The organism is Rhodococcus sp. NKCM2511 (genome assembly GCF_014905595.1).
GTDB classification, from domain to species: Bacteria; Actinomycetota; Actinomycetes; order Mycobacteriales; family Mycobacteriaceae; genus Rhodococcoides; species Rhodococcoides fascians.
The window spans coordinates 3376710-3432902 of record NZ_BNHJ02000001.1 but is presented as its reverse complement, the minus strand read 5'-3'; the positions used below and the strand labels follow the sequence as shown (position 1 = coordinate 3432902).

The 56193-nt window shown below is 64.2% G+C and carries 59 protein-coding genes and 1 tRNA gene (2 of these 60 running past the window's edge); 31 read left to right on the top strand and 29 right to left on the bottom strand.

The window, feature by feature from the left end; translation table 11 throughout:
- The 3 genes from gluQRS to JLZ96_RS16045 all read left to right on the top strand — a co-directional run.
- Window positions 1-736: the 3' portion of a tRNA glutamyl-Q(34) synthetase GluQRS gene (gene gluQRS / locus JLZ96_RS16055; RefSeq protein WP_201010566.1), read on the top strand. The gene continues 125 nt to the left of window position 1, outside the view; 736 of the gene's 861 nt are visible here — the last part of the coding sequence; its start codon lies beyond the left edge, outside the window; the stop codon is at window positions 734-736.
- Between the two features lie 106 nt (window positions 737-842).
- A complete protein-coding gene (locus tag JLZ96_RS16050) occupies window positions 843-1703 on the top strand; it encodes a hypothetical protein (RefSeq protein WP_201010565.1) in 861 nt (286 codons plus the stop codon).
- A 79-nt stretch (window positions 1704-1782) separates the two neighbouring features.
- The gene (locus JLZ96_RS16045) at window positions 1783-2526 is read left to right on the top strand and encodes a queuosine precursor transporter (RefSeq protein WP_032368634.1); all 744 of its coding nucleotides are present in this window, start codon (window positions 1783-1785) and stop codon (window positions 2524-2526) included.
- On the opposite strand, the gene JLZ96_RS16040 is transcribed toward JLZ96_RS16045, so the two are convergent.
- From JLZ96_RS16040 to JLZ96_RS16020, 5 genes are all read right to left on the bottom strand, one after another.
- Window positions 2523-3359, bottom strand: a complete 837-nt coding sequence (locus JLZ96_RS16040) for a PaaX family transcriptional regulator C-terminal domain-containing protein (RefSeq protein WP_201010564.1) — start codon at window positions 3357-3359, stop codon at window positions 2523-2525. The genes JLZ96_RS16045 and JLZ96_RS16040 overlap by 4 nt on opposite strands.
- Complete coding sequence (locus JLZ96_RS16035; protein ID WP_201010773.1) at window positions 3340-4548, bottom strand: kynureninase; 1209 nt, start codon at window positions 4546-4548, stop codon at window positions 3340-3342. The genes JLZ96_RS16040 and JLZ96_RS16035 overlap by 20 nt, the downstream gene beginning before the upstream one ends.
- On the bottom strand, window positions 4548-5402 hold the full coding sequence (locus JLZ96_RS16030; RefSeq protein ID WP_201010563.1) for a tryptophan 2,3-dioxygenase: 855 nt from the start codon (window positions 5400-5402) through the stop codon (window positions 4548-4550). Before JLZ96_RS16030 ends, JLZ96_RS16035 begins: the two co-directional genes overlap by 1 nt.
- Before the next feature lie 74 nt (window positions 5403-5476).
- Window positions 5477-6784, bottom strand: a complete 1308-nt coding sequence (locus tag JLZ96_RS16025) for an MFS transporter (protein ID WP_080735775.1) — start codon at window positions 6782-6784, stop codon at window positions 5477-5479.
- A gap of 20 nt (window positions 6785-6804) precedes the next feature.
- Window positions 6805-8223: a M20 family metallopeptidase gene (locus tag JLZ96_RS16020; RefSeq protein ID WP_201010562.1), complete on the bottom strand. Its 1419-nt coding sequence runs from the start codon at window positions 8221-8223 to the stop codon at window positions 6805-6807.
- Window positions 8224-8394: 171 nt separating this feature from the next.
- On the opposite strand from JLZ96_RS16020, the gene JLZ96_RS16015 reads away from it, so the two are divergent.
- Genes JLZ96_RS16015 through JLZ96_RS25015 form a run of 3 tightly spaced genes read left to right on the top strand, consistent with a single transcriptional unit; the run spans window position 8395 to window position 10080 of the window.
- Complete coding sequence (locus JLZ96_RS16015; protein WP_201010561.1) at window positions 8395-9294, top strand: LysR family transcriptional regulator; 900 nt, start codon at window positions 8395-8397, stop codon at window positions 9292-9294.
- A 25-nt stretch (window positions 9295-9319) separates the two neighbouring features.
- Window positions 9320-9721 carry a hypothetical protein gene (locus JLZ96_RS25020; RefSeq protein WP_236254124.1) on the top strand — a complete coding sequence of 134 codons (402 nt, stop codon included), beginning with the start codon at window positions 9320-9322 and terminating at the stop codon, window positions 9719-9721.
- Complete coding sequence (locus JLZ96_RS25015) at window positions 9619-10080, top strand: M56 family metallopeptidase (protein WP_230591154.1); 462 nt, start codon at window positions 9619-9621, stop codon at window positions 10078-10080. The genes JLZ96_RS25020 and JLZ96_RS25015 overlap by 103 nt, the downstream gene beginning before the upstream one ends.
- Window positions 10081-10082: 2 nt before the next feature.
- On the opposite strand, the gene JLZ96_RS16005 is transcribed toward JLZ96_RS25015, so the two are convergent.
- Window positions 10083-10802 carry a VIT family protein gene (locus JLZ96_RS16005; RefSeq protein ID WP_201010560.1) on the bottom strand — a complete coding sequence of 240 codons (720 nt, stop codon included), beginning with the start codon at window positions 10800-10802 and terminating at the stop codon, window positions 10083-10085.
- A 203-nt stretch (window positions 10803-11005) separates the two neighbouring features.
- Between JLZ96_RS16005 and JLZ96_RS16000 the strand changes: the two genes are divergently transcribed.
- The 3 genes from JLZ96_RS16000 (at window position 11006) to JLZ96_RS15990 (ending at window position 13710) form a co-directional block, all read left to right on the top strand.
- Complete coding sequence (locus tag JLZ96_RS16000; protein ID WP_236254020.1) at window positions 11006-11857, top strand: siderophore-interacting protein; 852 nt, start codon at window positions 11006-11008, stop codon at window positions 11855-11857.
- Window positions 11858-11897: 40 nt separating this feature from the next.
- On the top strand, window positions 11898-12920 hold the full coding sequence (locus tag JLZ96_RS15995; protein WP_201010559.1) for an ABC transporter substrate-binding protein: 1023 nt from the start codon (window positions 11898-11900) through the stop codon (window positions 12918-12920).
- A gap of 103 nt (window positions 12921-13023) precedes the next feature.
- Window positions 13024-13710, top strand: coding sequence for a pyridoxamine 5'-phosphate oxidase family protein (locus JLZ96_RS15990; protein WP_032385947.1), 687 nt, complete (start codon window positions 13024-13026; stop codon window positions 13708-13710).
- On the opposite strand, the gene tgt is transcribed toward JLZ96_RS15990, so the two are convergent.
- The 6 genes from tgt to JLZ96_RS15960 form a co-directional block, all read right to left on the bottom strand.
- Window positions 13664-14902 (bottom strand): tRNA guanosine(34) transglycosylase Tgt, encoded by a 1239-nt coding sequence (gene tgt, locus JLZ96_RS15985; protein ID WP_201010558.1) that lies wholly within the window; start codon window positions 14900-14902, stop codon window positions 13664-13666. The genes JLZ96_RS15990 and tgt overlap by 47 nt on opposite strands.
- A gap of 83 nt (window positions 14903-14985) precedes the next feature.
- On the bottom strand, window positions 14986-16881 hold the full coding sequence (locus tag JLZ96_RS15980) for an ABC transporter ATP-binding protein (protein WP_032368030.1): 1896 nt from the start codon (window positions 16879-16881) through the stop codon (window positions 14986-14988).
- A 41-nt stretch (window positions 16882-16922) separates the two neighbouring features.
- Window positions 16923-18656, bottom strand: coding sequence for an ABC transporter ATP-binding protein (locus JLZ96_RS15975; RefSeq protein WP_201010557.1), 1734 nt, complete (start codon window positions 18654-18656; stop codon window positions 16923-16925).
- A 91-nt stretch (window positions 18657-18747) separates the two neighbouring features.
- Window positions 18748-21036 (bottom strand): MMPL family transporter, encoded by a 2289-nt coding sequence (locus JLZ96_RS15970; RefSeq protein ID WP_027494601.1) that lies wholly within the window; start codon window positions 21034-21036, stop codon window positions 18748-18750.
- A 2-nt stretch (window positions 21037-21038) separates the two neighbouring features.
- Window positions 21039-21725 (bottom strand): TetR/AcrR family transcriptional regulator, encoded by a 687-nt coding sequence (locus tag JLZ96_RS15965; protein WP_201010556.1) that lies wholly within the window; start codon window positions 21723-21725, stop codon window positions 21039-21041.
- Window positions 21726-21808: 83 nt separating this feature from the next.
- Entirely contained in the window at window positions 21809-22267 is a 459-nt protein-coding gene (locus JLZ96_RS15960) for an Rrf2 family transcriptional regulator (protein WP_027494603.1), read from the bottom strand.
- Window positions 22268-22413: 146 nt separating this feature from the next.
- Between JLZ96_RS15960 and JLZ96_RS15955 the strand changes: the two genes are divergently transcribed.
- Window positions 22414-23319 (top strand): sterol desaturase family protein, encoded by a 906-nt coding sequence (locus JLZ96_RS15955; RefSeq protein ID WP_201010555.1) that lies wholly within the window; start codon window positions 22414-22416, stop codon window positions 23317-23319.
- On the opposite strand, the gene JLZ96_RS15950 is transcribed toward JLZ96_RS15955, so the two are convergent.
- Window positions 23300-23989: a YceI family protein gene (locus tag JLZ96_RS15950; RefSeq protein ID WP_032368648.1), complete on the bottom strand. Its 690-nt coding sequence runs from the start codon at window positions 23987-23989 to the stop codon at window positions 23300-23302. The two genes, JLZ96_RS15955 and JLZ96_RS15950, sit on opposite strands and share 20 nt — an antisense overlap.
- A gap of 120 nt (window positions 23990-24109) precedes the next feature.
- Between JLZ96_RS15950 and JLZ96_RS15945 the strand changes: the two genes are divergently transcribed.
- The 3 genes from JLZ96_RS15945 to JLZ96_RS15935 are packed head-to-tail and all read left to right on the top strand — an operon-like array spanning window position 24110 to window position 26528.
- The gene (locus JLZ96_RS15945) at window positions 24110-25120 is read left to right on the top strand and encodes a PHP domain-containing protein (protein WP_032367806.1); all 1011 of its coding nucleotides are present in this window, start codon (window positions 24110-24112) and stop codon (window positions 25118-25120) included.
- Window positions 25117-26031 (top strand): S9 family peptidase, encoded by a 915-nt coding sequence (locus JLZ96_RS15940; protein WP_201010554.1) that lies wholly within the window; start codon window positions 25117-25119, stop codon window positions 26029-26031. The genes JLZ96_RS15945 and JLZ96_RS15940 overlap by 4 nt, the downstream gene beginning before the upstream one ends.
- 23 nt (window positions 26032-26054) lie before the next feature.
- Window positions 26055-26528 (top strand): hypothetical protein, encoded by a 474-nt coding sequence (locus JLZ96_RS15935; protein WP_201010553.1) that lies wholly within the window; start codon window positions 26055-26057, stop codon window positions 26526-26528.
- A 400-nt stretch (window positions 26529-26928) separates the two neighbouring features.
- Here the strand turns inward: JLZ96_RS15935 and JLZ96_RS15930 are convergent.
- From JLZ96_RS15930 to JLZ96_RS15915, 4 genes are all read right to left on the bottom strand, one after another.
- Window positions 26929-27018 (bottom strand) — tRNA-Ser (locus tag JLZ96_RS15930).
- A gap of 58 nt (window positions 27019-27076) precedes the next feature.
- Window positions 27077-27274, bottom strand: a complete 198-nt coding sequence (locus JLZ96_RS15925) for a CsbD family protein (protein ID WP_027494609.1) — start codon at window positions 27272-27274, stop codon at window positions 27077-27079.
- A 93-nt stretch (window positions 27275-27367) separates the two neighbouring features.
- The gene (locus tag JLZ96_RS15920; protein ID WP_027494610.1) at window positions 27368-27823 is read right to left on the bottom strand and encodes a nucleoside deaminase; all 456 of its coding nucleotides are present in this window, start codon (window positions 27821-27823) and stop codon (window positions 27368-27370) included.
- 3 nt (window positions 27824-27826) lie between these two features.
- Window positions 27827-28366, bottom strand: coding sequence for a tRNA adenosine deaminase-associated protein (locus JLZ96_RS15915; RefSeq protein ID WP_027494611.1), 540 nt, complete (start codon window positions 28364-28366; stop codon window positions 27827-27829).
- 63 nt (window positions 28367-28429) lie between these two features.
- Between JLZ96_RS15915 and JLZ96_RS15910 the strand changes: the two genes are divergently transcribed.
- Window positions 28430-29401, top strand: coding sequence for a prephenate dehydrogenase (locus tag JLZ96_RS15910; RefSeq protein WP_374758051.1), 972 nt, complete (start codon window positions 28430-28432; stop codon window positions 29399-29401).
- On the opposite strand, the gene JLZ96_RS15905 is transcribed toward JLZ96_RS15910, so the two are convergent.
- On the bottom strand, window positions 29374-29889 hold the full coding sequence (locus tag JLZ96_RS15905; protein ID WP_027494613.1) for a putative glycolipid-binding domain-containing protein: 516 nt from the start codon (window positions 29887-29889) through the stop codon (window positions 29374-29376). The two genes, JLZ96_RS15910 and JLZ96_RS15905, sit on opposite strands and share 28 nt — an antisense overlap.
- Before the next feature lie 304 nt (window positions 29890-30193).
- Here JLZ96_RS15905 and JLZ96_RS15900 point away from each other — a divergent pair, with 304 nt between their 5' ends.
- Window positions 30194-30535, top strand: a complete 342-nt coding sequence (locus tag JLZ96_RS15900; RefSeq protein WP_236254018.1) for a hypothetical protein — start codon at window positions 30194-30196, stop codon at window positions 30533-30535.
- On the opposite strand, the gene JLZ96_RS15895 is transcribed toward JLZ96_RS15900, so the two are convergent.
- Together JLZ96_RS15895 and JLZ96_RS15890 are read right to left on the bottom strand one after the other, a co-directional pair.
- Window positions 30532-32355, bottom strand: coding sequence for an ABC transporter ATP-binding protein (locus tag JLZ96_RS15895; RefSeq protein ID WP_201010550.1), 1824 nt, complete (start codon window positions 32353-32355; stop codon window positions 30532-30534). The two genes, JLZ96_RS15900 and JLZ96_RS15895, sit on opposite strands and share 4 nt — an antisense overlap.
- Entirely contained in the window at window positions 32348-34141 is a 1794-nt protein-coding gene (locus JLZ96_RS15890; RefSeq protein WP_027494616.1) for an ABC transporter ATP-binding protein, read from the bottom strand. The genes JLZ96_RS15895 and JLZ96_RS15890 overlap by 8 nt, the downstream gene beginning before the upstream one ends.
- Before the next feature lie 195 nt (window positions 34142-34336).
- Here JLZ96_RS15890 and JLZ96_RS15885 point away from each other — a divergent pair, with 195 nt between their 5' ends.
- Genes JLZ96_RS15885 through JLZ96_RS15865 form a run of 5 tightly spaced genes read left to right on the top strand, consistent with a single transcriptional unit; the run spans window position 34337 to window position 38188 of the window.
- The gene (locus JLZ96_RS15885; protein ID WP_179274536.1) at window positions 34337-35485 is read left to right on the top strand and encodes a DNA cytosine methyltransferase; all 1149 of its coding nucleotides are present in this window, start codon (window positions 34337-34339) and stop codon (window positions 35483-35485) included.
- On the top strand, window positions 35482-35913 hold the full coding sequence (locus JLZ96_RS15880; RefSeq protein ID WP_032373321.1) for a very short patch repair endonuclease: 432 nt from the start codon (window positions 35482-35484) through the stop codon (window positions 35911-35913). The genes JLZ96_RS15885 and JLZ96_RS15880 overlap by 4 nt, the downstream gene beginning before the upstream one ends.
- Window positions 35914-35969: 56 nt before the next feature.
- Complete coding sequence (locus tag JLZ96_RS15875; protein WP_201010549.1) at window positions 35970-37028, top strand: hypothetical protein; 1059 nt, start codon at window positions 35970-35972, stop codon at window positions 37026-37028.
- Window positions 37029-37037: 9 nt separating this feature from the next.
- A complete protein-coding gene (locus tag JLZ96_RS15870; protein WP_236254016.1) occupies window positions 37038-37727 on the top strand; it encodes a DUF998 domain-containing protein in 690 nt (229 codons plus the stop codon).
- On the top strand, window positions 37703-38188 hold the full coding sequence (locus JLZ96_RS15865; RefSeq protein WP_201010548.1) for a GAF domain-containing protein: 486 nt from the start codon (window positions 37703-37705) through the stop codon (window positions 38186-38188). Before JLZ96_RS15870 ends, JLZ96_RS15865 begins: the two co-directional genes overlap by 25 nt.
- Here the strand turns inward: JLZ96_RS15865 and dhaL are convergent.
- Window positions 38172-39830: a dihydroxyacetone kinase subunit DhaL gene (dhaL, locus tag JLZ96_RS15860; protein WP_201010547.1), complete on the bottom strand. Its 1659-nt coding sequence runs from the start codon at window positions 39828-39830 to the stop codon at window positions 38172-38174. The genes JLZ96_RS15865 and dhaL overlap by 17 nt on opposite strands.
- A 70-nt stretch (window positions 39831-39900) precedes the next feature.
- Here dhaL and JLZ96_RS15855 point away from each other — a divergent pair, with 70 nt between their 5' ends.
- On the top strand, window positions 39901-40452 hold the full coding sequence (locus JLZ96_RS15855; protein ID WP_201010546.1) for a YceI family protein: 552 nt from the start codon (window positions 39901-39903) through the stop codon (window positions 40450-40452).
- Window positions 40453-40490: 38 nt separating this feature from the next.
- Window positions 40491-41219, top strand: a complete 729-nt coding sequence (locus tag JLZ96_RS15850) for an SIMPL domain-containing protein (protein ID WP_230592852.1) — start codon at window positions 40491-40493, stop codon at window positions 41217-41219.
- A gap of 114 nt (window positions 41220-41333) precedes the next feature.
- Here the strand turns inward: JLZ96_RS15850 and JLZ96_RS15845 are convergent, their stop codons facing one another.
- The 5 genes from JLZ96_RS15845 to JLZ96_RS15825 all read right to left on the bottom strand — a co-directional run bounded on the left by JLZ96_RS15845 (window position 41334) and on the right by JLZ96_RS15825 (window position 46280).
- Window positions 41334-42443 carry a CaiB/BaiF CoA-transferase family protein gene (locus JLZ96_RS15845; protein WP_201010545.1) on the bottom strand — a complete coding sequence of 370 codons (1110 nt, stop codon included), beginning with the start codon at window positions 42441-42443 and terminating at the stop codon, window positions 41334-41336.
- Between the two features lie 31 nt (window positions 42444-42474).
- Window positions 42475-43116 carry a TetR/AcrR family transcriptional regulator gene (locus JLZ96_RS15840; protein WP_032368661.1) on the bottom strand — a complete coding sequence of 214 codons (642 nt, stop codon included), beginning with the start codon at window positions 43114-43116 and terminating at the stop codon, window positions 42475-42477.
- A gap of 51 nt (window positions 43117-43167) precedes the next feature.
- A complete protein-coding gene (locus tag JLZ96_RS15835) occupies window positions 43168-44589 on the bottom strand; it encodes a lipase family protein (RefSeq protein ID WP_230072851.1) in 1422 nt (473 codons plus the stop codon).
- A gap of 202 nt (window positions 44590-44791) precedes the next feature.
- Window positions 44792-45673, bottom strand: a complete 882-nt coding sequence (locus JLZ96_RS15830; protein WP_201010544.1) for a dioxygenase — start codon at window positions 45671-45673, stop codon at window positions 44792-44794.
- Between the two features lie 196 nt (window positions 45674-45869).
- Complete coding sequence (locus tag JLZ96_RS15825) at window positions 45870-46280, bottom strand: hypothetical protein (protein WP_201010543.1); 411 nt, start codon at window positions 46278-46280, stop codon at window positions 45870-45872.
- Between the two features lie 127 nt (window positions 46281-46407).
- Here JLZ96_RS15825 and JLZ96_RS15820 point away from each other — a divergent pair, with 127 nt between their 5' ends.
- Window positions 46408-46806, top strand: coding sequence for a GAF domain-containing protein (locus tag JLZ96_RS15820; RefSeq protein WP_201010542.1), 399 nt, complete (start codon window positions 46408-46410; stop codon window positions 46804-46806).
- Here the strand turns inward: JLZ96_RS15820 and JLZ96_RS15815 are convergent.
- Window positions 46778-46987 (bottom strand): hypothetical protein, encoded by a 210-nt coding sequence (locus JLZ96_RS15815; protein WP_063216212.1) that lies wholly within the window; start codon window positions 46985-46987, stop codon window positions 46778-46780. The genes JLZ96_RS15820 and JLZ96_RS15815 overlap by 29 nt on opposite strands.
- A 93-nt stretch (window positions 46988-47080) precedes the next feature.
- Between JLZ96_RS15815 and JLZ96_RS15810 the strand changes: the two genes are divergently transcribed.
- The 4 genes from JLZ96_RS15810 to fahA all read left to right on the top strand — a co-directional run bounded on the left by JLZ96_RS15810 (window position 47081) and on the right by fahA (window position 50844).
- A complete protein-coding gene (locus JLZ96_RS15810; protein ID WP_032384151.1) occupies window positions 47081-47608 on the top strand; it encodes a MarR family winged helix-turn-helix transcriptional regulator in 528 nt (175 codons plus the stop codon).
- Between the two features lie 71 nt (window positions 47609-47679).
- Window positions 47680-48873, top strand: a complete 1194-nt coding sequence (locus JLZ96_RS15805) for a homogentisate 1,2-dioxygenase (RefSeq protein ID WP_201010541.1) — start codon at window positions 47680-47682, stop codon at window positions 48871-48873.
- Complete coding sequence (locus JLZ96_RS15800; RefSeq protein WP_236254014.1) at window positions 48840-49658, top strand: hypothetical protein; 819 nt, start codon at window positions 48840-48842, stop codon at window positions 49656-49658. The genes JLZ96_RS15805 and JLZ96_RS15800 overlap by 34 nt, the downstream gene beginning before the upstream one ends.
- Before the next feature lie 19 nt (window positions 49659-49677).
- Window positions 49678-50844: a fumarylacetoacetase gene (fahA, locus tag JLZ96_RS15795; protein ID WP_201010540.1), complete on the top strand. Its 1167-nt coding sequence runs from the start codon at window positions 49678-49680 to the stop codon at window positions 50842-50844.
- 6 nt (window positions 50845-50850) lie between these two features.
- Here the strand turns inward: fahA and JLZ96_RS15790 are convergent, their stop codons facing one another.
- Window positions 50851-51363: an Lrp/AsnC family transcriptional regulator gene (locus JLZ96_RS15790; protein ID WP_027494634.1), complete on the bottom strand. Its 513-nt coding sequence runs from the start codon at window positions 51361-51363 to the stop codon at window positions 50851-50853.
- A gap of 162 nt (window positions 51364-51525) precedes the next feature.
- On the opposite strand from JLZ96_RS15790, the gene hppD reads away from it, so the two are divergent.
- Complete coding sequence (hppD, locus tag JLZ96_RS15785; RefSeq protein WP_048316976.1) at window positions 51526-52731, top strand: 4-hydroxyphenylpyruvate dioxygenase; 1206 nt, start codon at window positions 51526-51528, stop codon at window positions 52729-52731.
- Between the two features lie 28 nt (window positions 52732-52759).
- On the opposite strand, the gene JLZ96_RS15780 is transcribed toward hppD, so the two are convergent.
- Window positions 52760-53245: an Lrp/AsnC family transcriptional regulator gene (locus JLZ96_RS15780; RefSeq protein ID WP_032368670.1), complete on the bottom strand. Its 486-nt coding sequence runs from the start codon at window positions 53243-53245 to the stop codon at window positions 52760-52762.
- Between the two features lie 158 nt (window positions 53246-53403).
- Between JLZ96_RS15780 and pdhA the strand changes: the two genes are divergently transcribed.
- The 3 genes in view from pdhA to JLZ96_RS15765 are tightly spaced (each overlapping or abutting the next) and all read left to right on the top strand, a layout consistent with a single transcriptional unit that may run on beyond the window.
- A complete protein-coding gene (gene pdhA, locus JLZ96_RS15775) occupies window positions 53404-54519 on the top strand; it encodes a pyruvate dehydrogenase (acetyl-transferring) E1 component subunit alpha (RefSeq protein WP_027494637.1) in 1116 nt (371 codons plus the stop codon).
- The gene (locus tag JLZ96_RS15770) at window positions 54516-55520 is read left to right on the top strand and encodes an alpha-ketoacid dehydrogenase subunit beta (RefSeq protein WP_201010539.1); all 1005 of its coding nucleotides are present in this window, start codon (window positions 54516-54518) and stop codon (window positions 55518-55520) included. Before pdhA ends, JLZ96_RS15770 begins: the two co-directional genes overlap by 4 nt.
- Window positions 55517-56193 carry the 5' portion of a dihydrolipoamide acetyltransferase family protein gene (locus tag JLZ96_RS15765; RefSeq protein ID WP_201010538.1) on the top strand. 580 nt of this gene lie beyond the right edge of the window, so only the first 677 of its 1257 coding nucleotides appear in the window; it begins with the start codon at window positions 55517-55519; the stop codon falls past the right edge of the window. The genes JLZ96_RS15770 and JLZ96_RS15765 overlap by 4 nt, the downstream gene beginning before the upstream one ends.

Sequence of the window (56193 nt, the reverse complement as noted above, 5' to 3'; positions counted from 1 at the left end):
CCTCGATCGCGTGAAAGCCGGCTCAGAGCAACGTCAACTCGACGACCTCGCGGCAATCGGCATCGACTGGGACGGGCCGATCATGCGGCAATCCGAGCGTCGGGAAATCTACGACGCCACGATTCGCACGCTCACCGCCGCCGGGCTGACGTACGAATGCTTCTGCACGCGTCGGGAAATCCTGCAGGCCGCGTCGGCTCCGCATGCACCCGACGGCGCATACCCGGGGACCTGCAGAAATCTGACCGCTGACGAGAAAGCAGCCAAAGACCGACCACCTGCCATCCGATTGCGCTCGCAGACAACCGAATTCACCGTCGTCGATCAGCTGCACGGTCTCTTCCGAGGCCAGGTGGACGACTTCGTCCTGCGTCGATCCGACGGTGTACCCGCCTACAACCTCGCCGTCGTCGTCGATGATGGCGCGCAAGGCGTCGACCAGATCGTGCGCGGCGACGACCTGCTCACGTCCGCGCCGCGGCAGGGCTACCTCGCTCAACTCTTGGGCCTGACCCCCGCGACGTACGTCCACGTCCCCCTCGCACTGAACGTCGAGGGTAAGCGCCTTGCCAAGCGCGACGGTGCCGTCACACTGCGCGAACGACCCGATGCGTGGACGCTCATCACAGCATCCCTCGGCATGCCGGACTTGAAGAACGCCGAGGAACTGCTCGAGCGGTGGAAGCCGAGGCTGGTGCCGCGCGAACCGTGGGTGTTCGACCCCTCGAATGCCTGAACGCCCTGACAAAATCGAGATCACGTCGCAACGCGACAGAACCCAACTGCGCACGAATCGGACGTACAGTGACCGCGACAAACTTATCCCGAGGGAGAAGGACACCATGACCTCAGGCGGCTACGACCCCGACAAGGATCCACAGAACCCCGGTGGTTATCCCCCGCCGCAGGGCGGCGGCTACCCACCACCCGGCAACTACCCACCACCCGCGCAGGGCAACTATCCGCCGCCCGGGAATTACCCGCCACCTCCCGGCGATTACCCCCAGCAAGGCGGCTACCCGCCACCCGGCGGCTACCCACCTCCCCCGCAGGGCAACTACCCGCCGCCTCCGTCGTTCGGTAACTCACCGATGCAGACGCAGCTATCCGTGGGAACGGCCATCGGCTACGGATTCGAGAAGTTCAAGCAGAACGCACTCGTCTGGGTCGGCATCGTCCTGATCGCCGCGGTCATCCAGGTCGTACTGAACTACGTGTTGAGCTCCAACAACATCGTCTTCAGCTTGATCTTCAGCGTCATCATCGGTGTCGTCTCACTCCTGATCCAGGCGGCACTCGTTCGCGGCGCGCTGCACGAGGTGGACGGGGTCAAGCCCGCGTTCGGGTCCTTCTTCCAGTTCGGCAATGTTGCCGCCGTCATCATCGCCGGCATCCTCGTCGGCATTGCAACCAGCATCGGCTTCGTCCTGCTGATCATCCCCGGCATCGTCATCACGTTCTTCACGTGGTGGACCTTCCAGTTCGTCATCGACCGCGGCGACGAGCCGATTCCCGCTATCAAGGCCAGCGCTCAGGCGATTGCCTCGAACGGTGGGACCCTTTTCGTGCTCGCACTCGCCCTGGTCGGCATCAACATCGTCGGCGGTCTCCTCCTCGGCATCGGCCTGCTGGCGAGCATTCCGATCACGATCATCGCCGGTACCTACGCCTACCGCGTCACGGTGCGTGGCAACGTCGCCTGACCTGTAATCCGCCTCGATGGGCGCGAATCCCCCACCCCGGGATTCGCGCCCATCGTCGTCTCGGTGCTTGGATTGTCAGGTGACTACTACCCAACACACCGCCCCCGACGGCGGCACCGAGTCTGGGCAGGCCACGTTCGCTCACATCAGCCGGGGCTACTACCCCACCATCGTCGCGTTGTTCGTCGCGACGCTGCTGATCTCGAATGTGGCCGCCAGCAAAGGTGTCGCCTTCTTCGCCTCGTCCGACGTCATGCTCGGACCGTTCCAAATTCTGCCGATCAATACCGACGGCGCATTCTTTCTGTTCCCCCTCGCCTACATCCTCGGCGACGTGCTCAGCGAGGTCTACGGCTTCAAAGCCACGCGCCGCGCGATCTACCTCGGTTTCGGCTCCCTGCTGCTCACGTCCGTCTGCTTCTGGATCGCCATCGAACTCCCCGCCGCCTCGTTCTACGAGAACCAGGCCGCGCTCGAAAGCGTCGTCGGCGTCGTCCCCCGGCTGGTCCTCGCCGGTCTCGCCGGCTATACCGTCGGGCAGCTCCTCAACTCCGTCGTCCTGGTCAAGATCAAGGAACGCACCAAGGAAAAGCACCTGTGGGCGCGACTGATCGGCTCGACCATCGTCGGCGAGTTCTTCGACACCCTGATCTTCTGCTCCATCGCCGCCGGAGTCATCGGCATCACCACGTGGACCGACTTCGTCAACTACGTCATCGTCGGATTCCTGTGGAAGACGCTGGCCGAGGTCATCGTCATGCCCATCACGTACCGCGTCATCTCGTACATCAAGAAGCGCGAGCCGTCGTACCAGGATCGCTAGAACGCGACCCATTCCATACTCAGATCGAAGTAGCGCTCCCGGGCCGTCTCGAACGTGGCGACGGCCCGGGTGCCCGGCCAGCCTTCCGGTGTCATACACGGCGGAAGACCCGGGTCGACGTAGGGAATGACGCGCCATTCGTCGAGCAAAGGCACGAATGTGACAAACGCATCGCGCGGGTTCCGCGCCGGCGACCCGCCGTCGAAAGCGTCGAGAAATGCCCGATGCCGATCAGCGATGCCGGCCAGCTCCCACCACTGCTCGGCACTTTCGCGCAGCGTGCCGGGAGGCGCGACCTCGGACGCGACGAACGTCGTGACGTACTGCGACAACTCCAACGCGTCGACGATGGCAGCGGCCTCAGCCGCGAGATATTCGGGCGCGATCCACAATCCTGGTGAGACGGTCCCACAACCTATCGACGTGAGCCGACGCCTCAGCTGGTGCCGAGCCGCGCGTTGCGTCTCGGGAATAGTGAACGAGATCAACCGGAACGGATCGCCGTCGGCCATCCGCCGGAAGCCGAAGATCCGGCCGTCTCCCCGAGCGAACATGGCGTCGGCCTGCTCGGTGATCCGATAGCCGGTGCGGCCCTCACGATTAGCGGATTCGACGACGCCCTTCTTCTTCAACCTCGTCACCGCAATGCGCGTGCTCTCCGGTGGCACTCCCAGCGTGTCCATCCAGACGACGAAATCGGCAATGGCAAACCACCCGCCGAGAGGCCGAACGTAGGCTCCGAGCACCGTGCGCACCAAAGAGGTGGCGCTACCTGGACGCGACTCGAAGTCGTCGAGGATGGCCCCGGCAGTGCTAGGCGCGAAGTTCGTCACGGATCGCCACGATACCCAGGTACACCTCGCGATACGAGGTACTCAGTGGGCTCAACCCCAGTCGAATACCCTGCGGAGCGCGGTAATCCGGGATGACGCCCTGCTCCCACAGCCGAGCGGTGATGGCCTTGAATTCCGGATGGTCGATGGTGACGTGACCGCCCCGTCGATTCGAGTGCTCGGGTGAGGCGATCTCCACCCCGAGCGGTACCAGCATCTCGCGGACGAGCTCGAGTGCGTATTCGGTCAGCGCAACGGACTTCGCCCGGATCGCGTCCATACCCACCTCGGCGATCATCTCGATGGTGTCCTGCATCGCGATCATCCCGAACACCGATGGCGTGCCACTGATGACGCGTCGAATACCCTGTGCCGGAACGTAACCCTGCGCCATCTCGAACGGATCGGCCCGGCCCATCCACCCCCAGATCGGCTGCACGAAGTCGGCCAGAAGGTCACTGCGCACGTACGCGAAGGCCGGCGATCCCGGACCTCCGTTGAGGTACTTGTAGGTGCACCCGACGGCCAGATCGACTCCCCACGAATCGAATTCGAGCGGCACCGAACCCACGGAATGGCACACGTCCAACAGCATCAGTGCGCCGGCTTCGTGCGTGATACGCGTCGCCTCGGCCACGTCGACGAGGAAGCCGGAGCGGTAGGCGACGTGGGTGATCACCACCAGGGCGGTGTTCTCCCCCACCACCTCGGCGAGTTGTTCCGGTTCGATGCCTCCGCGGCGGTCCGTCTCGATCCATCGCAGAGTCATGTTCATCTCGGCCGCAATACCTTCGAGCAGGTATCGGTCGGTCGGGAAGTTGTCGCGGTCGATGACGATCTCGGTGCGGCCCGGCCGCATGGCGATCGCCGCCCGCGCCAGCTTGTACAGCAGTACCGTCGTCGAATCGCCGATGGTCGTTTGGCCGGGCGCTGCCCCCAGGGTGGCGTCGGCCAGGGCGTCGCCGATGGTGACGGGGAGGTCGAACCACTGCTCGTCCCAGCCGCGGATGAGGCGTCCGCCCCAGGCGTCGGTCATGAAGGTGTTGATGCGTTCGACGCTCGCCTTGGTGGGCCGGCCCAGTGAGTTGCCGTCGAGATATGCGGTGATCGACGGGTCGTCGCTACCGAGGAACTTGTCGCGATAGCTCCGGAGCGGATCATTGTCGTCGAGTTCGAGTGCGCGTTCCATCATCGACCGATCTCCGTTCTCACAGCGAGCAATTCGGGGAAGAACGTGAGTTCGAGCGCTTTCTGTAAGAACCCGACGCCGCTCGACCCTCCCGTCCCGCTCTTCATTCCGATGGTGCGCAGCACCGTGCGCATATGACGGAAGCGCCAGAGCTGAAAGTTTTCCTCCAGATCGACGAGCTCCTCGAATGCCTCGTACACCGCCCATTGTTCGGTGTGGTTCTCGTAGACGAACTTGATCAGCGGCATCAGGTCCTCGTTGAACGTGTATGCGCTGGTGACGTCACGCTCGAGGGCCGATGCCGGTACGTCGTACCCTTGCCGCGCCAACGACCGCCAGAAGACGTCGTACAGGCTGGGCTCGTGCAACAGGGTCGAAAGCAGCTCATGCGCAGCAGGATCGGACTCGAAGACCGTCAGCATTCCCGCATTCTTGTTGCCCAGCACGAACTCCACGGCCCGGTACTGATAGGACTGGAACCCCGAGGAGTTGCCGAGGAAGTCGCGGAACTGGGAGTACTCCGTCGGGGTGAGTGTGGCCAGGACGGACCACTGCTCGGTCAGCGTCTTCTGGATGTGCTTCACCCGGGCCACGCATTTGAGTGCGGTACCGATGTCGTCGGCATCGAATGCGGCTCGCGCGGCAAGGGTCTCGTGCAGCACCAGCTTGAGCCACAGCTCAGTTGTCTGGTGCTGGATGATGAACAGCAGTTCGTCGTGATGCTCGGGGGTGCTCACCGGTTTCTGAGCGCTGAGCAGCGTATCGAGGTCGAGGTAAGACCCGTAGCTCATGCGGTCACTGAAATCGGTGACGACGCTCTTCTCGATCTTCCGGGTGTTCGCTTCGACGCTCATGGATCGTCCTCGAGGTGGTGGGCTGGTGAGATCAGCGTATTACATCAATGTGCCGACCGCTAGGCATCTGTAAGCTAGCGAATGCCGCGAATCCGTACGGCACCGATCAGCGCAGCGATGCTGACCAGGGACACCGCCAGGATGTAGTAGCCCGGGGACACCGCCTGACCGGTAGCGGCCACCAGAGCGGCCGCGATGGTCGGAGTGAATCCACCGAAGATCGCCGTGGTGACGTTGTATCCGAACGACAGGCCGGTGGCCCTCGAATGGACCGGGAACGCGTCGGACATCACCGACGGCAGCGCACCGAAGTACAGCGCCTTCAGCAATCCGAGCACGGTCATGACGAGCGCGAGGGTGAGGAACGACGGCACCGCGATGAGCCACATGAAGAGCGGGACGACGCTGACGCCGATCGCGATCGCCGACGGCAACATGATCTTGATGCGTCCCACCTTGTCGGACAGCTGGCCGACGAACGGTGTCACCACCGTCAGGATGACGCCGGTGATCATCAGTGCGACGAACGACAGCGAATTGTTCAGTCCCAGTTGCTTGATACCGAAGGTCGGCAGGTATTGCAGAATGAAGTTCAGCGCGGTGGACACCACCAGCACACCGCCGGCAATGAGAATTCCGCCCCACTGATTCCGAAACAGATCGCGCACAGGCGATTTCGGGGTGTCCGATGCGGCGACGACGGCCGGTGATTCGTCGACGTGACGTCGGATGAACCATCCCACCGGGCCCACCATGAGCCCGAAGACGAACGGCACTCGCCAACCCCAGTCGACCATGCTGGCCTCGGACAACACCGCGGTCAGTCCGGCGGCGAACGAGGCCGCCATCAGTGTGGCCAGTCCCTGGCTGGCGAACTGGAAGCTGCCGAAGAATCCGCGGCGCTTGCCGTTCTGTTCGACGAGAAAGGATGTGGCCGCACCGAATTCACCACCGGCAGCGAAACCCTGAATCAGGCGCGCCACGATGATGCCAATGGGGGCGAGGATGCCGATGTCGTCGTAGTTGGGCATGAAGGCGATCAACGCGGTGCCGAGCACCATCAGGCGAATGCTCATCACCAGAGCCTTCTTTCGCCCCTTCCGGTCTGCGTAGGAGCCGAGGATCAGTCCCCCGAGGGGGCGAATCAGATACGAAACCCCGAAGACCGCGAACGTCTGCACCAGTTGCACGCCGGGGTCCGCAGACGGAAAGAAGTTCTGCCCGATGTAGATGGCGAACAGCGCATAGATGGCGATGTCGAACCACTCGAGAGCGTTGCCGATGGTGGCGGCAGCGATGGCGCGGACCGGATTCTTGACGGACACAACGGCTTCACCCGCGCCGTCACGATCGGGAGTTCGATGAACGTGTGCAGTGGACATGTCGGATTCTCCGGTGGTGTTCAGGAGCGCGAGGCGCTGGCGGATTCGAGCGGTGCGTCATGACCACCGGCGACATTGCCGATGTCGTAAAACAGGCCGGCGGCCATCGCGAGACCTTCACGAGCGATGGAAGCCAGCATGTGTTCGTCGGGCGCATGTTGACGGCATCCGGGGTAGGAGTGCGGCATCCAGACCGTCGGAATGCCGAGGGTGTCGGTGAACACGTGATTGGGCAGGGACCCACCGATGTTGGGCAGCACGGTGACTGGGGAACCCACTGTGCGCTCGACCGACTGGGCGACCGTGCGAACCCAGGGGTCGTTCGGGTCCGTTCGGCTCGCAGGAAACGAGATGCCGAGTTCGACGGCGACCATCGAGTACCCGTGCGCATCGAGGTGGCGTCGTAGCCGCGCATCGAGATCGTCGAGGTCGGTCCCGACGACGTACCGCAGCTGCAACCGCGCTCGCGCCTGGCCGGGGATCGCATTGACCGGCTCGACGATGTTGCCTGCGCTCATGGCGATCACTTCGAGGGTATTCCACCCGAAAACCCGCTCCGCAGGCGACAATTCGGTGGCCGACCAGCCGGAGTCGACCACCGGATCACCCGGGGTGCGTCCGACCTCGATACTTCTGAGCGCATCGACGACGGACTCGGGAATGTGCTCGGGCACGAGGCTGTCGAGCTGGATACGGCCGTGTCCGTCGACAAGCGTCCCGATGGCACCGGCCAGGGTGGTCGCGGGGTTGCGGAGCAGTCCGCCCCAGTTGCCCGAGTGGTAGCCGCGCTCACGTAGGTCGACGACGAGGTCGAAGTCCACGCCCCCACGGGCACCGAGAAACAGTGTGGGCGTCTGGGCGTCGAGGCGTGGTCCGTCCGAGGCGATCAGCACGTCGGCAGCGAGTTCGCCTCGGTGATCCGACACGAATTGTTCGAGTCCGGGTGAGCCGATCTCCTCACCGGTCTCGAACAACAGCGTCAGGTTGAATCCCAACGATCCGCGGGCGTCGAGAACCGTCCGCAGTGCCGCGAGGTTCACCAGATGCTGACCCTTGTTGTCGGCCGTTCCGCGCCCGTAGAGCCGGCCGTCTCGCTCGACGAGAGTCCACGGCGACAAACCGTCCGACCAGTCCTCGGCCATGCCCAGAACCACGTCGGCGTGGCCGTAACAGAGCACGGTCGGCAGTTCGGGGGCCTCGTGACGGGTGGCGATAAGGAATGGACCACCCTCCTCGACCGGGTTGGGATAGGTCTCGACCGCACATCCGAGTGCCTCGAGCCTCGGCACGAGGAGATCCTGCAGATATGCCGACAACGCAACTCGACCGGCCGTCGACTGGCTTTCCGAGGGGACGGACACGAGCTCGGAGAGTTCACGATGGAACGCACCCGAATCGTAGAAGTCCTGGGCCTGCGCGATCACACGCTCGCGGTTCATCGAATCTCCCTCGTTGTCGGCCTGGTGTTCGCCTGACAGTAGCGAGCCCGATACCGTCTACACCATTGCCGATTGACGCTCCCTGCGTTGCCTCAGAAGCAACGCTTGGACCGACAGAGTCTCGTGACAATCACGTGTCACCGCCGTGACAGTGCTGTGAAAGAAGGGGTGATGTCGTTGCATCTGATGCCCTCTGCGCTGACGTACTTCTGCGAAGTAGCGCGAACGGGATCGGTCACCGAGGCGGCCGCAACACAACATCTGGCCGCGTCGGCGGTCAGTAGACAGATCGCCAAGCTCGAACGTGACATCGGCGTGCCGCTCTTCGCACGACATGCCCGGGGAATGACGCTCACCGAAGCGGGCCATCGCCTCCTCGCCCACGCGCGCAGACACGAAGTGGAATCGTCGACTCTCATCGCCGAAATACGCAGCGTCGACGCCACCGAACACGGCAGCGTCACCGTCGCCTGCACCGAAGGTTTCTCGCAGTCCGTCGTCCCACGGGCCATGGCGTCGGTCCATCGGACCCACCCGTCGGTCACCTTCACTTTGGACGTGGTGGGGCCGGACGAGGCCAGCCGACGGGTGGTCGACGCCCGCGCGGACGTCGCGGTCACCTTCTCGCTCGGTCGACGCACCGACGTGACGGTCGAACATTCCGTCACCGTGCCCATCTGCGCCGTCGTCGCGCCCGGTCACCCGCTCACCGACCGAGCCAGCGTCGATCTGGCCGATATCTGCGTCTATCCCCTCGCGCTGTCGACCACCGGATCGAGTCAACGCGAATTGTTCGACGCCGGAATCCGGCTGGAGGGGCTCTCACCCCACGTCGGTCTGCAGTGCGAGCGGCTGGCTCCGATTCTGGAGTTCGCACGCTCGAGCGACGGCGTCGCACTCGTCAGCGACCTGGGTGGTGACCGCAAATCGGGCCTGACGTACATCCCCCTCGTGCATCCGGTTTTCGCTCAGCGCCGGGCCGAAATTCACACGATGCGCGGTAGGCCGCCGTCGGCCCGAATCGTGGCGCTGATCGACTCGTTGACCGACATTCTCGAGGCCGCGGGATAAAATCGGACGCAGCCGAGCACCATCGATGACTCTGCTCCTGATCGTCGCCGTGTTGCCGTGGGCGCTGTCGCTGCTCCTCGGATTCGGAGCCGACCGCATCGACCGTCGTCTCAACCCCTCGACCGCCGTCGTACTGCTGCCCGTTCTGTCTGTGGTCACGGCGTTCTCGGTGCTCGCGTCCCTGACTGCGCTCGCCGCGGTGTTTCTGACGACGAGTCGGGCCGTGTGGGTGACGCTGGGAATCGTGATCTGCGCATGGGTAATCTGGCGGTCGGTCGAGGTGGCCCGCCACTTTCGACGCGTCGTCGCCAGTACGTCCATCGCATCCGAATTCGGCGAGGAGGCGCGGACCCGGGCGGCATCGTCGTCGTTGAGTCCGAGGTTCCCGACGCTTTTGCCGTCCCCTCCGGCGGAGGTGCGGTCGTGATCACCACCGGACTCGCGGAAGCGTTGTCGAACAACGAATTGCGAGCAGTGATCGAGCACGAGCGCGCCCATCTGAGGCACCGTCACAGCGTGTGGATCCAGATGTGCGAAATCGCGGCCCGCGTCGATCCGATTCTCGAACCGTTGACCGCGAAGGTACGGCACGCGGCGGAGCGTCGAGCAGACGAGAGTGCGGCAAGGCTGGGACGGCGAGAGACGTTGTCTGCCATCGCCAGGACCTCTCTGCTCCGGAATCATTTCGACCGTGGAACTCGCACTCTCGCCGGTACCTGGGGCGACGTCGTACAAGATGTGGTGGCACCCGAAACCGGAGAAGCAGCCACCTCGATCTTCCGCTGATCTCAAATACCCGCGACGCCCGCGAGTTGCCCGATCGCGTAGGTGACGGCCATCGCGATCGCACCACCGATGACGATGCGAGTCACCGCCGGCCGACTCGGCGCTCCACCGAGGCGTGCGCTGATGGTTCCGGTCAACGCCAGAGCAAGCAACACGACGACGAATGTGACCGGAATACGTTGCGAAGCAGGCAGAAGCAGGATCGAGAGCAACGGCAAGAGCGCACCGCTGATAAACGACACCGCCGACGACGCGGCCGCCTGCCACGGATTGGTCAGCGCATCCGGATCGATACCCAACTCGACGTCCACGTGGGCGGCAAACGGATCGTGTTCGGTGAGTTCCTGCGCGACCTTCTGCGCGGTCTCCACCGAAAGCCCCTTGGCCTCGTAGAGCGCAGCCAGCTCGGCCAACTCTTCCTCGGGTTCCTCGGCCAGCTCTCGCCTTTCCTTGATCAGCAGAGAACGCTCGGCGTCGCGCTGCGTGCTCACCGACACGTATTCGCCGAGTGCCATCGACACCGCTCCGGCGACGAGACCGGCGATTCCTGCTGTGAGCAGCGACCCACGATCGGTGGTGGCAGCGGCCACGCCAACCACGAGGCCCGCCGTGGAGACGATGCCGTCGTTCGCGCCCAGTACCCCTGCTCGTAGCCAGTTCAACCGACCCGAGAGATCACTGTGCGGTTCATGCTCGTGCAGGGCCGGCTCGGGTTCAGACATGACCGACCGCTGTCACGTCTTCCCACGCGGCACGCGCGCCGAACTCTTCGATTCTGTACACCTGCACGATTGTCGTCGTTCCGAAGCGAACAACCAAGACGGCGACAGAGCCGCTACCAGCCCACCAGTTCCCGAAGACAGGCTAGGCTACACTCGCCAACTGGCTGATTGTCTCTGTCGAGAAAGTAGCGTCGTTCGTGTCGGTGTCTGATTCCGCGGTACCACTGATATTCGATGCCGTGACGGTGTCGACGGTGTTCGTGACTCCGTCGATGATCAGGGTTCGATTCGGAGGTGCCGGACTCGACGGGTTCGAGAGCACCGGGGTACCCGACGAGCGGCTACGACTGCTGTTCGATGACGGCACCGAACAGGTCGCACGCAGCTACACAGTGCGTGCATTCGATCCACAGGGACCATTTCTGGATGTCGACTTCGTCGTCCATGACGGTGGAATCGCGGCCGCCTGGGCGCTTCATGCGGAGCCAGGCGATCGTCTTCGAATTTCCGAGGCCCGCGGCTGGTACGAGCCTCCTGCCAACACCGACTGGCAACTACTGGTCGCCGACATGACCGGGCTCCCGGCTTTGACCCGTGCCATCGAACAGCTCTCTGCGGGCGCTCGCGCTTTCGTGATCGCTGCGGTTCCCGATCGCGCCGATCAACAGATCGTTCCCACCCGGGGCGACGTGTCCTACCTTTGGCTTCACACAGATCCATCACGGCGTGAGCAGACCCGAGGACCGCAGGCCCCGTCGCTTCCCGACGCGGTACAAAACTTCGACCTCCCCTCCGGTGCCGGGTACGTGTGGGCGGCCACCGAGGCATCCGAGGCCCGATCCATCCGAAAGTACTTTCATCGCGAATTACGCTGGGATCCAAGATCTTTCGATATCAAAGGCTACTGGCGGCACGACAAAGAACGATGGCAGCAACGCTTCGCCCAGGTAGAAGATCGCATCGACGCTGTCCGTGAACAGGCCATGGCCGACGGGAAATCCGGTGACGAGCTCGCCCGGATCGTCGACGACGCACTCGAACAAGCTGGATTGTAGATCGCCCCTTCGAACCACCCGACGATGTAAAGGAACTCTCATGCCCTCCCTCAGCGTCCACGACAACCCCGTCACCGATGACCTCTCACGCCGGCGCTTCGGTGCTGCTGCAGGGCTGTCCCTCGCTGCCTGGTTCGGCGCGGCATGCTCCACCGCGAGCCAGAACACCGACGACGGTGCGAGTAGTGAGACTCGCACCGTCGACACGCCGATGGGCCCGGTCGAAGTCCCGGTGGATCCACAGCGGGTCGTGAGCTTGGACGCATACGTCGGCTTGCAGGCCCTCGACGAACTCGGAGCCCCGGTCATTGCAACCGGAACCCTCGGCGGTGGACTACGCACACTGGTCAGCGCCGCGTCACAGGAATTGCCGTCGATCGGTGTCACCGCGCTGGGGGACATGCAACTCGAAGCGATCGCCGCCGCTGCACCCGACCTGATCGTCGGACGCCAACCGATCGGCGAGGAGTATTACGCCGAACTGTCCGGTATCGCTCCCACCGTGCTGATCCCGTTCACCTACTGGCGTGACCAGTACATCGATGTTGCCGATTCCGTAGGACTCACGGCGCGGGCCTCGCAGAACTTCACCGGTCTCGACGAGCGCATCGCCGCCCTCCGCTCCGACCTCGAGCAGGCTTGGCCGAACGGACTACGCCTGTCGGTGGTTCGAGTCTCGGACACATCGGGCGATGTGCGCTCCTACAACACACTCACCGCCTCGGCCACATTCCTGTACGCCGACATTCTTTCCGGAGCAGGAATCGTGCCCAGCGCCAACTTCTTGCCCGGAGCCGACCCGAGCAAGGTCAACACCGCTGTCAGTGCAGAGAATCTCCCATTCATCGACGGTGACGTGATCATCTATTACGTCGGAGCAGGCGGCCAAGCCGACGCCGGTGTCGCCGTCGAGCAGGCTCTCACCTCGAGCCCTCTGTGGTCGAGACTTTCTGCCGTACAGGCAAATCGGGCCTTCAAGGTCGATTCTGCGCCGTGGTTCGACGGCTACAATCTGAGCGGGGCGAACGCAGTCATCGACGACCTGCGAAGGATACTTCTCTGACGGTAGAAATGGGCGGGATCGCATCTGGCACCCGCCCGCTCGCAGCTCTATGGTTGCACTGTGACACTGCCTGAACGTACGAGCACGCCGTCGGCCTTCTGACATGCCGCCGAACAACCACTATCACCACTTGATGTTCGGCCCTGCCGCGATTGCGCGGCAGCAGGTCGACGGCAGTTACACCGCCTACGGCTCGCAGACCGAGCGACCCGACGACGGCCCGATGCCGCTCGACGATCGCGAGAAGGCGATGATCCGAGCGCTGGATCAGTTCCAGATCGCCACCGTCACCGAGTCCGGGTGGCCCTACATTCAGTACCGAAGTGGGCCGAAGGGGTTCCTGCAGGTCCTCGACGATCACACACTGGGTTTCGCCGATTTCGCCGGCAACCATCAGTACGTGACGGCAGCCAATCTCGACCATGACGATCGCGTCGCGATCTTCCTCGTGAATTATCCTCTGCGACAACGACTCAAGCTCTACGGACGGGCACGGACGATCGAGGCCGCGGACGATCCCGAACTACTGGAGCGACTCAAAAAGATCGGCGACCTGACCGTCGCCGCCACCTGCGAACGCAGCGTCGTCATCGACGTCGAGGCATTCGACTGGAATTGCACGCGCAGCATCATCCCGCGCTACGACGCGGCGTACCTCGCGGACCTGTCCGAGGTGTACCAGCGCAAAGCTGCCGAGCGGGAAACCGAACTACTGCAGCGTATTTCGGAGCTGGAGGATCAGCTCAGGCAGTCTTCGACGCATAGAACCGGCCCAGAAACTCCGACTTGAATTCGGCGAAGCGTCCCTGCTCGATCGAGGCGCGGATGACGTCCACCAGTTTGACCGTGAAGCGCTCGTTGTGGATGGTGCACAGCGTCGACGCGAGCATTTCCTTGGCCTTGAACAGGTGATGGATGTACGCCTTGGTGTAGTGCGCGCAGGTGTAGCAGTCGCAGTTCTCGTCGATCGGGGTGAAATCGCGCCGATGCTTCGCGGTGTTGATGTTGAAGCGGCCCGTGGGCACGTAGATCGCCGCATTGCGCGCCACCCGTGAGGGATTGACGCAGTCGAAGGTGTCGGCACCGTTCTCGATCGCAACGAAGAAGTCGTCCGGCTCGCTGATCCCGAGCATGTGGCGCGGCTTGTGTTCGGGCAGTTCCTCGTTCACCCACCGGGTGATGGTGCCGAGGTTCTGCTTCTCGAGTGCGCCGCCGATTCCGTAGCCGTCGAACCCACGGCCCGTGTCCCCCGTGATGGTCTCGAGGTCGTGCGCGGCCTTGCGTCGCAGGTCCTCGTACTGCGCTCCCTGCACCACTCCGAACAGCGCCTGGTACGGCTTGTCGGCACGCTCGACGGTGAGGCGTTCGTGTTCGAGGACGCATCGCTTCGCCCATGCCTGGGTGCGGTCGACCGACTTCTCCTGATAACCGCGGGTATTCATCAAGGTAGTCAGCTCGTCGAACGCGAACATGATGTCGGCACCGAGCCGATGCTGAATCTGCATCGACACCTCGGGAGTGAATCGATGCTTCGAGCCGTCGAGATGGGATTTGAACGTGACACCGTCGTCGTCGACGTGGGCCAATCGCTCCTTGCCCTCGGCGATGACGTCGTCGGACTCCACCCGTGAGGCGTCCATCGAGATGACCTTCTTGAACCCGACACCGAGGGACATCACCTGGAAGCCGCCGCTGTCGGTGAACGTGGGCCCGTCCCAGTTCATGAATTTGCCCAACCCGCCGGCCTCGTCGACGATGTCCGAGCCCGGCTGCAGGTACAGGTGATACGCGTTGGCGAGTACCGCCTGAGCGCCGAGTTCCTTCATCGCCTCCGGCAGCACTGCTTTGACGGTCGCCTTCGTCCCCACCGCAATGAACGCCGGGGTGGCGATGTCGCCGTGCGGGGTGTGGATGGTGCCGGTGCGGCCGAGCTCACCGTCGAGCCGGGTGCCGATATCGAAGCCGAAATTGGAAGAACTCACCGCGTCAGTATGCGGCTTCGCCGCAGTGGTGTGGTTATGCGCCCTGGGCGGCACTTATCCACACCACTGCGCCGGAGGCGCACTCAACTGCTGTAGAGCCGGTAATACGCACCCTTGGCCTCGAGCAATTCCTCGTGATTGCCCTGCTCGACGATGCTGCCGTTTTCCATCACGACGATGGTATCGGCGTCACGGATGGTCGAGAGACGATGCGCGATAACAAAACTGGTGCGGTCGTTGCGCAGCGCTGCCGTCGCCTTCTGCACCAGCAGTTCGGTGCGCGTGTCCACCGAGCTGGTGGCCTCGTCGAGGATCAGGATCAGCGGCTTGGCCAGGAAGGCACGGGCGATGGTGATGAGCTGCTTCTCACCGGCGCTGACGTTGTTGCCCTCCTCGTCGATGATCGTGTCGTATCCGTCGGGCAGCGAATGCACGAACTTGTCCACGTAGCTCACCCGAGCTGCCTCGAGAATCTCTTCCTCACTGGCGGTCGGGTCACCGTAGGCGATGTTGTCGCGGATGGTGCCGCCGAACAACCACGTGTCCTGCAACACCATGCCGGTTCGCGAACGCAACTCGTCGCGCGTCATCTTACGGGTGTCGACGCCATCGAGTGTGATTCGGCCGGAATCGATCTCGTAGAAACGCATGATCAGGTTGACCAGTGTGGTCTTACCGGCACCCGTGGGTCCGACGATCGCCACGAGATGTCCTGGATCCGCGGTGAGCGACAGGTTCTGGATCAGCGGCTGCTCCGGCGAGTAGCTGAACGAGACGTCGTCGAACACGACGCGTCCGCGGCGCTCCGTCGGGCTGGACGCAGGAACGACGTCGGGGTCTTCCTCGTCGGCGTCGAGCACCTCGAAGATGCGTTCGGCGGACGCGACTCCGGACTGAATCAGGTTGATCATCGCGCCGACCTGCGACAGCGGCTGAGTGAACTGCCGCGAATACTGAATGAAGGCCTGCACTTCGCCCAGGCTCAGTGTTCCCGACGCCACGCGAAGGCCGCCCACGACGGCGACGACGACGTAGTTGATGTTTCCGAGGAACATGATGATCGGCATGATCAGACCGGAGATGAACTGCGCCCGGAAGCCTGCTTGGAAGAGCTTCTCGTTGCGGTCACCGAACTCGCGTTCCACCTCCGCCTGGCGACCGAACGCCTTGACGATCTCGTGGCCGGTGTAGGTCTCTTCGATCTGCGCGTTGAGCTTGCCGGTGTGCTTCCACTGCGCCACGAAGTGCGGCTGCGACCTCTTGGCGATCAGCGCGGTCACCAGGAACGAGGCCGGGATCGTCAGCAGCGCAACCAGAGCGAGCAGCGGCGAGATCCAGATCATCACGCCGAGGATGCCGAGCACGGTCAGGATACCGGTGATCAGCTGGCTCAGGGTCTGCTGCAGGCTGGTCGAGACGTTGTCGATGTCGTTGGTGACGCGGCTGAGCGTCTCGCCTCGGGCATTGTTGTCGAAGTACTGCAGCGGCAGGCGATGCACCTTGGCCTCGACGCTGCCGCGCAGCAACAGAATGCGACGCTGCAGCGCGATGTTGAGGATGTAGCCCTGAGCCCATGCCAGCAGTGCAGACACTACGTACAGTGCGAGAACCCAGAGCAACACCGTTCCGACGGCACCGAAATCGATTCCCGCACCGGGCGTCACGTCCATGCCCGAGACGAGATCGGCGACGGTGTCGTTACCGGCGGCCCGAAGGCCGTCGACCGCTTGCTCTTTCGTCTGCCCCGGTTCGAGATCTCCGCCGACGACTCCGTTGAAGATGAGGTTGGTCGCATGCCCGAGGACGGTCGGCGCAGCGACGCTGAGGACGACGCTGACGATTCCCAGCACGAGCATGAGGCTCAGCAGAAATCGTTCCGGAGCAAGCAAACCGATGACGCGTTTGAACGAGCCCTTGAAGTTCTTGGCTTTCGTGGCCGGCAGTGCCTTCGCGACGCGGCTGCCCTTCTTCTTCTCCAAAGAGGGCTTGGCCGCGGAATCCTTGGTGGTGTCGGTGTCGGTCACAGTGCACCTGCAACTTGCCGCTGCGAGTCGACGATCTCGGCGTAGGTGGGGCAGGTGGCCATCAGTTGCTCGTGGTTACCCACGCCCACCGGCTTTCCGTCGTCGAGCACGAGTATCTGGTCGGCGTCGACGATGGTCGACACCCGTTGAGCCACAACGATCATGCATGCATCTCGCGTCACCGGCCGCAGCGCCGCACGCAGTTTCGCGTCGGTGGTGAGGTCGAGAGCGGAGAAGGAATCGTCAAACAAGTAGATCTTGGGTTTGCGTACCAGCGCCCGGGCAATGGCCAGTCGTTGACGCTGCCCGCCCGACACGGTGGTGCCGCCCTGCGCGACGGCAGTCTCCAGGCCGTCGGGCATCGCGCGCACGAAGTCGGCTCCCTGGGCGATCTCGAGCGCCTCCCACAGTTCCGCGTCGGTGGCGTCGGCCTTGCCGTACCGCAGATTGCTGGCGATGGTGCCGGAGAACAGGTACGGCTTCTGCGGCACGAATCCGATCTCGGATCGCAGCAGGTCCAGATCGAGTTCGCGAATGTCGACACCGCCGACCCGCACCTGGCCGCCGGTGACGTCCATCAGCCGTGGAATCAGATTGACGAGCGTCGATTTACCCGATCCGGTACCACCGATGATGGCGGTGACCTTGCCTGCCTCGGCAGTCAGATTCACCCCGCACAGCACCGGGTATTCGGCTCCGGGATAGGAGAATTCGGCCCCGATGAGCTCGACCGTACCCGGTGAGGACACGAACGTCCGGGGATTCTCGGGCAACACCACCGAGGATTCGGTGGCCAGAACCTCGCTGATGCGATCGGCGCAGACCGATGCGCGCGGCACCATCATCGCGATGAACGACGCCATCATCACCGACATCAGGATGAGCATGATGTAGCTCAGAAGCGCAGTGAGCGAACCGATCTGCATCGTGCCGTTTTCGATGGCATGACCACCGAACCAGATGACCGCGACGCTGGTGACGTTGCTGATGAGCATGACCGTCGGGAACATCAAGGCCATCAGCCGGCCGACCTTGAGTGCCGTCTCGGTCAACGAGGTGTTCGCTGCTCCGAAACGGTCGACCTCGAACTGTTCGCGAACGAACGCCCGCACGACGCGAATACCGGTGATCTGTTCGCGTAGTACGCGATTGACCGCGTCGATGCGCTTCTGCATGGAGCGGAAGGCCGGCACCATGCGAACGATGATCAGGCCCATCGCGAGTGCGAGGCCGGGCACGGCGATGAGCAGGATCCACGACAGGCCGATGTCCTCGCGTAGCGACATCACGATGCCGCCGATGCACATGATGGGAGCCATCACGACGATGGTGAATCCCATGATGATCACCAACTGCACCTGCTGCACGTCGTTGGTGTTGCGGGTGATCAGTGACGGAGCACCGAATTTTCCGACCTCGCGGGCGGAGAACGTCCCGACGCGTTCGAGGATTGCTCCGCGAAGGTCGCGTCCGACACTCATGGCCGTGCGTGCACCGAGGAACACCGCTGCGGCAGAGCTGATGATCTGTACTGCCGAGATCAACAGCATGACGCCGCCGGCGGACAGGATGTAGCCGGTGTCGCCGACGGTCACACCGTTGTCGATGATGTCCGCGTTGAGACTCGGGAGGAACAACGCGGCGAGGGTGGCGATCAGCTGCAGCAGCACCAAGCAGAGAATCGGCAGCTTGTACGGGGCGACAAACCTACGCAGAAGGGGGATCAGCATGATGACCGAAGATTACTCGTACACATGGATAACAGTCTCTCCGTTTCGAGTATTACGAGCAATCTTCGGCCTCTCAGCTGCGACGCGAGTGCTACGCGCGCTTCTCCGGGGCCGTCTTCAGCTTGGCCCCTTCGATGTCGACGTTGGGCAGGATCTTGTCCAGCCACTTCGGCAGCCACCAGGCCTTGTCGCCCAGTAGAGCCATCACCGACGGAATCAGCACCATGCGCACGACGAACGCGTCGAAGAACACGGCCGCAGCGAGCGCGAAGCCGATGGACTTGATGAACGAGTCCGGCTCGGCGATGAACGCGGCGAACACCGAGATCATGATGACTGCAGCCGAGGTGACCACGCGTGCGCCGTACTTGAAGCCGTTGACGACGGCGTCCTTGGCGGCCGCGCCGTGCACGAACTCCTCACGCATGCGCGAGACGAGGAACACCTGGTAGTCCATCGCGAGGCCGAACACCACACCGATGAGGAAGATCGGCATGAAGCTGACGATCGGCTGCGGGTTGGAGATGATGCCGAGCCCACCCTCTTGGAAGATGAACACCGTCGCGCCGAAGGTGGCGAGCACGCTGAGCAGGAACCCGACCGTTGCCGTCAACGGCACCAGAATCGAGCGGAACACCAGCATCAGCAGCACGAACGCCAGTCCGACGACCACGGCCAGGTACGGAATCAGCGCGCTCTGCAGCCGCTCCGAGATGTCGATCCCGATCGCGGTTTCGCCCGTCACTCCGTAGGAGACGCCCGAGCTCTCCTGCAATCCGCTCTCGGCATCGCGCAGGTTGGTCACGAGCGCCTTCGTCTGGTCACTGTTGGGTGTGCTCGACGGGGTGACGAGTATCTGCGCGGTGTCACCCGCCGGATTGACGGCGACGATCTGCGCATTCGTGACGTCGGATTGTGCGGTGATCGTCTCGATGACCTTGCCGAAGGACGCGGTGCGGTCTGCCTCGGCGACGTCGGACGCGTCGGCGATGACGAGCAGCGGTCCGTTACGTCCCGGCCCGAATGCCTCTTCGGTGATGTCGTAGGCCTGACGGGCAGGCGTGGACGGGTCCGAGGTGGCGATCGACGGGAGAGCCAGCGACAACCCGGTGGTCGGGCCCGCGATGACACCGAGCAGCACGATGCCTCCGACGAGGCCGAGAATCGGCTTCTTGACCAGGAATCGTGCCCACCGAAGACCGTTGGTGGGGGTTGCGTTCGGGTCCTCCGGATCGGTGGTGTTGACGAACTTGAGCTTGCCCGCGAAGGCCTTGCCCTTGTAGACGCCCAGCATGGCAGGCAGGAACGTCAGGGCGATGAGTACCGCGATGAACACCGCGAAGCCTGCTGCCAGACCCATCTGCGACAGGAACGGGATGCCGACGACGCGCAGGGCGACGAGGGCGATGAGCACGGTCGCGCCGGCGAACACGACGGCCGATCCGGCGGTACCGACCGCTCGACCGACTGCTTCTTCGCGGTTGTCGGTGAGCGTGAGCTCGTGCCGGTAGCGCGCCAGGATGAACAGCGAATAGTCGATCGCGACGGCGAGCCCGATCATGATCGCGAGAATCGGGGTGAACGAGGACAGGCTCGCGAACCCGGAGGCCGTCGTGATGGCCAGACTCGAAATACCGATACCGACGATCGCGGTGATCAGCGGCAGGCTGGCAGCGGCGGCCGAGCCGAACATGATGAGAAGCACGATGGCGGCGACGGCCAGACCGACGATCTCCGAACTTCCACCGGGCGACGGGTTCTCCTGGGCGACGGTGCCACCGAGGATGACGGTCAGTCCTGCGTCACGCGCGGGTTGCGCCGCGGCATCGAGATCGCTGCGAATCGCGTCGGTGACGTCGGCCAGCTCGACGTTGATCGGAACCGTGACGGTGCCGACGTTGCCGTTGGGGCTCAACGGCGACGTGGCTGCCGCGTCGGCTGCCACCTTGTCGGCCGGCGTGCCTGCCTCGGCGGCGGCGTCGGTGTACTGCTGCACGATGGCCTTGTTGGCCTCGACCGGATCGGCAAGCGGCGGAGCGCCTTCCGCCGGCTTGGCCGCATCGACCTTCTCGATCTCGGCGATCGTGGCGTCGATGGCCGAGGTGTACTGCGGGGTATCGAGCGACTGACCGTCGGGTGCCTGGAAAACGTACTCGGCGTTGACGGCTTGAAGGGGATCCTCGGCTCCGCCGAATCGTTCCTTCTGCAGATCCAATGCGGCCTGAGCAGGCGTTCCGGGGATGCTGAACGAGTTGACGGTAGGCGCGGACAGCGTGGCTGCGCCCACTCCGGCAAGGATCAGAATGACGAGCCAGAGGCCGAGGACGACCCCCTTGCGGCGGTAGGCGAATCTGCCGATTCGGTACAGATAGGTGGCCACTGTCAGGCTCCTCGGTTGTTATCGGATACGTGCTGGCGAGATTCGGGCTCGGGAGTGGAGCCTGCGGAATGACCCTCAGGCTCGGGGATTCCGGCGCGGAGTTGTTGGAATGCGTTCTCCACGAGTGCTTTCGGAGTGTTCTCTCCGCCGGGGTCGTTGATCCACAGGTTCAGTGCGGCGGTCACGGCACCGCCGACTGCCATTTGCAGCAGGTTGGGGTAGAGGTCGGAATCGATATCGGTTCCGGTGCGCTCAGCGATTGCCTCGCCGAGTTTGCGGGTGAGCGAGTGGTGCATTTCGAGCTTGCGTGCCATCAGCGCCGGGTTGGCCTCGATGAGTCGTGCTGCGGCGAATGTGTCGTCGAGGTCGCGGCCGGGGTCGGCGACGAGGTTGACGGCGATGTGCTGCAACGAATCCCAGATGGGTTCGGCCTCGGGTCTGGCGCGAAGCAGCTCGAACCATTCCAGAGCCGAGGCCTCGATGTTGTGGAGTACCGCTTCTTCCTTGTTGGAGAAGTAGTTGTGGAACGTTCGGGTCGACACTCCGGCTTCGTGTGCGATGGCGTCGGCCGTCACGGCATCGAGTCCGTGCTCTTTTCCCAGACGGACTGCGGCAATGCCGAGGGCGTCGCGGGTGGCTGCCTTCTTCTGATCGCGAAGGCCGGTCGGGGTGGTCACCCTGTCCAACATACGGAAGTTGCACAGCTCGGCAAGTTTGCAGAGCTGTGCAATATTGACGACCGCGCCACATCGGCGGCCGACTGTGACTCAGGTCATCGACGGGACCATGCGGTCGGCTCGCTGATCAGCTCTCCGACGAAATCCGGGAGGTCGTCGTCGACGATGTCGGCCAGCGATACGGATTCGAGAACCGCACGCAGATTGACCCGGACGGCCAGCCACACCCGCGTCAACGGCTCGGCGGGACCGGCGTACTGCGCATCCTCGGGCCGTTGCCCGCGCACCGACGCGAGCGGCCCCTCGACGGCACGCATCACGTCCGCGACGGAAATGTTCGACGCCTCCCGCGCGAGCCAGTATCCGCCGTCGGGTCCCCTTCTACTTCGCACCAACTCGGCGCGACGCAGGTCGGAGAGCACCGACTCGAGAAATTTGTGCGGTATCCCTTGAGCGGCGGCAAGCGCCTCGGCCTTGGCGGGTGCTCGGCCGCCGACCGCGGCGAGCTCGACGAGAGTCCGCACCGCGTAGTCCGCTTTCGCCGTGATGTGCACGATTCAATTCCTATCATTTCGATAGGAAATTAGCGACCACGCCATATCCCCGGAACGGCGGCTACGAATTTTCACGCGTCGAGACTACGATCACCATACTGTCGTTACACTTCGAACAGCAGTGTCACGCACGGAAGGCCGTACACATGAGGGACCAACTCGCATCGGCGTGGAACTCGCTACCCGAACCGCTGCGGGATCCGGTTGCCCTGGCCGTCCCCGCGTTCGCTCTGCTGCTGGCGATCGAGTGGATCGCGGCGAAGAAACTCGAAGACGGAACCCCCGGCGCGTATTCGGCCCGGGACGCACGGGCGAGCCTGAGCATGGGTTTGGTTTCGATCGCAACCACGACGGTGTGGAAAGCGCTGGCCCTGATCGGCTACACGGCCATCTACGTCTACATCGCGCCGTGGCATCTACCCGCCGATGCCTGGTACACGTGGGTCATCCTGATTCTGGGCGTCGATCTGCTGTTCTACGGCTACCACCGCATCGCGCACCGAACCCGACTGATCTGGGCGACCCATCAGGCTCACCATTCGAGCGAGTACTTCAACTTCGCCGCGGCACTGCGACAGAAGTGGAACAACAGCGGCGAGATCATCATGTGGCTGCCCCTGCCGCTGCTGGGGATGCCGCCGTGGATGGTGTTCGTGGGCTTTTCGATCAATCTCGTCTACCAGTTCTGGGTACACACCGAACGGATCGACAAGTTGCCGCGACCGTTCGAGTTCGTCTTCAACACGCCCTCGCACCACCGCGTCCATCACGGTCGCGATCCGCAGTACCTCGACAAGAACTACGGCGGCATCCTCATCGTCTGGGACCGCCTGTTCGGCAGCTACGCCGACGAAGTGCAGCGACCGAATTACGGACTGACCAAGCCCGTCGACACGTTCAACATCTGGACGCTCCAAACACACGAATACCGCAACATCGCACGGGATGTCGCGGCATCGAGGTCATGGAAGGAACGCGTCGGATACGTCGTCGGACCGCCGGGATGGACACCGGCGGCCCCACGAGAACGGGCTACTGCCGACTCAGATTGATCAGGAAGTCGACGGTTCCCGAGCCCTCGACGGTCACGAAACCGAGCGACGGCGGCTCGATGCCGTAGTCCGACCACGTCGTCGGAATTGCACCCGACGCGATGAGCGTGTCACCGGACTGCAGCACCTCCATCTCGACCGACACCGGACGCGTCTGATCCTTGAGCGTCAATGTGCCTTCCGCCGTGACGGTTTGGGTGGTGCCGTCCTTGGGCAACGACGAGAGGTCGACGGGCTGGTCGATGGTGAACGTCGCCGTCGGATATGTCGCGGTGTCGAAGATGTTGCCGCGGAACTGACCGTCTCGACGGTCACTGTCGGTGGTGATCGAATTGGTCTGCACCACAACCTCACCGGCGGTCAACGAATTATCCGCCACGGTCACCGAGCCGCTGACCTCGGGCGTCGACCCGACGACGGTCACGTCCGATCCGTTGAGCACCTCGTCGACGGTGTAGCCGGCCGCGGTCTTGTTCGACGCATCGCCTGCCGTCACCGTCCAGGTGCCGTTCAGATCGTCGGTGGTGGCGGCCTGCGCACCGGAGGTGTCGACGGTCGCCGCCGGAGCGTCGTCCTCCTGGAAGGACGCGTAGATCTTGGGGCCGAAATACAGCCCGAGGGCCACGAGCACTACGACAACGACGCCGACTGTCCACCATTTCTTGGTCATGACCGACGATGATAGTTGCAGCTTCAAGCCCATGGGGAGTGAGCGACCTGGCAACTCCCTGAGAATTTTGTCCGATTACCCCGTGCACAGGTGTCGGTGGTGCCAGGCACAATGGAACCCATGGATCCGGTGGAGGCACTTCGTGAGATCGGCTTCTGGCTCGAGCGTTCGCGCTCGGACACTCATCGCGTCAAGGCCTACCGCCGAGCCGCGGATGTCGTCGAATCACTCTCTCCTGCACAACGATCCGAGCACGAGAAGGCGGACAGCTGGTCGTCGTTGGCCGGAATCGGTGCCAAGACCTCGCTGATCATCCGGCAGGCGCTGACCCAGGACGTTCCGGACTACCTGGCCGAACAACGCGATGCCGCAGAACCCATCGGCAACAACGCACTACGGGCCGCACTCAAAGGCGACCTGCACACCCACTCCAATTGGTCCGATGGCGGCAGCCCCATCGACGAGATGATGCGCACCGCCAAGAACCTCGGGCACGAGTACTGCGCGCTGACCGATCATTCACCGCGGCTCAAGGTCGCCAACGGGCTCAGCGCGGAGCGTCTACGAAAACAACTCGACATCATCGCCGAGCTCAACGAGCAACTCGCGCCGTTCCGTATCCTCACCGGAATCGAAGTGGACATCCTCGACGACGGTTCGCTGGATCAGGACGAGGGATTGCTCGCCGAGCTGGACGTGGTGGTGGCCAGCGTGCACTCGAACCTGCGGGCCGATTCTGTGGCGATGACGAAACGCATGGTCACCGCCATCGCGAATCCGCACGTCGACGTACTCGGTCATTGCACCGGCCGACTGGTCGAGGGCGGCCGGGGAAAACGGCCCGAGTCGACGTTCGACGCCCCGGTGGTGTTCGAGGGATGCCGACAGTTCGGCACCGCGGTGGAGATCAACGCCAGGCCCGAACGCCAGGACCCGCCCGAGCGCCTGATCGACATCGCCCTCGAACGCGACTGCCTCTTCTCCATCGATACCGACGCACACGCACCGGGCCAACTCGACTGGCAGGGCTACGGCTGTGTCCGCGCCGAAGCCCAGGGCGTTCCCGCCGATCGCGTCATCAACACCTGGTCGCTGTCCGAGCTGCTCGATTGGACGGCTCAGGGCACGTGAATCGTCGCCACTTCCTGTCCGGCCTGCTCGCTGTCACGCTGGTCGGCTGCAGTTCCACGGACACCGAATCCTCACCGAGCACAGCAGAGACGTATTCGGCTGCACTGCAACCCGTTTCGGGACCGACCCGAGATCCGATCCGGCTGAAGTACGGGTACCAACCCGACAACATCGGAGACCTGTATCTCCCTGCCAACACTGCGACGTCACTGCCGGTGGTGGTGATGATTCACGGCGGTGGATGGCAGGAGAACCTCGATCTGTCGTACTTCCAGCAGATGTCCAAGGCCATCGCAGACCAGGGCATCGCCGTGTGGAACGTCGAGTACCGGCGCGGTCCGAACAATTGGGCCAACACCCTCACCGACGTCGACGACGCCACCGAGGCACTGGCAACCGTCGTACAGAACGCCGCCGACGGGCGACTCGACCTCGATCGAGTGCATGTCGCCGGACATTCGGCCGGCGGACAGCTTGCCGCGTGGGTCGCTGCGCGTCACCTGATGCCGATCGACGCGCCGGGAGCGGACCCCAGAATCCGACCGCGCAGTGCCACCATCATGGCCGGGGTGTTCGACATGAAACGGGCGGCGAACATCGGCAACGACAAGTTCGTACCCGCATTCCTCGGCGGCATGCCCAACGACGTTCCCGGTCGATACAAGATCGCCTCCCCCATCGAATACCTCCCCCTCGACGTCCCGCTGACCGCGCTGCACGGTGATGCGGACCAGACCGTATCGGTGAACCAGAGCCGCGTGTACGTCGACGCCGCCACCCGCGCAGGTAGCACGGACCCCGAGCTGGTCGTACTGCCCGGAGCCGGACACGGAGCGTTTTTGGACCCCAAGCACATCGCCTGGTCCACCGCATTGAGCACCATCACCGGGCGCGCGCAGACACTCCTCTGAGCCGCAGGTGGTACACAGTGGCGATGAAACGAAAGATCGCGGCCGGATTGCTCGGGCTGATCGTGGCCACCTCTGTAGCCGGATGCGGCGACGACGCGTCGACCGAGAACGCGTCGACCACGTCCGTTCAGGCCACGTCAGCTCCGGCCACGTCGGCCACGACGACGCAGGCGACGACCTCCACAGCTGCCACGCCGACGGCCGATGCACCCGCTGACATCCCGGCTCCCGAGGCCCCGCCCGCCGCTGATCCAGCCGACCCCGCGGTGACCGGTGGAACTGGAGGCGTCACCGGCGACGATCTCTACCGTCAGACCTGCACCCAGTTTCTCCCGTCCATCGATGCACTGGAGCAAACCGGAATCTCCGATCGCGCAAAATCCGTCGAGGGTCTGCGCAGCGAAATGACCACCGCGCCGAGTTGGTCCACGGTGCCCGAGGCCGATCAAGGCGAAATTCTGCGGGGACTCGACGCCGCGGGCGCGGGGCAATGCTGAGCGTCTGAGCCCTGGGGATTCGATGCCCGGGCCCTGGCGATCTCGCCCGAGCCCTGCTGATGTTGGGCCCTGGTGATCCCGCAAACGCGCGCGCGTTTGCTAGGTGCGCGCGAAATAGACCCCGAATCGGTGGCGAATCTGAACGCATCTGACGAATGCGCGCGCGTTTGCCGAGCAACACCCGCCCGGTGATCCCGCCCGGGCCCTGGGGGTTCGATGCCCGGGCCCTGGTGATCCCGCAAACGCGCGCGCGTTTGCCAGGTGCGCGCGAAATAGACCCCGAATCGGTGGCAAATTCGCTCGCGTCTGACGAATGCGCGCGCGTTTGCCGAGCAACACCCAGCCCACCACCCCACCCAGCACAAAAAACTCCCCACCCGACGGATCGGGTGGGGAGTTTTGGCGGTGGCGGAGGGATTTGAACCCTCGGAGGGGGTGAACCCTCACACGCTTTCGAGGCGTGCTCCTTAGGCCGCTCGGACACGCCACCGCAGAAGACTGTACCGGAATGAGCGCCTGAGGCTAAATCGCCTGCTCAGAACGCAAAGTTACTTACCGGTGAGCTTGTCCTTGATGTTCGAGGCCGCGTCCTTGACCTTCTCGGCACCGTCTTTGAATGCGGCGGAGGTCTGATCGCCCTTGCCCTCTGCTTCGAGGTCCCTGTCTCCGGTTGCCGAACCTGCGGCTTCTTTTGCCTTGCCGCCGAGGTCTTCGGTCTTGTTCGAGATCTTGTCGTCGAGTCCCATGAGTGTCTCCTTCGCAAGTTCGGAGCGCAGCGTTGCGCCCTGCCCTCCACCCTCCCCAATGTTGGACATTCCGGCCACCCCGTGACGAGATCGTTATCTCTGGCGGGCGAAGAACTGCGTCAGCACTTCGGCGCATTCGGCTTCCAACACTCCCCCGCGCACCTGCGGGCGGTGGGTGAGTCGACGGTCTCGGACGACGTCCCACAGCGAGCCGACGGCCCCGGTTTTCGGTTCCCAGGCTCCGAACACCACGGTGCCGACGCGGGCAGCAACGAGGGCACCGGCGCACATCGTGCAGGGTTCCAAAGTGACTGCAAGAGTGCAGTTTTCGAGTCGCCAGCCATCTCCGTGGACGGCGGCTGCTCGACGCAATGCGAGCACTTCGGCGTGCGCAGTGGGGTCGCCCGACGCCTCCCGCGCATTGCAGGCTCGCGCGATCTCACGTCCCGACGCGTCGTACACGACGGCTCCGACGGGGACGTCGGCGTCCGATGCCTCGGCTGCGGCCGACAGCGCTGCGCGGATCATGTCCGCGTCGGGCAGCGGCATCGGTTACCGCCGCAGCTTGTTCACCGCTGCGGCGAATTCGTCCTCGAAGCCCAGGCGCTCGGCGATGGATTGCAGTTGTTCGTCCGGGTAGTCGTCGGTCTCGGCGACGATGATGCCCAGGACTGCCTCGGGCAGGCCCAGGTCGGCGAGGAGAGCGAGGTCGCCTTCCTCGTAGGGTTCGATGTCGTCGAGTTCGTCGGGGTCGACGTCGGGGATCTCGATGTTGAGTGCGTCGAGGACGTCGGCGGCGATTTCGTAGTCGACGGCGGCGACCGCGTCGGACAGCAGTAGGCGGGTGCCGTTGGGTGCGGGACGCAGGATGACGAAGAATTCCTCGTCCACGTCGAGCAGTCCGAACACCGCTCCCGAGCTGCGCAGTTCACGCAATTCGGTCTCTGCTGCCGAAAGGCTGGTCAGTGCGTCGTCGGACAGTGGCGTCACGGTCCACTTGCCGTCCTCTCGGACAACTGCAACGCCGAATCCTTCGAGGTCGTCGTACTCCGATGCGGAGGCACGGTTGTTGTTCGCGCGCTGTGCGGCCATGTGCGCAACGGTAGTCCGGTAGGTGCCGGTATTCGAAGTCCACCTCCCTTGGAAGTCACCCACCTGTGCCAATCTGATCGGGTGACTTCTTCTTCGGTGTGCGTTCTCGGTCTGGGACTGATCGGTGGGTCGATTCTGCGGGCGACGCATGACGCCGGTCGCCGGGTGTGGGGCTGGAACCGATCGGCCGACGCGATCGCCGGGGCTGCGGACGATGGCTACGACGTCGGCACCGATCTGACAGCCGCTCTGACCAGGGCTGCAGACGAGGATGCGCTCATCGTCATCGCCGTTCCGATGCCTGCCGTCGACTCCGTTCTGCAGGCCATCGCCGAGCACGCACCCGCCGCCCCGATCACCGACGTGGTGAGCGTCAAGGCCGAGGTTGCCGCGGCCGTCGCTGCTCGCGGACTACAGGCCCGCTATGTCGGCGGCCATCCGATGGCGGGTACCAACCACTCGGGCTGGTCGGCGACGGACCCGGCACTGTTCGCCGACGCGGTCTGGGTGGTGTCCACGGATCCCGGGGTCGACGCGCACGTGTGGGTCCGGGTGGCCCAGCTGGCCCTGGCCTGCGGTTCGGTGGTCGTTCCGGCCGGCAGCGTCGAGCACGACAGTGCCGTCGCCCGCATCTCGCACCTACCGCATCTGCTGGCCGAGGCGTTGGCGATCGTGGGGGCCGCGGGAGGGCCGTTGGCGCTCGGGCTCGCCGCGGGGTCGTTTCGCGACGGCACCCGGGTGGCGTCCTCGGCCCCGAACCTTGTCCGTGCGATGACCGAGGGCAACGCGACCGCGCTACGAACCACGCTCGACGAGGCGCTGCATACGCTCACCGCAGCGCGCGAAAAATTGGACGAGAACTCGACCGAAACGCTGGTCGACGCCGGACACGCAGCGCGACTGCAGTACGAGGAGCATCAGCGATTCGACATCACCGACGTCACCCCGGGCGAGCCGGGGTGGCGAGAGAACCTGCAGGACGCGGGGCGACGCGGTGGCGTCGTGCGTCAGATCCGCTCGGCGAGTCCCGGGTAGTCGACGACGAAGCCGTCGGCGTCGACCGTCACCGACGATGTCGAGACCGGCGAGATGACGTGGATGCCGTGCGCGCCGCTGCTGTAGGTCAGCGTCGCTTCCTGGATGCTCAGATCGAGGAGGTTGACGTAGACCGTCGGCACCTCGAGGTCCTGTACCTGGGTGTGCAGACCGAATCGTCGGATCGGCAGGGTGTTGAAGAACGGGCTGAGCACCATGTCGACGTCGAGGGCACCGCTGTAGGTCGAGCGCTGGTGGTTGGCGGAGTTCTCCACCATCCAGTAGCCCTCGTCGTCGCGGCTGACCGAGGCCTGCCGGTCGCCCGACGCGAGCGAAGTGCGCACCGAGAGCCTCTTGGTGACGCCGTATTCGTCGGTCACCAGGTCGTACGACGCACTGAACGCGGGATGATCACTGCAGGCGGCACCGATGATGCGTCCGGCAGCTTTGATGCGGTTGCCGGAAAGCTGGACGCGCACGGACTCCATGCGGGGAACGTCGTGCGCTCGCCACGTCAGGATCGAGGGCCAGGATTTCGCGTCGGTGGTGGCGGTTGCGGGAACGGAGACGTGCTCTGCACCCGATGCTTGAGTGATCACAGGTCCTACGGTATGCGACAGGGCCCCCTGTAGAACAAGCGGACGCGACTTTTCTTTGCACCGACCCGGCCGTTCATGCTGCATTCGGCCTCGGCCGACCCCGTCGACGTCGACTTCTGGCCCGCTACCGTGTGCGACGCCTTACAGCGGCCGGGCCCTGTCGATTTCGCTCACGATTACTAAGGTGATGGCCGTGACGACAGGGAACCCAGGCGGCGGCCAGTTCGATTTCGCGCATTCCGAGCAGGCCGCGAAGAGCCGACAGGACAAGGCGACCGCTCTGGCGCGCTACGTCTGGGAGCGCGGGATCAGCGGCGCGGAACTGCTCGATCTCACCGACGCCACCCGTCGAAAACTGGCCCGCGCAGCGGACCTGCATCCACCGAGCACGATGGAAACGTGGACCATCGTGGCCGAGTTGCTCGACCGCAAATCCGCGTGGGCAGCCGAGCACCCGGGTCACGACGGGGCGACGCCCCAGCACACCGACGAGAAGATCATGTGGGTCAAGCCGCCGATCACCCCCTGGACCTAGACGAGCGAGTCCTCCCACGCCTCGTGCAGATGCGCGAAGCGGCCCTCTCCCGCAATGAGGTCCGCCGGGGTGCCGTCCTCGACGATGTTCCCGTCCGCCATGACGAGGACGCGGTCCGCGATGGCCACAGTCGACAATCGGTGCGCGATGATCAACGCCGTCCGGCCCTGCAGAATCGTTTCGAGTGCGCGCTGCACCAACCGCTCGCTCGGGATGTCGAGACTCGACGTCGCCTCGTCGAGCACGATCACCGACGGCGCAGCGAGGAACACCCTCGCGAAGGCCACCAATTGCCTTTGGCCCGAGGACAATCGGCCTCCGCGCTTACGCACGTCGGTATCGATCCCTTCTGGGAGTGACGCGAGGAACTCGGTCAGTCCGACGGCCTCCGCGGCCGCGCGCACCTCGGCGTCCGTCGCGTCGGGTCGTCCGAGGCGGATGTTGTCGGCCACCGAGCCGGAGAACAGGAAGGATTCCTGCGTCACCATGACGACGTTGCGGCGCAGGTCCTCGTCGGAGATGTCGCGCATGTCGATGCCGTCGAGTCGCACGGATCCGGCGGTCGGATCGTAGAAGCGCGCCAACAGCTTTGCCAGCGTCGACTTTCCGGCTCCGGTCGCACCGACCATGGCAACAACCTGACCCGCCGGCACGTGCAGCGAGAACTCCGGCAGCACGACGCGCTCGGTGCCGTAGGAGAAGTGCACGTCGTCGAACGTGATGTCTCCCTTCACCGTTCCGATCGACACCGGGTTCTTCGGGGCAACCACCGACGGCTCTTCCTCGAGTACGCCGGAGATCTTCTCCAGCGCAGCCGCGGCCGACTGGTAGGCGTTGAACACCATCGCCAGCTCGTCGAGTGGGCCGTAGAACCGGCGAAGGTACAGCACGTACGCGGCGAGCACGCCGACGTCCATGTGCCCGTTGATCACTCGCCAGCTACCGAACACCAGGATGATCGCCAGAGTGACGTTGCCGATCCACCGGACGATTCCGGTGTAGCTCGCCATGCCGCGCAGGGCCGCGGTGGTGGCGTCTCGGTACTCCGAGTCCTCGGTCTCGAGGATCGCGTCGTTGCGACCCTCACGCCGAAAGACCTGCACGGCACGGATTCCGCCCATCGACTCCACGAAATGAACCACCACACGTGCGATCGCCACCCGTGTTCGACGGTATCCCTGGCGTTGGCGTCGCTGTGACCACCGGGTGACGAGCACCAGCGGTACGAAGCCGGCGAGCACGATCATCGCCATCGGAACATCGAGATACACGAGGATGACGGCAATCGAGACCATCGACAGGATGGCCGTCAACGCGTCGTTGAGCGCACTTTCGAGCAGTGTCTGCAACGACTCCACGTCACTGGTCAACCGCGAGATCAACCGTCCCGACGTGTATTTCTCGTGGAACGACAGACTCAGCTTCTGCGCGTGGTCGAACACGCGTCCACGAAGGTCGTAGAGAATGTTCTGACTGAGTCGGCCCGAGACGGTGAGAAACGCGTAGGTGGTGAACATTCCGAGCAGGCCGAAGCCGGTGTATCCGCCCACGGCCCACAGCAGCGGACCCCAATCACCCTGCCCGGCAGCACCGACGCCGTTGTCGAGGGCGTAGGCGACGAACAGCGGGCCTGCCACATAGGTGATGTTGTCGATCAGGATGATGACGAAAGACAGCAGGGCCTGCTTCTTGTACGGGCGCACCAGCGAGGCAAGCAACCGCCGAGAACGTCCGGCCAACACCAGGTTTCCGGTGGCGTCGACCTCCGAGTCCTCGCCGCCCACTCCCCGCCAGTCCGCGGTTGCGGTCTGCTCAGCCATGGATCGACCCCATCACGTCGCGGTACCGCGGCGACGACGCCAGCAGTCCCTCGTGCGTTCCCTGCTCCACAATTCTTCCGTTCTCCAGATACAGCACCCGGTCGGCCAACGCCGCAGTCGACGGCCGGTGAGCCACCAGCAACGTCGTCGAATGCGCCAGCACGCGCCGTAGTTCCTTCTGCACCTTCGCTTCGGTGTCCACGTCGAGTGCCGAGAGCGGGTCGTCGAGCACCAGCACCCGGGGCTTGCCCAGCACTGCACGGGCCAGTGCCAGTCGCTGCCGCTGCCCGCCCGACAAACTCATGCCCTGCTCACCGATGCGTGTGGCCAGGCCCCACGGCAGCCGGTCGACGAATTCCGTTGCGTGGGCAATCTCCAGCGCCTCGGTGATCTCGGCATCGGACGCACCGGGAGAGCCGAGCGCGATGTTCTCCCGCGCACTGGCCGAGAACAGCACCGGATCCTCGAACGCTACCGACACGATCGAGCGCAGATCGGCCAGGCGCATCGACGCCACATCGATACCGTCGATCGAAATGGTGCCCTCGGTGGCGTCGAACAAGCGAGGAACGAGGTTCGTCAGTGCCGTCTTTCCGCTGCCGGTGTTACCGACGAGCGCAACGGTCTCCCCCGGCTCGACGACGAAACTGACATCGGTGAGCAGCGGCGAGGACGCGTCGGGAAAGGTGAAACCGACGCGGTCGAACTGCACTCGGCCACGGATCGTGTCGGGCAGTTCGACGGGGTCGTCCGGATCCGTCACGGTCTCCGGGGTGTCGATGATCTCCCAGTACCGATCGGCTGCGGTACGCGCATTGTTCAACTCCGCCAGCAGGTATCCGAAGGATTCGATCGGCCACAGCAGGAACGTGACGATGGCGATGGCAGCGACGAGTGTGCCGACTGTCATCGTGCCCTGCACGATCGAGTAGGTCCCCACGGCCAGAATCGCGCCGATGGTAATCGGCTGCAGTCCGACGATCACCGCCCAGATGATCGCGAGATAGCGCACCTTCTTCAGCTCGGTACCGCGAAGAGTGTAGGCCTGACGCAGAAACTGCTTGCCCAGGTGCGCACTTCGCCCGAACGCCTTCAGAACGCGGATGCCCTGAATGGACTCCTCGACTGTCGTCGTCACATCGCCCGCTTGGTCCTGAGCATCACGCGCGACGACGCGGTACAGCGTCTCGAACCTGGTGCAGGCGATCACCAGCGGAACCGATGTCACCAACATGATCAGACCCAATTGCCATGCCTGAACTAGCAATACACCGATACCCACGACGAGCGTGACGGCATTGATGATGATGAACGGGCCGATAAACGCCATGAACCGGCGCAGCGACCCGAGATCGGCGATGGCACGGGAGAGCAGCTGACCCGATTCCCAACTCTCGTGCGCCGCGACCGACAGCCGTTGCAGCTTGTCGAATACCGTTGCCCGAGCACTGATCTCGAACTGGCTCGACGGGCGGGACACCAGGTATCGACGCACCCAGATGCCGGCCGCGTCGATGGTGCCGAGCAGCAGGATCAAAGCCGCGGGCCACCACACCGCGGAAAAGTTGCGGTCGGCGATGGGCCCGTCGATGACGCGTTGCATCACCAGCGGAATGACGAGGCCGGTGAGGGTCGCGATGAGCGAGACCACGATGGAGCCGATGTAGAACCACTTGTACGGGGCCAGGAACGGCGCGAAACGCTGCAGCGACGTGGGTGTCCGCGCAGCATTCGGGTTCGACTCAACGACGGTTGGGGCTTCGGGGTCGAGCACACCCGTGGACACGTGTTGTTCTCCTTATTGCGGTGCCCGAATGATTTCATTGCTCAGGCTCAGTTTCCAACCGATTTTCGGCGGCCTGCATTCCAGTGTGGAACCTCGAGCACGGTCGAGGTCAAGTTCGACCGACGCTCAGCACACCGAGTCTCGAGTAACGTGAACCCGTCGGGCGAGAGAAGGGCACACGTGAGCACACGGTCGATGGTCGGGTTGTTCGCCGGTATCGGCGGGCTCGAGCTGGGGTTGGCCGAGGCAGGGTGGACGACGCAGCTGTTGTGCGAGATCGATCCGGGTGCCGGCGCGGTGCTGTCGGCGCGCATGCCGAACGTTCCGCTGCACACCGACGTCACCACGCTGCGCAGCCTGCCCACCGGCACCGAGCTCGTTGCTGCCGGCTTCCCCTGCCAGGACCTCTCCCAGGCCGGACGGACCGCAGGCATCACCGGGGCTCGCTCCGGGCTGGTCGACGAGGTGTTCCGGCTGGTCTCACGTCGCCGCGGCCCGCGGTGGCTGTTGATGGAGAACGTGCCGTTCATGCTGCAACTCGGACGTGGCGCAGCGATGCGACACATCACCGACGCGCTAGAGGACCTCGGCTACATGTGGGCCTACCGCGTCGTCGACGCCCGTGCGTTCGGGTTGCCGCAGCGTCGACAGCGCGTGGTGATGCTGGCCTCGCGCACCGACGATCCGCGTGAGGTGCTGTTCTCGCAGGATGCCGGGCCGTTGCCCGACGGCGATCCGAGTACTGCGCCCTGCGGCTTCTACTGGACCGAGGGCACCCGCGGACTGGGCTGGGCCGTCAACGCCGTCCCCACCCTCAAGGGCGGTTCCTCCCTCGGCATCGCCAGTCCGCCGGCCGTGCGGTTGCCGTCCGGGGAGATCGTCACGCCCGGCATCATCGGGGCCGAGCGGCTGCAGGGGTTCGATCCGGACTGGACGCTGCCTGCGGTCGAGCGCGCCGGAGTGCGTACCGGGCATCGTTGGAAGCTCGTCGGCAATGCCGTCAGTGTGCGGATGGCGTCGTGGGTCGCCGCCGCACTCGACGACCCGAAGCCCTACGACGTCGCAGGCGACACCGCGTTGCTGCCCGGTCAGGCCTGGCCGACGGCCGCGTGGGGCCGAGACCGCGCGAGCTTCAAGGTGACCGTCTCGACCATGCCGGTGCACGAACCGCCCGAGGACCTGATCGACTTCCTGGACGACTCCACCCTGCTGTCGGCGCGAGCCACGGCCGGGTTCCTCAAGCGCGCGCGAGCCGGCAACCTCCGCTTCGCCGACGGCTTTCTCGACGACCTCGACGCCCACCTCGAGCGCATGGGTGGGTACACGCAACGGGTGTCGGTGTGAGCGCGACACGTCCCGTCACCGACGCGAAAACCAGTGCACGGCTCAGTAAGCAGCGTCGCCGCGACACCAAACCGGAAGTGGCGCTGCGGCGAGAGTTGCACCGACGAGGACTGCGCTACTTCGTCGACCGCGCTCCGCTGAAGGGCATGCGGCGTCGAGCAGATCTGGTGTTTCCCCGTCGCAAGGTGGCGGTCTACGTCGACGGCTGCTTCTGGCACAGTTGCCCCGTCCACGCGACGAAACCCCGCAACAACGCCCAGTGGTGGGCCGACAAGCTGGCTGCCAACGTAGCCCGCGACCGCGACACCGACACCCGCCTGATCGAGGAAGGCTGGCGCGTCGTGCGGATCTGGGAACACGAGGACCCGGTCGTCGCCGCCCAACGCGTCGTCGACGATCTTGCTGCAGATCCGATAGTGACCGACTGAAACCCACAGCACTCCCCGCGCGTCCAACCTGATGATCGGTCGATTCGAGTCGGGGGATGAGGACAGTGCGTAAAAGTTGGGTGCTTGCGGCGATGGCAGCGGCGATGTCGGTATCGACCAGTGGATGCGCGGTGGTGTTGCTCGGCAGCGCGTTCCCCGCCGGCAGTGCGTCGCCGTCGGAACAGAACCGGTACGGATTCGAGATGTCGGAGGCAGACCGCTACCTGGCCGACTCGGCGGCCTTCGTCCGCAGCCTCGATCCCTGCGGATTCCTCACCGAGGACGACCTCACCGCCCTCGGCACCGTGGTGCAGCTCCGACCGGACGGCGAACTGAGTAGCTGCTCGGCAGAAGTCGACCCTGGGCGAACGGACGTCACGGACTCCGTGTCAATCAAGCTGAACGGATACCAGCCGACGCCGGCCGACCCGAACTTCGAGCAAGTCACGATCGGCGGCGAGCAGGTGTACCTCGATGACGCCTCCCGAGGGACGTGTCGCGTCAGCTTCCCGCTTCGCGACGAGTTCGACGGCACCACCTCCGGGCCCATGGACGATGTTCTCACCGAATCGGGTCGTAGTTTCGCCACGATCGACGTCTACCTTGCTGACGGAGACGCCTGCAGTGCAGCGAAATCCGTCACCGAGACCGCACTCGGCCTCGTGAGCGATCCACCACTACGTGCCGATTCCAGGTACAACCTGCCGTTGGCCACGAAGGATCCGTGCAGCGTTCTGGAGCATCTGCCCGAGACCTGGACGGTCGACCGCTGGAACCCTGCCGCGGATCCGTACGGCTGCCACTTCGAGGCGTCGTCGGCAACGTTCGAGGACAACCTGGTACTGCTCGACGTCGCGCTCACCTACGACGACAGCGACTTGCGTTCGACAGATCGCGAGAAGATCCGGCAGGGCGGTTACACCGTCGAGACTCGCGACTCGGATTCGGTGTGTTCGGCCGACATCGTGTTGGGCAACCCCGTTCTCGGCCTGCCCGGTAACGACGACTCGGCCGCGCGCTACGCCCGCACGGTTCCCGAGCTGTCCGTCATGGCGGACGACTGCGACTCCGCCGTCGCGCTGGCGGTGGCAGCTGCCGACGAGCTCACTGGTTAGCCTTGGTCGGTGCGCTCGAAAACCGAAGGTGTGGATATCCGCCGAGTAATCGCGGTGGTGTTTCTGATCCTCGCCGGGGTGCTGTACTCCGCGTGGGTGGCCGAATTCTTCCTCGACACCGGGCTCGACCCGGCCCGGTCGTTCCTCAGCGAACTCGATGCCCGCGATCAGCCGTACCGCGAATTCTTCTCCACCGCAGACGTGGTCACGGGTTCGCTGATGATCCTCGCCGCCGTGCTCGGTTTCCTCGTCAGCCCTCGCCGACGGCTCATCGTCACCGGCTGGGTGGCGTCGGGCATCTTCGGTATCGCCACCATCGCCGACGCGAAACTGCCACTCGAGTGTGTGGCCGCCGATGATCCGAGCTGTCCGATCGAGCCCAGCGGGTTGTTCCCACAGCTTCATCATCTTCACGCTCTGACGAGCACCATCGCGGTGTTCGCGATTTTCACGGTCATGATCGCGTTCACGCTCGCCGCATTCCGCTATCGGGCCTATCCCCTGCTTCGGACGCTCGGTGTCGCGGTGCTGGCCATCACGGCCCTGGCCACGGCGTGGCTGATGATCGCCGACAACCTTCCTGGCGATCACGGCCTCGGCATCGCTCAGCGGGTGCAGGTGGGCGGGATGTCGGCGTATCTGGTGGTGCTGGGGTGTGCGCTTAGACTCGGCGCATGTCCTTCACCGCGACAGCACTGAACGGGTCCAAGGCAGAGCAGTACCAGCAGCTCGCCGAGCAGGCCAGGGGCCTCGTCTACGAGGAATCCAACCTGATCGCCAACGCCGCCAATCTTTCCGCGTTGGTCTATCACGCTCTGCCCGAGGTCAATTGGGTCGGCTTCTACCTGTTCGACGGCACCGAACTGGTAGTCGGTCCGTTCCAGGGCCAGCCTGCCTGTGTTCGTATCGCGCTGAGCAAAGGGGTCTGCGGCGCTGCCGCGACCACCCGCGAGACACAACGAGTGGCCGACGTTCATGCCTTCCCCGGCCACATCGCGTGCGATGCGAACACTCGCTCCGAGGTCGTCGTTCCGCTGTACCAGGGCGAGAAACTGATCGGTGTATTCGATCTGGACAGCCCGATACCCGATCGCTTCGACGCCGGCGATCAGGCCGGCCTCGAAGCGATCGCGGCGGTGTTCCTCAGCTCGCTGGAGTAGAGCCTGCTGCCGCCTCGAAGAACCAGGCCATGACCAACGCACCGGGGTCGACGACGCCTCGCGCGGCCTCACCGACATAGCTGGCACGGCCCCGGTTGGCTGTGATGTCCTTGGTCGATTCGGCTCCGGTCTTCGCGGCGTCGGCGGCATCCTGCAGGGTGCCGCCGTCCTTCTCGAGCGCGTCGACAGCCGGGGCAATGGCGTCGATCATCGTCTTGTCGCCCACGCGGGCTCCACCGAGTTCGGTGATGCTGTCCAGTCCGGCCCGCGCGGCCGCTGCGACAGCCGCGGCAGATGGCTCGGATTCGAGCATCGTTCGGTAGAACTGGCGGAACCAGATACCGAACAGTGCACCGGACGTACCGCCAGCGTGGCCGAGGTAGGCCTCGCTCACGGCTTCGAATACCGTTGCTGCCGAATAGGTTTCCTTGATCGCGTCAAGGTCGAGTTGTTCCAGTGCGGCCACCATGTTGGTACCGAAGTCGCCGTCACCCGCCTTACGATCCAACTCGGTCAGAGCGGGCTCCTCGTCGAGTACCCGCTGGGCCCACGACCCGATCCACTCCGAGACGAATGCCGACTTCTCTCCGGTGTCGGACGGCGAGAACGTCGGCCCGAATGCGCCGCGCTCGCCCACCGGTTTCGCGCCTTGGCTCTGCGCGTTGGGCCAACCGGGCGCATCGGTGGGGGCGTCCCAGAGTTCGAGCATCTCGTCGTCGGCGCGCACCAGAGTGATGGACGCTCCGCCCATGTTGAGCGCGGTGACAAAACTTCCGACGAGTGAGCGGGTTATCTCGATGCCCTTACCCGCGAGGTACTCCGAGAGTTCCCCGAACAGCAGATGCAATTCGAGCGGGTGCGTTGCGCCGAGCCCGTTGACGATGGCGATCACCGATTCGCCGGAGTTCAATCCGAGCGAGCTCACGATGGGCTCGGTCAGCTTCTCGACGACCTCCTGAGCAGGAAGCCGGGGCACCCGGTCGGTGCCACGCTCGCCGTGGATACCGATGCCGAGTTCGATTTCCTCCTTGGGCAATTCGAACGACGGGCCGTCGGCACCCGGTAGCGTCGGCGGGTTCAGTGCGACCGCCATGCTGCGTGCGTTCTCCGCTGTTCGACGCCCCAGCGCGACCACCGCCTGCAGGCTGTCGCCGCGTTCTGCCGCTGCGCCGCACACCTTTTCGACGACGATGGTCGCGGCAGTGCCACGGCGACCCGGGCCGTCCTCGCTCTCGCTGGCCACGTCGTCGTCGACGAGAACGACATCGGCTGCAATACCGTCTTCCTGCAACAACTCTCGGGCGATCTTGAAGTTCATCACGTCGCCGGTGTAGTTCTTCACGATGTGCACCACTCCGCCGCCGGAGTCCACGGCCTTGGATGCCTCGTGTACTTGGAGGGCGTTCGGTGACGTGAACACCAGGCCGGGGCACGCGCCGGTGAGCATGCCGCGACCGATGAATCCGGCATGCATCGGCTCGTGGCCCGATCCGCCACCGGACAGCAGCGCGACTTGACCATCGGAGATGCGGTAGCGACGGGTCAGGAACCCGGGATCGGCGTGCCAGGTGACGTCGTCGGTGGCGGCCACGAAGCCGCGGAGGGCGTCGGCGACGAATGTTCGAGGAGAATTGGAGAACATTCCTTCACACTAAGCCTCCATTGTCGGCTTCGGTGAGCTGCCGGGCCGCCGCGCGTCTACAGTCGCGAAGATGACCACCGAGACCTGGGCTTTCGACGCATCGGACGGCGGGCAGTTGGCTGTTAGGACGGATGTCACCGGGAGGGCATCCAAGATGGGGCATCGACTCACGATTGCGGTGACCTCCTGGACCGCGACGGTCGAGTGGTCCGGGGACGCGCCCACCGCGGTGTCACTGACCGCCGAGGTCGGCTCACTCGAGGTGATCCACGGCGAGGGCGGACTGACACCGCTGATCGGGCCGGAGAAGATCGTCGCAAAAGCCAACGCACTCAAGACCTTCGACGCCAACCGGTACCCGACAATTCGATTTCGTTCGGAGGAGATCACTGCCGTTGCCTCCGGATTTCGCTTGACGGGTACCGCCGAGATACACGGTGTCTCGAAGGAGATCACCGTGGACGTGGACGTCACCGACTCCGGCGACAGATGGCAGATCGGTTCCGAAACTACTGTGCGTCAAACGGATTACAAGATCACGCCGTATTCGCAGATGTTCGGAGCTATGAAGGTGGCAGACGAGGTGACCGTGACGTTCGACGCCGAGTATCGCAAGCCCTGAGCCTTCCCAATTCACCTGCAATGGTGGACACTACGGCGGTGAACCGAAATCGATGGACGATCGGATCGTGCGCATCGGCCCTGGTGTTGGCCGTGGCCCTGACCGCAGGCTGCAGCAGTCCGGCGACCACGTCCCCGGACGGACCTCCCGGAGTGAACGTCAACGGAGTGGGCGAAGTCCAGGGTGCACCGGACACGTTGACGACCCAGATCGGCGTTCAGGCCACAGCCGAGGACGTCACTGCCGCCATCGAACAGGCCAATGCTGCGGTTACCGAGGTGACCGACGCAGTGATTGCTGCCGGCGTCGCACGCGAGGATATTCAGACGCAGCAGGTGTCGATCGATCCGCAGTACTCCGGAGCACTGCCGGGCGGCACCTCGGCCATCTCCGGATATCAGGCCACCAACACGTTGCAGGTCACGGTGCGCGACCTGTCGAAGGCGTCTGCAGTCCTGGGCGACGCCACCTCCGCCGGTGGCAACGCGACCCGAATCTCCGGGGTCTCGTTCAAGATCGACGACGATTCCGAGCTGATCACCGATGCCCGGTCCAGGGCGTTCGCCGACGCCCGCGATCGCGCCGAGCAGTATGCGTCGCTCGCAGGCGGCGAACTCGGTGACGTTCTGTCGATCACCGAGTCGATCACCGGTCAGGAGCAGCCGACGAGCTTTCGCGACTCCGCTTCGTTCGACACGGCAGTGCCCATCGAACCGGGACAGCAGACCGTCAGCGTGTCTGTGTCGGTGAAGTGGGCGCTGAACTAGCGCAGCGAGTTACTGCCGCTGCAACTATTGCTCCACTGAAGAGGTTGCACACCGGGGATTCGCCGACTCGAGCCCGGGAGTGGAGCACAAGTTGCAGGACCACCACGCGCGGGCTCAGCCGGCCGGCGGAGGTGGCAGCCGGTAGTTCACCGGGGTCGCCGAGAAATCCACCGGATTTCGGACGCCCTCGGCCACTGCCCCGGGAACCTCGATGCGTGGTTCGAGACCCAACGATTCCGCGAACGCGAATGCCTCCTCGATCGAGTTGACCGGCCCGGCGGGAACGTTGCGGGCCATCAGCTCTCGATACCACTCGTCCGCAGTACGCGTCTGCAACGCCGAGTTCAAGACGTCGACCAACTGATCTCGATGTTCGACGCGAGCAGAATTGGACGAGAAGCGTTGATCCGCAGCCAGATCCGGGGTACCCAGCACGTCGACCAACGCCTGGAACTGCCGATCGTTGCCCACGGCCAACGCGAGCGGTCGATCGGCGGTCTCGAACACCTCGTACGGCACCAACGACGGATGCTTGTTGCCCATCGGAACCGGCACGGTGCCCGCCCCGAGATATGCCGCCGACTGATTGCTGAGTGCGGACAGTACCGACGCCATCAGCGAGGTGTGTACCTGCTGACCCGCACCGGTGTTCGATCGATGATGCAGTGCGGCAAGGATTCCGCTCAGCGCATGCAGACCGGTGACGATATCGACCATCGCCACGCCCACTTTCGTCGGTGTGGATGCGTCGGGGCCGGTGACGCTCATCAGCCCGCCGACGGCTTGGACCACCAGATCGTATCCAGGAAGAGCAGCACCACCGCCGGTACCGAAGCCGGTGATCGAGCAGTAGATCAGGCCAGGGTTCGTCTGCGCGACAGCCGAATAGCCGAGACCGAGCCGGTCCATGGTTCCGGCGCGGAAGTTCTCGATCACAACATCTGCGCCCGCGACGATCTCACGGGCCTCGGCCACACCGCTCTCGGACTGCAGGTCGATGAACCGAGACGTCTTGTTTCGATTGACCGAGTTGAAATACGTTGCAGTACCGGCAGAATCGTACGGCGGACCCCATAATCGGGTATCGTCGCCGCTGCCGGGCCGCTCGATCTTGATCACGTCCGCGCCCATGTCGCCGAGCATCATCGTCGCGTACGGTCCGGCGAGCACACGAGAGAAGTCCGCGACCACGAGGCCTGCGAGCGGACCGGTGGCGTCTGTCATCGGTCCACTGTATTGCGCGGCCGGCTGCAGTTCAGTTCAGGTCCGGAACGAACGCTGCCAGGACGGCAACCATCGTGTCCACGATCTGCTCGATGGGTGGGCGAGGCGGAGCAGTGCGGGACCAGTCGGAGACGATCTCGGTGAGCGCACCGAGGAATGCCGTTGCGGCCAAGCGGTATCCACCCGGGGGAACGAAATCGGAACCGACTTCCGAGCGCAGGGTGTTCTCGAAGAACTCCACCCACTGCGCACGACGGCGCGTCCGATGCTGTTCGACGGCATCGCTGACACCCAGCATCTCCAGATAGGAGATGCGCGCCCGACGTGGGTCACCACCGATCGACCCGACCAGGGCCGTCATCGCTGCGACGACCAGAGAGCGACGGTCGCGGTCGACCTGCTCGTCGAGTGCGGCGACGACGGCGGCCAGCGCGTCGTCTTGGATCAGGTCGTAGACGTCCACGAGCAGCGCCTCACGGTTGGCGAACTCACTGTAGAACTGACTGCGTGCGAGGCCGGCCGCGGCGCAGATGTCCGCCACCGAGGTGGCGGCGTATCCGCGTCCCCCGATGACCTCGATAGCGGCGTGCAAGAACCGGGCTCGACGATCGGCTTTCCGAACAGCGGAGGATCGTCCGGCGTAGATGCGGCCCTGATCATCGGCGACAGTCACCGAGGGAGTCTACAGGCGACGCACCGCTCGCAGCCCCGCTGATGGGTTCCATCACGACCCGATCGGCTTCCCGAACAATCCGGCGATTATCTCGCCGACGGCCGCGACGAACGTCGGGTGTGCACGCGTGTCGAGCGCCATCGAGCCGACATCGTTCGTCCGGCAACCCGGTTCCACCGGAACACCGGCAAATCGGTCGCGCATCCACAACACCGCACTCGGAAAGGCGATCAGCTCCAGGCTGATGTGTTCACTGAAATGATCGCGGGTGTACGTGACGTCGGCACCCGGACGACTGCAGTACGACTCGACCATCGCGTTGACCGGCCCGATCGGCACCAGCCAGTCCGGGTTGGAATGGTAGACGTAGAGCGGCATGTTCGGAGTGGTGCGGCCGAGCTGCATCGCAGACAGGGCCTTCTTCACCACCGGTTGCTGGATCGGGTCGCCGTCGGTGTGCAGCAAGCCTTTCAGGTTGACGAACGGCAGCAGCGCCGACGAGTAGCCGACACAGAGGTTGTCCTTGGCCGCGAACAACGTCCTACCGAACGGGTCGACGTGTCCGTCGATGAAGGCGGCCAACTCGGGACTCTCGCGGCTGGCACCGATGATGCCGGCTGCCACGATGCCCGATCCCAGGGTGTTGTTCGCGTTGTCGACCAATGCCCCGAGTTCGGCCGGGGTGCCGCCCTCGGTGACTCCGACGATATCGAGCTCAGGGGCGTAGTTTTCGGCCAGTTCTGCTGCGTGCCCGGTGGCGATCGCGCCACCGGAGTAGCCGCTCATCCCCACCTTGGTGGCCTCCCCGGCCAACTGCATCGGCGCGAAATTCTCGGCAGCTCGGATGCCGTCGAGTGTGATCCGGCCGGCGACCGGCCCGGCGGCGAACGAATTGTTCGGGCCTTGATGATCGGGTACCGACACCGCCCATCCTTGCGCCAACGCTGCCTGCACTTCGAGGAATTGAGCGCCCGACGTCACCGCGCCGGTCACCGGCCAGGGGATGGCACCCGCTCGCATCGCGTACGACGGAGCGCAGTAGGCCGCGAGAGAATCCTCGGCCACCTGGATGGAGATCAACGGACGCGGTGCCGCAGGCACTCCCCGCGGCTTGATGACCGTGGTCACGGCGGCGATCGGCTCGTCGCGCCCGTTGTTGGACCGGAACGACAACTGCCACGCGTCGACCTGCGTGGGAATGACGTTGAGAGTAGCCAGCTCGACGGGCCGTGCGGCGATGATCTGGCCCGGCGCGGCCGCTGCCACCACGTCGGCGGGAGGAAGGTAGAAGTCGGTGTCGAACTCGGGAATCTTCGGCCACGTGAGCGGCGGCAGAGGCGGCTGAACCTCCACACCGGCCGGACCGCTGGATTCGGGTGCAGCGGAAGCGGGGCTGGTCGTAGCGGCAACGGCGGCGGCTACGGTCGCCACACCGATCGCTACCCGCAGCGTCCAAGATCGGGCAGAAGACACGGCTGTACTCCTTCGCGCCGGACAACGGGGTCCACGGGACGCGCGCCCGGCGACATTTCGTACAGCGCATCCGACAATCTTGGACACCGATGTCCGAGATGGTGCTCAGAACTGTAGAGCGAAGTGGCGTGGATAACAATCCCCGAACCGAAAAAGATTCAGAACTGAATCGAGCCCAATTGCACGGAGTAGTTCCCGTTCGTCACGCGACGGCGAAAGACCGCTTCGCCAAACCGAACTGGAAGCCGGTGATAGCCGTCGTCACCGGAGCTTCCGGATTCTCGGCGGCACCGAGGGTGACGAACAACGGCGTGAAATGTTCGACGGTGGGGTGCGCGTACGGCATTCCCGGTGCGGCACTGCGGAAGTCGGCGAGAGTCCCGACGTCACCGCGAGACAAGGCGTCGGCAGCCCAGAGGTCGAAGTCCTCGGACCACGTCGGCACGGTGTTCGTAGCGAAATTCTCCCGGGACAGGAACGGCAGTCCGTGGGTCATGAACCCGGAACCGATGACCAACACACCCTCGGCCCGAAGTTCCTTCAGCGCAGCGCCTATCGCCATCAGCCGATCGGGCGCGTGCGTCGGCAGGCTCAATTGCAGAACCGGGACATCGGCATAGGGATACATGACCTTCAGCGGGACCCAGGCACCGTGATCGAGTCCGCGCGCGGTGTGCCGATGCAGGTTCTCCGACGCCGGAATGGCCGCGGCCACCCGTGCAGCCAGCGCCTGAGCGTCGGGAGTCCGGTATTCCATCGAGTAGTAACGCTGCGCAAATCCACCGAAGTCGTAGACGAGTGGTGTCGCCGCAGCCGTCGCGGACAGGCTCAACGGGGCCTCTTCCCAGTGCGCGCTGACGATCAGGATCGCCTTCGGCTTGGGCATCGACTGCGACCAGGTGAAGAGCTCGTTCATCCAGAGCGCGTCGTCGAACACCGGGGGTGCACCGTGACTGATGTACAGCGCGGGCATCGGCCCGTCGTGTGGGGTCCACATCTGCTGCGACCGGCTCGCGGGTGCTGCGTCGGCGAGAAACGCATCGAATGCGGCACCCGCGATCGGCGGGTTGACGACAGATGTCATGATCGGTCCTTCGAGTGCTCAAGTTGAACCTTCAACTTACCACTCGAGTCCAATCAGGACAACATCGGACCAGCCGGTCTGGACCGAACCACACTGTGGGTGACCTCAGCGCCCACTATTAGTGCTGAAATACCTTTTCCCGTTTGTGAGAGCGAATTGTGGACGCTCACGTCAGGGCTCCACGCCGAGGACACGGCTACTCCACGACGACGCGGCCACCACCGGGAAGGTTGGGCGTGTCCGTCGTGATCGTGAGATCGACACGGCCCGCACCGGTAGCGAGAGTGATCGGCTCGGTCGATATCCCACCCGCCGAACCGGATCGGCCGTTGTCGATGTTCGTCCACACCACGGTCACCGGAACCGGCAGCAGGCCGACCGCTGACGAGCCCATGTCACCCGCACCAGAAATCTTGCTCACTGTCGTCACCGTGACCTTCCCTGCCTCGATCACCGTCGCCGTTGCCTCGACCGGCCCCGACCCGAAACTGACGCCGTGTTGCAAGAAGACGAATGCCTGTACCGGCCTGAGCTCCGTGGTGGTTGCGGCCGACGCGATGCCCGCCGACCCCAGCGTCAGGGCTCCCGCCACCAATGGTGCCGCCACGAGGCGAAGGACTCTATTTCTCGAAAACACGATGCTCCCCATTTCGTCGAATTCGTCCGCTGTTCGAGAACATCCTGCAACGGACCAAGCGGTATGTAGTCCCCCCTCGGGTCCTAGGCTCGGCTGTATGCCGGATGTCTATCGCGCCCCGATGCCGAATGGCGTCGAGCGTGCCCTCACCTACGGACTCTGCGGCATGTCGGCAAACGACGAACGCTCGCTACGACGGATCGAGCGTTTCGAGCAGGTCGCGGACGGATCTTTCGTCTGGACGCGAACCGAGCACGGCGAGTACTTCCTCGGCCGAATTACCGGCCCACTGCGGGAAGATCACAGCGCCGACGCGGTGGCGTCGAACCTGACCTTCGTCCGTGACTGCGAGTGGATCGGCGAGCCTGTTCCCGAACACGAGGTACCCGCCGCGACGCTACGCACATTCGCGCGCGGAGGACGAAACTTTCAGCAGACACACGACCCGAAGGTCGGTGCAGAGTCGGCTACTGTGTGGCGAGCGCGAGGTCGCTGACCTGCGGATCGACCTGTACGACGGAGTAGCCCTGGATCTCGAACTTGTTCTCCCCCTCGGGCGGTCCGAGCACGGCGCGGACGATCAGGGTCGCGGCGGCAGCGACGAGTGCGATCACGATGACCACTGCTGCCACGATCAGCAGGGTGCGGGGGCCACCGAACAGGTTCTTCGAGCTCATGGGTCCATCATGGCCCCTCCTCGGTGGGACACGAATCTCGCTGCGTGAGTAGTAAAGGTGTTGATCAGATGAGTTCGTGGCTACAGTGAATCCGTGACCGACGCACCCGAGCCCGATTTCTGGTCGTTCATCGACACCGCCAACACCACACTGGCCCGGGAGTACGGGTTCGAGCATCAGCTGGCCACCGAGGTTCTGCTGACACTGAACCGAGCGTCGAACATCGTCACGTACGACCTCGAGTCGACGGTTCATCGCCCGCGAGGCTGGTCGTGGTCATCGTTTCGGCTGATGTTCGTCACGTGGCTGGCCGGCCCGATCGAGCCACGACGAGCAGCCGAATTGACCGGCATGAGCCGCGCCGCCGTGTCGAACCTGTCCAAGACACTCATCTCCGGCGGCCTGCTCGCCAGCACGCCCGACGAGAAGGACGGACGTTCGGTGCGCCTCGCCCTGACCGCACTGGGGCACGACGAGATGGTCGAGGCGTTCGCCGAACAGAACGAACGGGAGAACGCATGGGCCAGCGCGCTCACCGAACCCGAACAGCGAATCCTGGTGATGCTGTTGACCAAACTGATCACCAACCGCAGCCAGTTCGACGTACGGGGGCGCAACTGAAGGTTGCGTAGATCACGTGAAAGTAGTTAATGTCTTTACTACAAGCGGTGACAAAACTCAGGAGAGAGCACGTGGCCTACTACCGGCAGCTCGGATCGGTTCCGCCGAAGCGGCACACCCAGCACCGAAGTCCCGACGGCAACCTCTATTACGAGGAGCTGATGGGCGAAGAGGGCTTCTCCTCGGACTCGTCTCTGCTGTACCACCGCCACATACCGTCGGCCATCGTCGATGCCACGGTGTGGGACCTGCCCGATCAATCGACGACGCCCAACCATCCGCTCGTGCCGCGGCACCTGAAGTTGCACGAGCTATTTCCCGAATCCACGGTGGCGGACACCGACGTCGTCACCGGCCGACGCCTCGTTCTCGGCAACGCCGACGTCAGACTGTCCTACGTCGTCGCATCGAAAACTTCACCGCTGTATCGCAATTCGATCGGTGACGAGATGGTCTACGTCGAATCCGGTTCTGCCACCGTCGAAACGGTGTTCGGTACTCTCCAGGCGCAGCAGGGTGACTACGTCCTCATTCCGCGCGCGACGACGCACCGTTGGATTCCCGACGGCACCCTGCGCGCCTACGCCATCGAGGCCAACAGTCACATCGCGCCACCGAAGCGGTTCCTGTCGAAGTACGGCCAGTTGCTCGAGAACGCTCCCTACTGCGAACGCGATCTGCACGGCCCCACCGAGCCTCTACTCGCCGACGGCAGCGACGTGGAAGTGCTTGTCAAACATCGTGGTTCGACGGGAATCATCGGAACCCGATACGTGTATCCGCAGCACCCGTTCGACGTGGTCGGTTGGGACGGCTGCCTGTACCCGTATACGTTCAACATCTCCGACTACGAACCGATCACCGGCCGTGTGCATCAACCGCCGCCTGCGCATCAGGCATTCGAGGGGGCCAACTTCGTGATCTGTAATTTCGTTCCGCGCAAGGTCGACTACCACCCGCTGGCAATTCCGGTGCCGTACTACCACTCCAACGTCGACTCCGACGAGATCATGTTTTACGTCGGCGGCGACTACGAGGCCCGCAAGGGTTCCGGAATCGGCCAGGGATCGATCTCGGTGCATCCGGGCGGTCATGCTCACGGTCCGCAACCCGGTGCATACGAACGCAGTATCGGTGCCGAGTTCTTCGACGAACTGGCCGTCATGGTCGATACCTTCCGCCCCCTCGAACTCGGTGAAGGAGCGCTCGCGGTCGAGGACACCGGGTACGCATGGACGTGGGCAGGCCGGGGGCCGAACCGATGATCCCGAAGTTCTTCCATCGCCTGTGCGACGACGCCGCTGTCTTTCCTCCCGGTAATACACCACTCGATGTTGCTGCAGCACAACATCTCGAGTACCGGGCGAGTTCTTTCGCAGACCTCGTCGGACCGTTGGTCGTTCCGATGGACCGGGTGAACGAGCTCGTCCTGGCCGCTCGGATGGAGGTCGCGTTGACCGCACCTGCAGGCCCGGGCAGCGTGGAGGCAGGCCTACGCGCCGCCGACCGCACCGCCGGGGTCACGGTCGTTGCCGTCGAAGTGGCCGTACCCGAGGGCACGAACATCGACGCCTTGCGCAACATCACTCAGGACATCGACATCTACGTCGAAATCCCCCGAGACTCCCGACGAGACGACATCTTCGACGCAGTCGACGAGTTCGGGTATCGAGCCAAATTCAGGACCGGCGGCGTCACGGCCGACGAGTACCCGGACGAGCGGGAGCTTGCCGCGTCCATCTACGAGGCGGCACAACGCGAGGTCCACTTCAAAGCCACCGCGGGTCTGCACCATGCCGCCCGTAACACCGATCCCCACAACGGTTTCGAGCAACACGGTTTCCTCAACGTGATCCTCGCCGCGCAGGCCGCACACAGCGGCGCACGCGTCGGTGAGCTCGAGAAGATCCTGGCGATCCGGGACGCCGACGTCCTCGCCGGTCTCGTCGCCGGGATCGAGGGTCAACGCGCCTTCGCATCTTTCGGCACCTGCAGCATCCGCGAACCCCTGGACGACCTGGTCCGCCTCGGACTCGTCCCACCTCAGTGAACCAAGGAGCGCGCCGTTCATGACGCACATCGACATCCCCGCCGACTCCGAGTTCGGAATCGACAACCTGCCTTACGGCATTTTCAGTACTCCTGGTTCGGACGCTCGAGTCGGAGTCCGGTACGGCGACAATGTGATCGATCTTTCTGCCGCTCTGAACGATTCGGTTTTCGCCTCCCCCAGCCTCAATGCTTTCATGGCGCGCGGCCGCAGTCGGTGGGTCGAGGTCCGCGAGTCCGTCACCGCCATGATCGTCAGTGGCACGACCCCCGCGGAAGCGATCGTCTCGGTTTCCGACGTCACGATGCACCTGCCGTTCGAAGTTGCGGACTACGTGGACTTCTACGCGTCCGAGCACCACGCGTCCAATCTCGGCCGACTCTTTCGTCCCGATGCCGAACCGCTACTACCGAATTGGAAGCACCTGCCCGTCGCGTATCACGGACGGGCCGGAACGGTGGTCGTGTCCGGCACCGACATCACCCGGCCTCGTGGTCAACGTAAGGCACCCGACGAGCACTCGCCCACCTTCGGCCCGAGTCGGCGACTGGACATCGAAGCCGAGATGGGATTCGTCATCGGCGTTCCGGCGGATGGCCCCATCTCGCCGGATCAGTTCTCCGAGCACGTGTTCGGTGTCGTCATCGTCAACGACTGGTCGGCTCGCGACATCCAAGCCTGGGAGTACGTACCGCTGGGGCCGAACCTCGGCAAGAGTTTCGCGACGTCCATCTCGCCCTGGGTGGTGCCCCTGCTCGCTCTGGAGCAGGCACGAACCTCGACACCGGTGCAGGATCCCGAGCCGCTCGAACATCTCCGCGAATCTCGTTCTTGGGCTTTGGACATCGACCTGACGGTCGCGTGGAACGGTCACGTCGTATCCCGTCCGCCGTACAGTTCGATGTACTGGTCGCCTGCCCAGATGCTGGCGCACGAGACCAGCAACGGTGCCACGTCCCGAACCGGTGATCTGTTCGCCTCGGGCACCATCTCGGGACCCGAGAAGAATCAGCGCGGTGCCTTCATCGAACTCACCTGGGGTGGTAAGGAACCCGTGTCACTCGGCGCGGAGACCCGGACCTTCCTCGAAGACGGCGACGAGGTCGTCATCGCCGCCAGCGCTCCGGGGCCGAACGGGTGTCGTATCGGGTTCGGCGACGTCCGTGGCCGGATCGTTCCGGCCTGAGGCCCGTCACTCGTGCGCCCGTCGGTATGCGGGGGCTCTGGGGGTTCGATCGGACTCGGCGCTGTTGAGCAACGGCAGTGCCCGGAACTCGACCAATTGCGAGAGTACGACAACACTGGTCGACCGCGCGATCGTGCGAGATTGATTGAGCGCGATCAACGTACGCTGCAGATCGTCATGAGACGCCGCGGCGACCCGGCACAACACATCGCCGACGCCGGTTGTCGCGAATGCCTCCAACACTCCGGGTATCTGCTCCAGGACGGCGACGACGTCACCGAGTGCACCCTGGGCAATCTCCAATGTGACGAACGCCTGCACGCCGTAACCGGCTGCTGCCAAACCGATTCGAGGCTGATAGCCGGTGATGACACCGCTGTCCTCCAATCGCTGCAGGCGGGCCGACACAGTCGCACGTGCAACACCGAGCGTTCGCGACAGCTCGAGCACGCCGATCCGCGAATTGTCGTGCAGCGCAGCGAGCATCGCCCGGTCCAATTCGTCCAACGTCGATTCCATGACGCACCTCCACTTTGCTATACGAATCGTATAGCAAAGTGCGGAACAAACTGCCCTATCTGCACAGCACGGACAGCTATTCAGGCGTCGATTGACTCCTCTGCACCGCGATGTTGGGCTGGGCGGAACAGTGTGCCTCACTCGGACCAACCAGGAGCTTTCATGAGCCTCGACAACATCCTCAACGACGACGAGAAGCTCGCCGATCTCGACGCCGATCAGCTGCGGCAGCTCGTCGGACTCGTGGAGTACGACGACAAGCGAGATCCCTTTCCCGTCAGTGGCTGGGACGCCATCGTGTGGGTGGTCGGGAATGCGACGCAGACCGCGCACTTCTTCCAGTCCGCGTTCGGCATGGAGCTCGTTGCGTACTCGGGCCCGACGACCGGCCAACGCGACCACCACGCCTACGTACTCAAGTCGGGCGCAGTGCGCTTCGTCATCAAGGGAGCCGTCGACCCCGACAGCGAACTGGTCGCACACCACACGCGCCACGGCGACGGCGTCGTCGACATCGCGCTGGCCGTGCCGGACGTGGACCGGTGCATCGAACATGCGCGAGCCCAGGGCGCGCGCGTACTACAAGAACCGACCGACATGTCCGACGAGCACGGCACGGTCCGCACCGCGGCCATCGCGACCTACGGCGACACCCGACACACGCTCGTCGACCGATCCCGCTACACCGGCACCTACCTCCCCGGTTATGTGCCACGCACGTCGACGTTGCAGCGACCGGAGGGCGCTCCCAAGCGCATCTTCCAGGCTCTCGATCACGTGGTCGGCAATGTCGAGCTCGGCAAGATGGACGAGTGGGTCGACTTCTACCACCGCGTCATGGGCTTCACGAACATGGCCGAGTTCGTCGGGGCCGACATCGCCACCGATTACTCGGCCTTGATGAGCAAGGTCGTCTCCAACGGCAACCACCGAGTGAAGTTCCCGCTGAACGAGCCGGCCATCGCGAAGAAGCGCTCACAGATCGACGAGTACCTGGATTTCTACCGCGGCCCGGGCGCACAGCATCTGGCGCTGGCGACCAACGACATCCTGTCTTCGGTCGATGCGCTCCGCGCGGCGGGCGTCGAATTTCTCGCCACTCCTGATTCGTACTACGAGGATCCCGCACTGCGAGCCCGTATCGGTAAGGTCCGAGTGCCGATCGAAGAGTTGCAGAAGCGCGGAATTCTCGTCGACCGAGACGAGGACGGGTACCTACTGCAGATCTTCACCAAGCCGCTGGTCGATCGCCCGACGGTGTTCTTCGAGATGATCGAACGCCACGGCTCGCTCGGCTTCGGCATCGGCAACTTCAAGGCACTGTTCGAGGCCATCGAACGTGAGCAGGACGCTCGCGGCAACTTCTGACCCGTACCCCGAACGACGCCGCCCACTGTCAGCGTTCGGTGGGCGGCGCAGTTCGTCCCAGACCACCTCGGTCCTCGTCGAAGATCAACCACGTGCGCGTCGCCCGGACGCCGTCGAGCGATTGCAGGCCCTCCAGCACGACTTGCCGCAGGCTCTCGTTGTCGGGAGTCCTGATGAGTACCAGCACGTCGAAATCCCCTCCGAGCAAACTGAAGTGGTCGACGAATTCCATCGACCGCAACCCCTCGGACACACTGCGCCACGAATCCTGACGGATCGACAACGCGATGAACGCCGAGGTCCCTAGCCCGGACGCCCCGTGATCCACCTGCACGGTGAACCGTTCGATGACACCCGCATCCTTGAGCCTGTCCACCCGTGTATAGGTATGTGCCCGAGAGAGATTCAATCGATCGGCCAGCACCCGCATCGAGACCCGCCCGTCGGCAGTCAGCTCGGCGAGGATGCGACGATCCGTGTCGTCCAATTCCACACGTCTCGAGACGTCGTCCATTCGTCCGCTCCTACCTGGTGGTTCGCTACGCCGATCCGACAGATAGTCAGTTCGTACCTGAAATGTCGGCAATATGTCTGCAATCCTACGACCATAGGACTTCTTCCTCACCGATTCGGCCAGAATCACCGTACAAGCCGATCTCAGGAGAATGCCCCATGACGACCGTCGAGAAGGTTCCGGCAACGTCCTACCAACAGTTCATGCCTGCCGACCGTCCCGTGCAGTACCTCGCACCCGATGGGACGGGCGTGGACAGTGCCGCCCGCTACGCACACCCGTCGAACGAGCGCCTGCTCGAGATGTACCGCTCGATGGTGCACGGTCGCCGATTCGACCAGCAGGCAACAGCATTGACCAAACAGGGTCGGCTTGCGGTCTACCCGTCCTCCCGCGGCCAGGAGGCCTGCCAGATCGCCGCAGCCCTGTGCCTGGGTGAGCAGGACTGGATGTTCCCGACGTACCGTGACTCGATGGCTCTCGCGGCGCGAGGCGTCGACCAGGTGGAGCTGCTCGGCATGCTCGCCGGTTACTGGCACTGCGGATACGATCCCACCGCCTACAAGGTCGCTCCCCAATGCACACCTCTGGCAACACAATTGCTGCACGCGACCGGTTTCGCCTACGCCGAGGCCAAGCAGGGACGAGACACCATCGCCCTCGCGTTCTGCGGTGACGGCGCGACCAGTGAAGGCGACTTCCACGAGGCCCTCAACTTTGCCGCGGTGTTCCGCGCACCGGTGATTTTCCTGGTGCAGAACAACGGATTCGCCATCAGCGTTCCACTCGCGCGTCAGACTGCAGCTCCGTCGTTGTCGCACAAGGGCGTCGGCTACGGCATCGGCAGCGAGCAGGTCGACGGCAACGACCCGATCGCGATGATGGCCGTGATGGACGAGGCCGTGAAGTACGTCCGAGCAGGCAAGGGACCGGTGGTCGTCGAGGCGCACACCTACCGCATGGACGCACACACGAACGCCGACGACGCCACTCGCTACCGCAAGGCAGACGAGGTGCAAGGGTGGTTGGCCCGAGATCCGCTCTCGCGCCTCGATTCCTACCTCGAAGCCCAGGGTCTGCTCACCGACGAGCTGCGCGAACAGATGACGGTATCCGCCGACGCCGATGCCGCGGCACTTCGCGCGGGCATGAACGTCGAGCAGGACGTCGACCCCGAGGATCTGTTCCGGTTCGTCTACTCCTCCCCCACCCCCGGCCTGATCGAACAGCGAAATCAGGTCGCCGCCGAGATCGCAGCAGGAGAACTGTCATGACCACGATGACCATGGCCGGAGCCCTCAACGCCGCCCTGCGCGACGCGTTGACCGAGGACGAGAAGGTCGTTGTCTTCGGCGAGGATGTCGGCACGCTCGGCGGCGTCTTTCGCGTCACCGACGGACTGACCCGAGACTTCGGTGACGATCGTTGCTTCGACACCCCGCTCGCGGAGTCCGGCATCGTCGGATTCGCGATCGGCATGGCGATGTCGGGCTACAAGCCCGTCGTCGAGATGCAGTTCGACGCCTTTGCCTACCCGGCTTTCGAGCAGATCGTGTCCCATGTTGCAAAGCTGCGCAACAGAACTCGCGGATCACTCACCGCGCCGATGGTCATCCGCATTCCATTCGCGGGCGGCATCGGCGGCGTCGAACATCACTGCGACTCGTCCGAGGCCTACTACGCGCACACCCCGGGCCTGAAAGTCGTCTCCCCGTCCACCGTCGCCGACGCGTACTCGCTGATGCGTGACGCCATCGTAGATCCCGATCCGGTGATCTTCCTCGAACCGAAGCGGCTGTACTTCTCCAAGGACGACATCGAGCTGGCGAAGACCGAGCCGATCGGCACCGCCGTCGTGCGTCGTGCCGGTACCGACGTCACTCTGCTCGCGTACGGCCCCACCGTCTCGGTTGCCATGCAGGCAGCAGAGTTCGCGTCCGAGGACGGCCGGAGCGTCGAGGTGATCGATCTGCGGTCGCTCAATCCGTTCGACGACGAGACCGTTGCCGCATCGGTACGGAAGACCGGACGCTGCATCGTGATTCAGGAAGCACAGGGCTTTTCCGGCGTAGCCGCGGAAATCGCCTCACGAGTATCCGAGCGCTGCTTCCATCACCTGCACGCTCCGGTACTACGAGTGACCGGACTCGACATTCCCTACCCGGCACCGAAACTCGAGCACTTCCACCTGCCGTCCGCCGACCGCGTGCTCGACGCGATGGACCGACTGCAGTGGAACGACGCGCCCGACCTCAGCAAGGCGGTCACGGTATGAGCATGCAGGTATTCCTGCTCCCCGACCTCGGTGAAGGACTGACCGAGGCCGAGATCGTCGAGTGGAAGGTCAAGCCCGGCGATACCGTCACCATCGATCAGGTCGTCGTCGAAGTAGAGACGGCAAAAGCGTCCGTCGAGGTGCCCTGCCCCTTCGAGGGCGTTGTCGACGAACTGCATGCGGCCGAGGGCACCTCACTCGCCGTCGGCGCGCCGCTCATCAGCATCACCGGCGGTGCCGTCGCCGATACGCCTGCAGCCCACGAGCGATACCGCGAAGAAGAACGCGCCGGCTCAGGAAATGTGCTGATCGGCTACGGAACCGGCCACGGCCCCACCGGCCGGCGAAAAAGAGCTTCGCACGTGAGTGGAAACTCGACCCAGACTACGAATTTCCACTCACATGCACCGAAGGTGCTCTCCCCCATCGTTCGGAGCATGGCACTGCAGGGTGGGCTGGATCTGGCGTCTATCGATACAGCCGGCGGCCACGGCGTCATCACCCGCGCGGACGTCGAGCGAGCCTTGGCCGGTTCGCCCGTTGCTTCCTCGTCGGAGGGCGTCACTCGGATCCCGATCACCGGGATCCGTAAGGCCATCGCAGACAAACTCTCTCGCAGTCGTGCGGAGATCCCCGAGGCGACCGTATGGGTCGACGTCGACGCGACGGCTCT

What these genes read in the sequence shown, in the direction of transcription:
- JLZ96_RS16050 (WP_201010565.1), top strand. Translation starts at nt 843, where the DNA reads ATGACCTCAGGCGGCTACGACCCCGACAAGGATCCACAGAACCCCGGT.
- JLZ96_RS16035 (WP_201010773.1), bottom strand. Translation starts at nt 4,548, where the DNA reads ATGGAACGCGCACTCGAACTCGACGACAATGATCCGCTCCGGAGCTAT.
- JLZ96_RS16030 (WP_201010563.1), bottom strand. Translation starts at nt 5,402, where the DNA reads ATGAGCGTCGAAGCGAACACCCGGAAGATCGAGAAGAGCGTCGTCACC.
- JLZ96_RS16025 (WP_080735775.1), bottom strand. Translation starts at nt 6,784, where the DNA reads ATGTCCACTGCACACGTTCATCGAACTCCCGATCGTGACGGCGCGGGT.
- JLZ96_RS16020 (WP_201010562.1), bottom strand. Translation starts at nt 8,223, where the DNA reads ATGAACCGCGAGCGTGTGATCGCGCAGGCCCAGGACTTCTACGATTCG.
- JLZ96_RS16015 (WP_201010561.1), top strand. Translation starts at nt 8,395, where the DNA reads ATGTCGTTGCATCTGATGCCCTCTGCGCTGACGTACTTCTGCGAAGTA.
- JLZ96_RS25020 (WP_236254124.1), top strand. Translation starts at nt 9,320, where the DNA reads ATGACTCTGCTCCTGATCGTCGCCGTGTTGCCGTGGGCGCTGTCGCTG.
- JLZ96_RS16005 (WP_201010560.1), bottom strand. Translation starts at nt 10,802, where the DNA reads ATGTCTGAACCCGAGCCGGCCCTGCACGAGCATGAACCGCACAGTGAT.
- JLZ96_RS15995 (WP_201010559.1), top strand. Translation starts at nt 11,898, where the DNA reads ATGCCCTCCCTCAGCGTCCACGACAACCCCGTCACCGATGACCTCTCA.
- JLZ96_RS15990 (WP_032385947.1), top strand. Translation starts at nt 13,024, where the DNA reads ATGCCGCCGAACAACCACTATCACCACTTGATGTTCGGCCCTGCCGCG.
- JLZ96_RS15975 (WP_201010557.1), bottom strand. Translation starts at nt 18,656, where the DNA reads ATGCTGATCCCCCTTCTGCGTAGGTTTGTCGCCCCGTACAAGCTGCCG.
- JLZ96_RS15965 (WP_201010556.1), bottom strand. Translation starts at nt 21,725, where the DNA reads ATGTTGGACAGGGTGACCACCCCGACCGGCCTTCGCGATCAGAAGAAG.
- JLZ96_RS15955 (WP_201010555.1), top strand. Translation starts at nt 22,414, where the DNA reads ATGAGGGACCAACTCGCATCGGCGTGGAACTCGCTACCCGAACCGCTG.
- JLZ96_RS15950 (WP_032368648.1), bottom strand. Translation starts at nt 23,989, where the DNA reads ATGACCAAGAAATGGTGGACAGTCGGCGTCGTTGTCGTAGTGCTCGTG.
- JLZ96_RS15945 (WP_032367806.1), top strand. Translation starts at nt 24,110, where the DNA reads ATGGATCCGGTGGAGGCACTTCGTGAGATCGGCTTCTGGCTCGAGCGT.
- JLZ96_RS15935 (WP_201010553.1), top strand. Translation starts at nt 26,055, where the DNA reads ATGAAACGAAAGATCGCGGCCGGATTGCTCGGGCTGATCGTGGCCACC.
- JLZ96_RS15925 (WP_027494609.1), bottom strand. Translation starts at nt 27,274, where the DNA reads ATGGGACTCGACGACAAGATCTCGAACAAGACCGAAGACCTCGGCGGC.
- JLZ96_RS15920 (WP_027494610.1), bottom strand. Translation starts at nt 27,823, where the DNA reads ATGCCGCTGCCCGACGCGGACATGATCCGCGCAGCGCTGTCGGCCGCA.
- JLZ96_RS15915 (WP_027494611.1), bottom strand. Translation starts at nt 28,366, where the DNA reads ATGGCCGCACAGCGCGCGAACAACAACCGTGCCTCCGCATCGGAGTAC.
- JLZ96_RS15905 (WP_027494613.1), bottom strand. Translation starts at nt 29,889, where the DNA reads ATGGAGTCCGTGCGCGTCCAGCTTTCCGGCAACCGCATCAAAGCTGCC.
- JLZ96_RS15895 (WP_201010550.1), bottom strand. Translation starts at nt 32,355, where the DNA reads ATGGCTGAGCAGACCGCAACCGCGGACTGGCGGGGAGTGGGCGGCGAG.
- JLZ96_RS15885 (WP_179274536.1), top strand. Translation starts at nt 34,337, where the DNA reads ATGGTCGGGTTGTTCGCCGGTATCGGCGGGCTCGAGCTGGGGTTGGCC.
- JLZ96_RS15875 (WP_201010549.1), top strand. Translation starts at nt 35,970, where the DNA reads ATGAGGACAGTGCGTAAAAGTTGGGTGCTTGCGGCGATGGCAGCGGCG.
- JLZ96_RS15865 (WP_201010548.1), top strand. Translation starts at nt 37,703, where the DNA reads ATGTCCTTCACCGCGACAGCACTGAACGGGTCCAAGGCAGAGCAGTAC.
- dhaL (WP_201010547.1), bottom strand. Translation starts at nt 39,830, where the DNA reads ATGTTCTCCAATTCTCCTCGAACATTCGTCGCCGACGCCCTCCGCGGC.
- JLZ96_RS15855 (WP_201010546.1), top strand. Translation starts at nt 39,901, where the DNA reads ATGACCACCGAGACCTGGGCTTTCGACGCATCGGACGGCGGGCAGTTG.
- JLZ96_RS15845 (WP_201010545.1), bottom strand. Translation starts at nt 42,443, where the DNA reads ATGACAGACGCCACCGGTCCGCTCGCAGGCCTCGTGGTCGCGGACTTC.
- JLZ96_RS15830 (WP_201010544.1), bottom strand. Translation starts at nt 45,673, where the DNA reads ATGACATCTGTCGTCAACCCGCCGATCGCGGGTGCCGCATTCGATGCG.
- JLZ96_RS15820 (WP_201010542.1), top strand. Translation starts at nt 46,408, where the DNA reads ATGCCGGATGTCTATCGCGCCCCGATGCCGAATGGCGTCGAGCGTGCC.
- JLZ96_RS15815 (WP_063216212.1), bottom strand. Translation starts at nt 46,987, where the DNA reads ATGAGCTCGAAGAACCTGTTCGGTGGCCCCCGCACCCTGCTGATCGTG.
- JLZ96_RS15800 (WP_236254014.1), top strand. Translation starts at nt 48,840, where the DNA reads ATGGACGTGGGCAGGCCGGGGGCCGAACCGATGATCCCGAAGTTCTTC.
- fahA (WP_201010540.1), top strand. Translation starts at nt 49,678, where the DNA reads ATGACGCACATCGACATCCCCGCCGACTCCGAGTTCGGAATCGACAAC.
- JLZ96_RS15790 (WP_027494634.1), bottom strand. Translation starts at nt 51,363, where the DNA reads ATGGAATCGACGTTGGACGAATTGGACCGGGCGATGCTCGCTGCGCTG.
- hppD (WP_048316976.1), top strand. Translation starts at nt 51,526, where the DNA reads ATGAGCCTCGACAACATCCTCAACGACGACGAGAAGCTCGCCGATCTC.
- JLZ96_RS15780 (WP_032368670.1), bottom strand. Translation starts at nt 53,245, where the DNA reads ATGGACGACGTCTCGAGACGTGTGGAATTGGACGACACGGATCGTCGC.
- pdhA (WP_027494637.1), top strand. Translation starts at nt 53,404, where the DNA reads ATGACGACCGTCGAGAAGGTTCCGGCAACGTCCTACCAACAGTTCATG.
- JLZ96_RS15770 (WP_201010539.1), top strand. Translation starts at nt 54,516, where the DNA reads ATGACCACGATGACCATGGCCGGAGCCCTCAACGCCGCCCTGCGCGAC.